Source organism: Mycobacterium sp. 236(2023) (assembly GCF_029623955.1).
In the GTDB taxonomy this organism is placed as follows: Bacteria; Actinomycetota; Actinomycetes; order Mycobacteriales; family Mycobacteriaceae; genus Mycobacterium.
This window is the reverse complement of the sequence record NZ_JARSBP010000005.1, coordinates 338,244-394,475: the sequence shown is the minus strand read 5'-3', so window position 1 is coordinate 394,475 and position 56,232 is coordinate 338,244. Positions and strand designations below refer to the sequence as shown.

Here is a 56,232-nt window from a genome sequence, read left to right as displayed (position 1 = left end):
AGCGACCGGCTCGGAATCATCTCGTGATGCCGCTGTGACGAAAGTTGACAGTGCGTCTACTGGGATTATTGTTATTGCGCCTGGTCCGATTTCCCGATAGGAGCCGCCGGTGACGACTCCGACCGCAAACATCCGGCGACTCCTCACGAGAGCCCGTCTCGCCATCGCGGTCACCATGTGTGGTGTCGTGGCGATGACGGCGACCGCCGCGCCCGCCTATGCCGCGAGCGCACGCGAACTGCTCGCCGGCGCGATCGCCAACACCAAAGGTTCCTACCTCGTCTACAACTTCGGAAGCGGCTTCCCCGCGCCGATGCTCAACGCCGCGGGCAACTGGTACGAGCTCAACAACGGCGGCCGGCTGATGATCATCAAGTCCGCGTCGCAGCGCATCGCCCCACGCCTGCTCGCCGACTCCCACACCGGCTATCAGGCCCGCTGCGAACGCGACCCGCGTGCCCGGACTGCCGAGGGGCTGTGGCAGGCCTCCGAGACGTACTCACCGCTGGAAGCGTGGATGGCCCTTGGCCAGCCCACGATCGCTATCAACGCGAACTTCTTCGACGTCCGCGGGCAGCAGGGCGGCTCGTGGAAGTCGACGGGGTGCAGCTCGCCGCTCGGCGCCTACGTCGACAACACCCGCAACCTGGGACGCACCAACGCCACGGTGACCGGCACACTCGCCTATGCGGGCAAGCAGGGCCTGTCCGGCGGCAACGAACACTGGATGGCGCTGTCCACGATGGTCATTCCCGTACAGGGCACTCCGTTCGTGGTGCCGCCCAAGAGCGACAACGACTTCGATGCGGCCACCCCCGTTCTCACCCGACTGATCGAGGACGGCACCCGCTTCGTCGCCGTCGCCGGCATCGGCTTGCTCGCCCCCGGCGAGACCGGTCAACTCGACGACCCAGGGCCCAGCGCGGCACGCACCGCACTCGCCTACGTCAAGGACCGCGACGAGATGTACGTGTTCCAGGGCGGCAGCTACACGCCCGACCAGATTCAGGATCTGTTCCGGGGCTTAGGAAGCGACACGGCGGTGTTGCTGGACGGCGGAGGATCATCGGCGATCGTGTTGCGCCGCGACACCGGAGGCATGTGGGCCGGTGCCGGTTCACCGCGTGGGTCCTGCGACACCATGGCGGTGCTGTGTGACTCACGCGAACGCGCCCAACCGGCGTGGCTCGCCTTCAACTAGCGCGGACTGCGCCGGGTGGATGTGGCCGCGGCACGCGTCTGCCCGAGGTAGCCCGGTCCGAACAGCACGACGTGGGCAAGCAGCGGGTACAGCTGGTGCAGCCCGACCCGGTCCCGCCAACCCGCACGCAGCCGATGCTGTGACTGGTAGCCCTCGAACACTGCCTCAAGATGTGGGCAACCGAACAGAGCCAGCATCGCCAGATCTGTCTCCCGGTGACCACCGTGCGCGGCGGGGTCGATCAGCACCGCGCCGTCGGTCGTCCACATGACGTTGCCGCGCCACAAATCCCCGTGCAATCGGCTCGGCGCCTCACTGTCATCGAATTCTCCTGCGCGGCAGCGATCTATCACCTCGTCGACGGCAGACCGCGTCGCCGGATCGAGCTGCGCGCGAGCAGCCATCGGCTCCAGCCGGTGGTCTGCGTAGAACGCACCCCACGATTTTTCGGAGGAGTATGCCATCGGCAACGGCTGCTGTAGGGGGCCGAAGAATCCCGGCCCCGACCAGTTCTCCGGCGGCGCCCCGAATCCCTGGGCCCCTGCGTCGTGCGTGTGAGCCAGCCGTAAGCCGAACTCACGTGCCGCGTCGACCGTCGGCGGCACGGATGTCAGGCGTTCCAACGTCAGCGACGTTTCGTCCACCGCGACGACACCCGCACATGGCACCCCGTCCTCAGCGTGCGCCAACCACTGCAGCCCTGCGGCTTCGCACGCGAAGAAGCCTTTCGGCGCCAGCGTGTTTCGCTTGGCGAAGGTCACTGTGAGCTCTTGCCGAACCAGAAGATCGCGGCGCTGACGCTCACCATGACCGCGGCCAGGGCGATGATCGGCGCGACGGTGAACCTCGTCAGCGTGGCACCCACCAACGCACCGAAACACATCGTCGCGACGACGGCGATTCGCAGCCTCTGTCGTTCCCCTGTGCCGCCCGCCAGCTTGCTGTCGAACCCGGCGCCCACGATCGTCGAGGTCAGCACCGTCGTGGACAATTCCTGAATACCGAACTGCCGGGCTGTCGAATGCTGGATACCGAAAGCGATCGCGAGGCCGGCGATCAGAACCAACTTCGAGTCGTCGCGATAGCGCAGCACCCCTGTCCCGCCCAGCATCGCGAGCACCACCAACAACACGACCTCGACACCCAGCGCCGTCGCCAGCCACACGCGCACCCTGCCGTCGAGATGCCGCATCAACCGGCCGCCGAGGATGGTGCCGCTGACGAAACACGTGAACGAGACCACAGCCGCGGTCAGGTCCACGACGGTATGCGACGCGAACCAAAAGCCAAGGAATACAACGTTTCCGGTCATGTTAGCAACGAAGACGTGACCGAGCACGAGAACGCTGACGGCGTCGACCAGCCCCGTCGTGAACGTCAGCAACAGCAGAGCGACGACCGTCTGACGTTGCGAGACCGGCGAGGCGATGGCCACGGCGGCGGCTACAGCTGCGGTGTCAGATCGAACGACGTGATGGTCGACATCTTGGTGATGCGCCAGTCCCCACCCTCACGCTGCAGCGTCAGGCGATACGACAGGTACCGCAGCGCGGGGATGTTCTTGGTCACCGGGCTCGTGGCGACCGAGTTGGTGTACACGAGCGCGGTCGCCTCGGTCGGAACCGAAGGCGGCGAGACGGATTCGACCGCCGCGCCCATCACCTGGGTGGTGTTGGTGACCTGCGCCTGCTTGTTCGGTTCGACGATGGCGTCGATGTAGCGGCGATACTCGTCGGCGAAGTCCCCGCCGAGGAACACCGACGCGCGGTCGGCGAGTGTGACCATGTCGTCCGGGGTGTACGTCCACAGCGTGGTGATGGCGTCGGTGGCGGTGCGCGCAATGTCGAGTTTAGTTGTGACCAAAGCCCGCTCGGACAGATAGGGCTGCACCATGGCTGCGGCGAAACCACTGGCCCCGACGAACACCGCCGAGGCTACTGCCGCCGCGACGATCAGACCCTTACCCGCCGGCCGGTGCGGCACCATGACGACCGGCTCCGCCTCCTCGGCGGGCTCTACGTCGTCGGTGGGCTCCGCCTCGTCGGCTGTTTCCTCGGAAGCCTCCTGTTCCGGTTGCGCCGGTTGCGTTTTCGCAGCGCGGGCGGCTTTGCCGACCGGCGTCTTCGGCGCGGGCTCCGCGGTAGCGGAGTCTTCCGTGATGGAGTCCGCGCTGGGCGTCTCGGGTGCCGCGCTGGGCCGTCTGCCGAAGAACCGCCGGCGTGTGCGCCCGGCAGCGACGTCGGGTTCGGTGGTCAGATCACCTGAACCAGATTGCTGATCTTCCACTGCTGCCCTTCCTTGATAGTCGTTGCGACCCAGCGACTTCCGCTCTCCATCGTGGTTTTCCCGTCAGGGGTCTTGGACGTCACCTTCGTCGCGATGAGGATCTCGGCGCTGCCGTCGTCGAACCAACGCTGCACACCCGCCGAAAGGACCTCTCCGGTACTGGGCTCCGAACGCGCCACTGCCACCAGAATTTCGTTGAGCCGCTCGTTGAAGTTTTTGGCGAACTCGCCGGTGGCCTGTGCCGCGACACGGTCGGCGTAAGCATTGGCGTTGAACGGATCCAGGCTCGTGTACATCACCATGAACTCGCGCGTGTAGCCCAAGGCTGCGGCGTCCTTCACAGCCACACGGCGGTCTTGCTCGTGCTGAACGAGCATGAACGTGCTCGCCGCGATCGCTGCTGTGACCACCACCGCGGCGAGGGCCGCCACCAGCGGAAGTCCCCAACGGCGCGGCTTCGGGGTCGACTCGAAGTAACCGGGGTCGACGGTGTCCCCGGCCTCGGCGTAATTGCGGCGCGGACTCATTGGCCCGCCTGGTTCATCAACGGCTTCTTCAACACGGTCAGGTTCGAGACCCGCCACTGGCCGTCCCCGGACTTCTGGAAATCGACCTGCACCGTTGCCGTGATGAACTTCTGGGTCTCCGGAGTGGTACCACGCCTGCCCTGCATCGCCAGCAGCATCGACGCACTGTCAGGTGTCACCGGTGGATTCGCGAGGACTGCAAAGTTGGCGGTCCAGTATTCGTTCGTCGTTGCACCGGCCTTCTGCACCGCCTCCTGCTGCGCGGTCAGCTGTGGCCGGTAGGCGTCAGTCGTCAGGCCCTGCGCTCTGGCGAAATCGTCTGCCATGGATTGCGCGCCGTAGCTCAACATCTGTTCGACGATGCGCGGTCCCTGGTCGGCGATCTGCGCCCTCGCATCGTCGGCCGCCTGCTCGTACCGATACACCGCGCCGTAGCCGAAACCAACTCCGACCAGGCACAGAGCGGCGGCCGCGATGAGAACCTTCGCGACCAGCCTGCGCATGTCCCTTTGCGGCGGATCAACCCGGACGACCTCGGTACGCGCCAACAGGTCGGCGAAGGTCCGCCGCCGCCTGTCCCACAGCGGCCACAGCCATCCCACGCACAGTGCCAGCGTGTCGAGAAGATGGGCGAGTTCGCGAAGCGTCAGTCGTACGACGCCGACGGATGCTCCGTCAGGCCGGCTTGGTACATGGCCCATCAGCGCTCGCCCCAACGTCCAACCGATCGCGGACGGCAGGACGAGCCGGTTCACCGCGAGCGCGAACAGTGTCAGCCCCCCGGTCCCGATGAACACCCATCGCTCCCACCCGTCGGCAGGGCAGGCGAGAGCCAACAGCGCCATCACGGCGATCACACCCACACCCGGCACGACGTCGACCGTCAACGCAGCCGCACGGGCCGGCCACGTTGCGAGGCGTTCCGTCGCACCGTCCGGTGGTGTCGATGTCGGTGACGTCGTATCGAGAACGGCTGTCACGAGTTGACCTGGTCCAGCCTGGCGATCCGGTACTGCCCCTCGTCGTAGGCCATTGTCGCCCGCAGTCGGTAGCCGACCTGCTGATCGGCGGCCTCAGCGTTGGAGATCCGCACGCGGACCGCGACTAGGACGTTGATCGAACCGTCCTCGTTGTGCCGCTCGACCGCCGCCCGCAGGTCGTCGACAGCAACCGTCGCGTTCGCCGCGGAGTACGCCTCGGCGATCACACTGCCGAACAGCCCCGCCTGCACGCCGAAGTCACCCGTGGAGCATTCGAGGATCTTCGACTGCGCGGCAGTCATCGCCGCCGTGTCGGGTGCCTGCGTGGCGGCCACACAGTCCTTGGCGGCCTGGAGCGCGGCCGCGTCGGACCGGGCCACGTCGGCATTGCGCTCGTTGGCCTTCAACGCGAAGTACCCACCCGCGGTCGCACCGCCGGCAAGCAGGATCAACGCAGCGCAAATGCCGACCGCCCAGCCGCGACCCAGCCGCGACGGCCTGCGGTCGTCAGTCGATGGGTCTTCTATGGGTTCTTCTGCGACTTCGTTCATGGGAGCCGCGTCGGCCTCGGCGTCGGTTTCGGGGGTCAGCCGGCTGGTGCCAGCATCTCCTTCCATCCGTCGTCTCCTGGGTTGCTCGAACTACCAACGTTGTATCGGACGCCGTCAGGCCCTACCACCTCGCCGCTACTGGGGCTGTAGGCCGCGGCGCTGCCGGCGGGTCCCTGCATCGGGGTGTAGATGCACGGGTTGGGCTGTTGACCGCTGCAGCTGACGGTACCCGAGCCGGGTGGGCTCAGAGGATCGCTGACCGGCGCGAGTGACTGCGGCGGCGGCAATTCGTCGGCGGGCAAGGGATTGCGCCCGTTGTTGACCGACGGCGCGGGTATCACCTGACCTGGTGCGACGCGCTGGTCACAGCGTGCCCCGGGGGCGGGGCAGGCGACGATCTGGTTCGGGTCGCCGTACCAGGGATTGGTGCCCAGCGGGACATACGGTTCGTCGCTGCGACAATCCTTCGGGTTTGCCGCCCGCTTGCCCGGCACGTCGGCGCACGGGTAGTTACGGGCACCGCGAACGGCGTTGGCCTGGTAGTCCTTCGGGATCTTGCAGTACAGCCCCGACGGCAGCGGCGCATTGCTGACGTCAGCCGGCGATCGCCACTCCGAGGCAGGCAGGAAGCCCGTCAGACACGGCGGCGGCTGGTTGATCGACAGACCGAAATGCAGGAGCCCGCCGTCTTCGAAGATCGAACCCATCTGCAGGGCGGCGCCGCCCTGCGGGAAGATCACCAGCGCCTGCTCCAGGCCCTTGTTGTAGCGCTTCAGCATGTCGATGACGACGGACAGGTTGGCCAGCGTCTGCGGCAGCGAGTCGCGCACATCCGTGAACACCTCGTTGACCTGATCGAGCGTGGGTGCTGCCTGCTGCAGCCCGCTGCGCAGCGCGGGATCCTGCTCGGCCGTCTGCCCTGCGATCACGTTGAGATTTCGTGACCACTGTTCGATCGCATCCCCCGACTGAACCTGGCTGTCCAGGATCGGGGCCGCGTTGGTGATGATGTCGTTGACCTGAGGCAGGTTGTCGCGGAAACCTTCGGCGAGGTTGGTCGTCGAGTCGACGAGACGTTGCAGCGTCGGGCCCAAACCGCCGACAGCAGCCGAGGTTTCGGTGAGCAGCCCGTCGATCTTCTCTTTGGGCAGCACCGCCAGACCTTCGTTGGCGGCGTCGATTGCCGGGCCGACTTCTTCGGGCACCGTGCTCTCGGTGATCGTCGAACCTGGGCTGAAGTACTGATCAGTTCCCGTGGGCGACACGAGGTCGAGGTACTGCTCACCGATCGCCGACACCGAGTGGACATTCGCGATGGCGTCCACCGGGATCTTGTACTTGTCCTCGATGCTCATCGTCGCGCGCGCACCGGTCTCGGTGGGCTCGACCTCGGTCACCTTGCCGATCTGCGTGCCCCGGTAGGTGACGTTGCCGGTGGCGTACAGGCCTCCGGAGCGCTCGAGGTTGGCGTAGAGGGTGTACTGCCCGACGCCGGCCAGGCTCGGCAACCGCAGGTAGTACAGCCCGAGCACCCCGACCGCGAGGATGGTCAGGATCGAGAAGATGATCAGCTGAATCTTGACGAACCGCGTCAGCATCGCTTACTCACTCCTCTCGATGAGCGGACCGTTGGGCGCCGAGTTCGGGTTGGGCGTGAAGCGCACATCCGGGATCATCGTGTTCGGATCGCGACCCCATGCCTGCTCCAGAGCTCGCAGCATTCCGGAAACGCCTGTGCCGGACAGGAATCCGTTGTCGACGGCGGACAATGTCAGATCCACCATCAGCGAGACGTTGATGTAGTCACCGCGCACGGCCTTCGGCACGTTCTCGATGCTGAAGGGCGCCGTTGGCAGCATCTTCAGCGCACCGATGAGGTAGGGCGCGCTCTTCACCAACTCGCGCAGCGGGCGCTGCAGGCTGTCCAGGTTCTGGTTGAGGTTCGCACTCGCCGGGGCCAGTGCGTCCTCGGCGGCGCCGCTGATGCGGCCCAGCGCTTCGACGGCGTCGGCGAACAGATCCCTGGTATCCGCGAAATGCTGGATCAGCGGCGGGAATTCGGTGAGGACGGCATCGAGTGTGTTGTTCCGCTCGGCGACGATCGACTGCAGCCGGTTCGTCGAATCGATGGCGCGGGTGATGTCCTCGCGCTGCTGGTTCAGTTCGTCGGTGAACGTGTCGAGCTGACCGAGGAAGTTCCTGATCTCGTCACCGCGCCCGTTGAGGACGTTGTAGATCTCGGTCTGGATCGTCTCCAGATTCGACACCCCGCCGCCAGTCAGGATCGACGCGATACTCGCCAGCACGCGCTCGGTCGTCGGGAACGCCGACGCGTTCTTCAGCGGGATCATGTCGCCGGACTTCAGCTTCTCCGGCGATGGGTCCGGCGGAAGGTCCAGCTGGACATGCTGAGAACCGAGAAGGCTCGTCTGGCCGATCTTGGCGAGCGTGTTCACCGGCAACTGCACCGTGGGGTCGAGGTCGAGGGTCAGGGTTGCCACCCAGTTCCTCAGTTCGATCGCGCGGACGCGGCCGACGTAGACGTCGGCGACCCGCACCCGGCTGTTCACGTTGAGCGCCAACGTGTCCGGCATCTGGACGAGGATGGTCGTGGCATCCGATCCCGTTCCGGGCCCGCCGGGCAGTGGGACGTTGGCGATTCCCTTCCAGGACCCGCACGACGTCAGCACCAGTGCCGCCGCACCGAGGGCGACGGTGCGCTGGGCCAAGGTACGCAGCCTGATCATCGCGTTCCTCCAGCCTCGGCGGGCAGCAACGGACCCGACGGCGCCGCGGGGGCCGCGGGTGCCGGTGCCGGTGCCGGTGCCGGTGCGCCGAGCGGGCTACCTCCACCCGGGATCACACCGGGGGCAGGCGCCGGTGGGGGTCCGGGCTGCGGGTACCACGGCGGGGGCAACGGGTTGTTTTGGTCGAACGCGTTCGGGGGTCCGGGCAGATTGCCGTTGCGCGTCGTCCCGAACGCGGGCGGCGCCGCCGGCGGAACGATGTCGGGGCCGCCCATCAGTTCGGCCAGCGATTCCGGTGTCAACATGTTCGCGGTGAACGGCTGCACCTCGACGCCCTGCATGCCTGGCGCCACGATCCAGCCCGGCTCGTGGTTACCGTGCGAGAACAGCGTGTCGCGCGACCAGATGCCTGGCACGGTCGTGTCCTTGTATCCCGGCGGCGGCTGCAGGCGCGGCTCGGAGTACGCGATCTGCTTCGGCAGCGTCATCGCCGTCTGCAGCTGGTTCGCACCGAACGGCAGGTAGTTGAACTTGATCGCGTCGAGGATCGGGCCCAGGTACTGGGCGCACAACTCCGCGGACTCCTGGTAACCCAGGCGGCTACCCGCCTGAATCGAGCTGCAGATGAACTCCATCGGGTTCGCGAAGTTCGAGATCACCGGCATGCCGACGATGCCACCCGCGTTCGCCGAAGCGATGTTCAGGATGTTCGCCGCGAGGTTCGGGTAGACGTGCAGACCCGTTTCCAGACCGTCGAGCGGTTCGGGCTGCAGGATCGCATTCGTGGTGTCGGCGAGGTTGTTGATGTCGTGGGACAGCACCTCGCCGTTCTCCTCGATGAAACCCCTTGTGGTCGAGAGCAGGTCGTTGAGGTCCTGAACCGCGTCCGCAACTTCACGATCCGTGTTGGTGAACGCATTGGTGAACTGCGCGAGGTTGTTGTTCAGCGACACGAACTGCTGGTCGCTCTCGTGGAGTGCGTTGACGAACAGGGCGAGGCTCTTGATGACACTGAACAGGTCACCGCGCCCCTGGTTGAGCGAGAACAACGCTTCCGACAGCGCGTTGAGTGACTTGTTCAGCTGCTCACCCTTGCCGGCAAAACCATCGGCAGCGGACTCGATGATGTCACCGAAGGGACCCTTCGGCTGTTCGGGCGTCGGGCCCAGATCGCGCAGCAGACGGCTCAGCGAGTCACGCAGATCGTCGTACTCGACGGGAACCTGCGTCCGGTCGGTGTCGAGCACCGCGCCGTCGGGAAGCGTGTTGCCGCCGGTGTACGGAGGCGACAGCTGGATGGTGCGCGACGCGACGAGGCTCGGGTTGAGGATCGAGGCGCTGGCGTTCTCCGGGACCTTGTACTTGCTCTCGTAGTGGAAGGTCACCTTCATCTTGTCACCGGCGGGTTCGATCGAATCGATCGAGCCGACGCGCACACCCATGATCTGCACCTTGTCGCCGGGATAGAGCGCCAGCGTCTGGGTGAAGTACGCAACGACGGTGTTGGTGGTCGCCTTCTTGTAGAGGTTCCAGCCCAGGAAGGCAGCGGCGACCGCCACGATCACGATGACAGCGCCCAGGATCAGCGTGGTCTTCGACAGACCGGGGCGCTTCATGTTGCGCACATCGAAGATGGTCGACATGGTCTCCTACCCCCTAACCCTGTGATCCCGGCGGAAGAAACGGTGGATTGCCCGGCAGGGGCGGCTGACCGGCAGGCGCCAGTTGCTGGCCCGGACCCGGCACTGCCGGCGCGGGAAGCGCGGGCGGCAACGGTGCGATACCCGGGGTGAAATCGGCAGGCTGCGGCTGCGGCGCCAACGGAATGGTGCGGGCACCGGGCGGCGCAGGCGGAAGCGGCGGGTTGGCACCCGGCACGGTCGGCGAGAGCTGACCGGGGATGGCCGCGGCAGGCACACCGGGAGCTGGTTGCGGCCCATGGACATTCGGCGCCGAGGTGACGACGTTCGGCGGCGGGAAACCACCGGGCACCGGACCGTACGGCCCTTGCGAAAGCGCGGCGCAGGGAAGCGGGTTGCCCGGGCTCGGGATCCCGTCTGCCGGCGGCGTGTACGAACACGGCGAGCCGGGTCCGACGGCCGGCCCCGGGTTGGTCGGGGTGCCCTCGATCGGCGTCGGCGCCGGCGGCGGCGCCCCATTCTCGAAGCCGACACCGTTCGGGTCGGGGAAGCGGAACGCAGGCAGGCCCGCGTTGCGCCAGAACTCCTCGGGATCGATGCCGCGCTTCTTGAATGCGGCGTCGACGAACGGCTGCAGGATCCAGTACGGAGCGAGGTTGACGAGCATCACCTTGAAGAACGGTCCCGACGCCACCGCCTCGCCCAGCGACGCGGTGAACTTCGAGAGCGCAGACAAGGCGTCGACGAGGTCGAACTTGCGCTCGCGCAACACGTCACTGATGGTCCTGAGCTGTTCGAGAACTCTGTTCAGGTTCGGGTTGTCGTCGATGACGCCGCGGACCTGGGTGGAGAACTTGTCGACGCGCTCGAGCAGCTGGCTTACCGCGTAGTTGCGCTCGTTGACCGCCGCGAGCAGGGTCTGCGCGTTGACGAACAGGTCATTGATCTGCTCGCTGCGGTTACCGAGCACGCCTGCGACCTTGTTCGCGTTGGCCAGCAGTTGCTTGATCTGGTCGTCGCGCTTGCCGATCGTGTCGGAGAACCGAGCGACACCGTCGAGGGCGGCGCTGAGATGCGGGTAGGTCTGATCAATGGTCTCGGACAACACATTCAGCGATTCCTTGACGGTCTGGGTGTCCCAGCCGGCCGCGGAGTTGCTGACGTCGAAGAAGGCGTCGTAGATCTGGTAGGGCGTGGTCGTCTGGCCGAGCGGCAGAACCCCGTTGGCGCGCAACGGATCGTCGCCGCGGGGTTCGATCTCGATGTTGCGCCGGCCCAGGATCGTGTCGGTCCGGATCGCGGCGCGGCTGTCGGTGCCGATCTCGGTGCCGTCGAGGGAGTATCCGATGACCACCCGGTCGCCGTCGATGTCCGTCGACTTCACGACGCCCACGTCGACGCCGGCGATACGCACCTTGTCGCCTACGTTGATGCCGCCGGTGTCGGAGAACTGCGCGTAGTACGTCGGCTTCGCGAACAGCATGGGCACGCTGGCGAAGCTCTGCCCGACGCCGATGACGACGACCAGGATGATGATGCCCATCAGCCCGCTGCGGACGCGGTTGGACCCTTCGAGAACTCTCATTTCGGCGCGCACCTACCCGAGGGCTGGCTCCAGACCTTGACGGTCCGGACGGGTCCACCCGGCTGTAAACCGTTGAGCATCAACGACACATCGCACGCGTAGAAGTTGAAGAAGTCACCGTAGATGCCGCCCGCGCGTCCGATGATGTTGAGTGCCTCCGGGAAGCGGATGAGAAGGTCGTTGAGCTGGTCCTTCTGATCGACCAACGGCTGCTGGATGGCCTCGAGCCGGCCCACGGTGCTCTGCAGCAGCGGGCGGTTGTCGGCCAGCAGGTCTGCGACAGTGCCCGCGGCATCGCTGATGTCGCCCACCGAATCGGCGAGCGGATCGGCGCGGTTCTTGAGCCCGGTGATCAGCACCTCGAAGTTCTTGACGGTGTCATCGAACTGCTGCTGGTGCTTGACCGTGGTGTCCAGCACCGTGTTCAGGTTGTTGACCACCTCGCCGATCGCCTGGTCGCGGTCCGCGAGAGCCGATGTGAGGGAAGCGGTCTGGTCCAGGATGTCGTTGATCGTGCCGCCCTGTCCCTGGAAGACCGTGATGATCGTCTGCGCGATCGTGTTGACCTTCTCGGGCTCCAGCGACTGGAAGACCGGTCGGAAGCCGCCGATGAGTGCGTCGAGGTCGAGCGCCGGTTCGGTCCGCTCCAGCGGAATCGTCGCTCCCGCGGCGATTCGGGTGTTGCTCTCACCGCGCTTGAGTTCCAGGTATCGGTCACCGATGAGGTTCAGGTAGCGGATCGATGCGGTGGTCTCGTCGAAAAGTTCCAGCGACCGGTCGACGTCGAAGTCGACCCGTGCCTTCGAACCGCCCTCGATCAAGGTGACCTTTTGGACCTTGCCGACTTCCACGCCGGACGCGCGGACGAACTGGCCGGAGCGCAGACCACTGGCATTGCTGAAGATCGCCGAGAAACCGTTCGTGCGATCGAATCGCATCTGGCCGAACACCACGATGATGATGCCCGTGAACAGCAGCAGCACCAGGGAGAAGGCGCCGAGCTTGATGGCGGTACCGGTGATTTTCATGGGTTGATCGTGTGCTCCCCGACTTGGCGTCCCCAGACGTACTCGGTGAACAGCGGCTGGCCGAGTTCCATGTGGTTGTAGGGGGCGATCGACGCACCGGTGTCCATGACGAGGTACGGCGCCGGCCACAGGTCACGGGTGACGGGCTGCCAGCAGCCGGGTCGCCCGCCCGGTCCGCCCTTGGCGTTCACGCGGGGCAGGTTGTCCGGATAGACGTAGGCGTTGCCCGCGCCGAGGCCGAGTAGCTCGGAGTGGGTCCGCAGGGAGTATCCGTTGCCACCCAACGCGTCGGCGATCTTGGGTTCGACGTCGTGGTAGTTGCGGACCGTGCAGAACAGCGAGGGGCTGTACTCGTCGAGCAGTGCGCTGGTGGGCAGCAGATCTTCAGCGCCGCGCACGAGGTAGGGGCCACCCCGTTCGAAGATGTCGCCGCCGTTGTTACCGAAGCCGACCGCGGCCATCAACGCCTGGTCGACGTTGCCCTGCTGCTCGTTGAGCGTGCGTGCCGTCGTGACCGCGTTCTGCAGGCCGTCGAACAGGTCGGGGGCGGCGTCGGCGTAGACCTCGCCGAGGTCGGCCAACAACTGGTTGTCACGACGGATCTGCGGCATCTGCGGGTTGATCTCGGCGAGGATCTCATTGCCGTTGCTGATCGATTCGCCGAACCGATCGCCGAGACCGTCGAGGGCCTGCGCGGTGGCGGTCAGCGTCTGGTTCAGCTTGATCGGGTCGACCTGGCCTGCGATGTCGACGACCGTCTCGAACAGCGTGTTGAACTCCGTCGTGACCGACGTGACGTCGATGACGTCGGACGACGTGATCCGTTCCGGCGAGGGATCCGTCGGAGACCGGAACGACACGTACTTGTTGCCGAAAACTGTCGTCGCGCTGATGTCGGCGTCGACATTCTGCGGGATCAGATCGAGGTACTTCGGGTTCACCTCGAGAACGATCTTGGCGCGCGGCTCGCCGTCGACGTTCGTCTCTTCCACGTTGCCGACGCGGCCGATCTCGACACCGTTGTAGGTCACCTTGGCGCCGGGATCCATGGACAGGCCCGAGCGCGCCGAGATCATCGTCAGCTGCGTACGAGGCAGGAAGTCGCCACGGAACTGCAGGTACACCAGGACCAGCACGACGATCGTGATCAACGTCAGGACGAGGCCCGCGATCTTGTACGGGGGCTGCCGCTTGGAGTTGATGGGTGCCGTCATCGCCGCTACACCGTCAGGTTGAAGTTCGGGTCGACGCCGTAGAGCGCCAACGAGGCGAACAGGACCACACACACGATCGCGACCAGCGAGGCGCGCATCGATCGCCCGACGGCCTCGCCGACGCCGACCGGGCCGCCGCTGGCGTAGAAGCCGTAGTAGCAGTGGTTGAGCATGACGATCACCGAGATGAGCACCGCCTGGACGAAGGACCAGAACACGTCGTCGGGACGCAGGAACGTCCGGAAGTAGTGCTCGTAGGTGCCGGTCGACTGGCCGTAGAAGATCGTCGTGGTCGCCTGCGCCGACAGGAAGGACATGATGATCGCCATCGCGTAGAGCGGGATGATGACGACGAAGCCGGCCATGATGCGCGTCGACACCAGATACGAGATCGACTTGATGCCCATCACTTCCAGAGCGTCGATCTCCTCGCTGATGCGCATGGCACCGAGTTCGGCGGTCGCGCCGGCACCGACGGTGGCTGCCAGCGCCTGACCCGCGACCACGGGGGCGGCGATGCGGACGTTGATGAGCGCAGCGAAGAAGCCGGTGAACGCTTCGACACCGATGTTGCCCAGTGACGCGAAGCCCTGGATCGCGACGAGCGAGGACCCCGACAGGGTCACGAAGCCGACGATCGCGACGGTGCCGCCGATCACCGCCATCGCACCTGTGCCCATACCGATTTCGGCGATCAGGCGCAGCGTTTCCTTGCGGTAGTACCGCAAGGCGTGCCCGATGGAGCCGACCGCGGTGACGACGAACCACGCGACGTGGCCGACGCTGTCCAGGCCGCGCCCGGGTGCGCCGACGACCTTCTCGGCCCGCGCGACGCCGCGCGGGAACCGCTGGCGGATAACGGATGCGGTCGACACGTCAGCTCCCCGTTCCGAAACGCACGCCGATGGTGGTCAGGATGACGTTGACCGCGAACAGCGCGATCACGCACAGCACCAGGGTTTCGTTGACTGCTGTACCGACACCCTTGGCGCCGCCGGCGACGGTCAGGCCGCGGTAGCAGCCGACCAGACCGGCGATCAAGCCGAAGGTGAGCGCCTTGATGAGCGAGATCAGAACCTCGGGCAGGCCGGTCACGAGGGTGAGCGTCGAGACATAGGCGCCCGCGGACACGTTCTGCAGGTAGACGCCGAAGATGAAGCCGCCGACGAGACCGATCGTGATGACGGCTCCGTTGAGAAGCATCGCGACGAACGTCGAGGCGACGACGCGGGGCACCACGAGGCGGTGGATCGGATCGATGCCGAGCACCTCGAGCGCGTCGATCTCTTCACGAATGGTGCGGGCGCCCAGGTCGGCGCAGATGGCGGTCGAGCCGGCGCCCGCCACGACGAGCACCGTGACGAGCGGGCCGAGCTGCGTCACAGCACCCAGCGCGGCGCCTGCACCCGAGATGTCGGCGGCACCGAACTCGGTGAGAAGGATGTTGAGGGTGAAGATCAGCAGCACGGTCAGCGGGATCGACACCGCGACCGTGGGCAGAAAAGCCACGCGAAGCAGGAACCAGCTCTGCAGGATGAACTCGCGCCACTGGAACGGCGGGCGGAGGGTCGCTTTGCCGACGAGCACGCACATACGGACGAACCCGCCGACGGCCACCAGGCCCGGCTGGATCTGTTCGCGGACATACCCGGCGAGACCCGAATTCGTCGTCACAGGACGACTCCCGCGACCACTCCGCGACTGGCATCGCAACCAGCAGAGCGCACCGGCAGCATCTGTCGCACGCTCCCTTCCAGCCTTATCCCCGATCGTGTGAGCACGGTCTCCCTACCGGCCAGTAGTAAGCCAGACCACCGGACTGTACCCGATGCTGTACCCCTGGCGTACCGCATCCGTGGGATTGAACATCCAACCGTTAGCAAAGGGCCCACGCCGCCGCTAATCTCCTTGTGCCGCAGCTGAAACCGTTGGCGGAGTGGAACTTTCGCGGGCGTCAATGGAAACTTGTGCGCCGAAGCGCGTCCTCAGTTCCGTCTTGAGGACCTTACCCGCGGGGTTTCGAGGCAGCGCGTCGATGATTTCGAGCGCTTTCGGATGCTTGTACCGAGCGAGTCGATCGCCGAGGAACTCTTCCAGATCGGTTAGCCCGAGCCCCGCACCGGAGGTTGCTCCCAGCGAACTCCGCAGCACCGCCACAGCAACGGGGACCTCCCCCCACTTTTCGTGGGCACGACCGATCACCGCGACCTCGACGATGTCGGGGTGGGCAGCGAGGACGTTCTCGACTTCGGCGCAGTAGATGTTCTCGCCGCCGGAGATGATCATGTCCTTTTTACGATCGACGACCCAGATGTAACCCTCTTCATCCTGACGTACCAGGTCACCGGAGTGGAACCAGCCGCCGGCGAAAGATTCGGCGGTCGCCTTCGGGTTGTTCCAGTAGCCCGCCATGAGCGTGGGCGCGCGGTAGACGATTTCACCGACCTGACCGATCGGGACGTCGTTCATGTCCTCGTCGACGATGCGCGCTGAGACCGTGGGGATGACCTTGCCCACGGATCCGAGTTTGCGGAGGGCATCGTCACCCAACAACATGCAGGTGACCGGGGACATCTCGGTCTGCCCGAATGCCGCCAGGATCTGGGCGCCGGGGAACGTCTCCGACATCTGCCGAAGCAGGGTGTCGGACGCCGGCGCAGCTCCCCAGGACAGGAAGCGGAGCTTGAGATCGCGTGGGTTGGCCTGCTGCGCGGCACACACCGCCTGCCACTGCGCAGGGACCAGGAAGATCCCGGTGACCTTCTCGGCCTGCAGCACGTCGAGCAGTTCGTTGGGGTCGAAGGCACCGAGCGGATAGAGCACCGTCGGCCGGCCGAGCAGCATGCCGGAGACGATGCTGCCGACGCCGGCGATGTGGAAGAACGGCACGCCGATGAAGCCGATGTCGTTGTTGATGTCCGCGCCGTTGGTGAACAGCAGCGTCATGACCTGGCCCGCCAGGTTGTTGTGCGTCAGTACCGCGCCCTTGGGCTTACCGGTCGTTCCCGAGGTGTACATGATCAGCGCGGGCGAATCGTTGGGGATGTCGACCAGCGGGCAGTCGTTGTTCTCGGCCAGGACCTCGTCGTAGTCGAGCACCCCGTCCTCATCGGTGCCCCCGGCGACGATGACGGTTGCCAGCTTCGGGTCGATGTCGCGAACCGTCGTCGCCACCTTCGCGAGCACCGACTCGGTGATGATCACCTCGGCAGCGCAATCGGACACGAGGTACGCGATCTCGGGCGGCGTCATCCGGAAGTTCACCGGCACCGCGATGGCGCCGAGCTTGTTGGCCGCCAGTACCGCTTCCATGAACTCGGTGCGGTTGAGCATCAGGATCAGCACCCGGTCGCCGAAGCCGACGCCGCGCGCGTGCAGCGCGCCGGCGAGCCCGGTGACGCGCTGATCGAGTTCGGCCCAGGTGGTCGTTTTCCCGAGGAAGCGCAGCGCCGTCGCGGCGGGCTGCATCAGCGCGTGCCGGGTGAGTTGATTGGTCCAGTTCTGCCTGCGGGCGAGGTAGGGCTGTTCAGTCTCGGTTCCGGGCTGAGCACTGGCTTCGGTCAACGTTCTTCTGCTCCATCTCGATGGGTTGCGGAAGGATGATATTTGATCAAACATGTTGTTGCCCCGGTCACACTATGACCCCGGCGCTGACAGGACAAGACCTCGCCTCCCCCGCCGGAAAGGTGGATTGTGACGAATGCGCCCGCCGCACTGCGGACGTCGGGCAGGGTGCGTCGTGAACAACTCTCCGACGAAGTCGCGGCCCGTCTCCGAGCGGAGATCATGACCGGGGCACTGCGCCCCGACACGTTCATCCGGCTCGACGAGACGGCGGCGCGGTTGGGCGTCAGCATCACCCCGGTGCGCGAAGCGCTGCGTACGTTGCGCGGCGAGGGGATGGTCGAGCTCGAACGTCACCGGGGTCACCGAGTGATGCCGTTGTCGCGCACCGACATCGAGGACATCTTCTGGTTGCAGGCGGCGATCGCCCAGGAGCTGGCCGCCACCACCACACGCCGGATCACCGACACTCAGATCGACGAGCTCAGCCGGTTGAACGAGGCCCTCGCGTTCGCCGTCGAGCAGCGCGATCAAGAACGGATTGCCCAGGCGGAGTTCGACTTTCACCGCACCTTCAATCGCGCGGGCGGCCGGATCAAGCTGGCGTGGTTCCTGCTGCACGCCACGCGCTATCTGCCGCCGAAACTCTTCTCGTCCGACGACACGTGGGGGCCGGCGGCGGTTGCCAGCCACCTGGAGCTGATCGACGCATTGCGCCTGCGCGACGTCGACAAGGTGGTCTCCCTGACAAAGGGACAGTTCACCGACGGCCTGGACCGGATGTTGGCCTACTTGGACCGCGTCGGGCTCTGGACCTGACGCGCCTCGGCGACCCACCTTTCGCATTGCCCACGGCGAGCGACTTTGTCGCTCGTTCGGTAGGACCGCTAACCAGATGCCGACTTTGTCGCTCGCCGTGGGCAATTCGGGATCCGTCCCCAGATGCCGCCGCGCTGATGTGTCGGCACCCACTGCAAGAGTGCGTCCATGGCAGACAAGCCCCTGCTCCGTGGCACCGACCTGCGGTACGTGATCGTCGACCACCTGTTCCGGCACGGCCCGAAGACGATCCCCGACATCATCGAGGATCTCCGCTACCACGGTTTCGAGATCGCCGGAAGGCCGTCGAAAAGCATCTCCGACGCGCTGCGCTGGGAAGTCCGCCGCGGGAGGCTGCGCCATCTTCGACGCGGCCGGTACGGCCCGGCCGACATGCCGCGCAGCACCGAACAACGCATCCACACTCGGGCCATGACGCTGCGCGCCAGGGCTGGTCTGGCGATGGGACGCGACGGCGATCACTTCTGGGACAGGCTTGCCGCCTACCTGTGATCGGCTACGACGCCGCAAGCTCCTCGGAGCGCGTCTTCAGGTTCGCGGCGAGGTACTCGAGGGTGTCCCCGATGACCTTCTTGACCATCACCGCGGGCACCGGCAGCGACACCTCCACGTCGAGGTCGACCGTCAGCAACGACGTCGGCCCCATGGCGACCACCGAGAACCTCTGCTCCTGCTTGGTGAAGTGCTCGCCCTGCTGCAGGACGGTGAAGATCTGGTTCTCACCCGGGTAGTACACCGCGGTGATGAAGGTGCCTGCCTGACCCTGCACGACGACATCGAGCCGCAACTGGCTGGGACGGCCGTCGTCGTAGCGCGCCAGAATCCAGCACCCTTTGATCTCGTCGTTCCACTCCGGGTACTTCTCGAAGTCGGCGACGATCGCCATGATCGTCTCGGCCGCGGCCGACACCTCGACCGTCTTACTCACCAAAGGCATTGGCCGAGCATATCGAGTCCGGATGCCGCCTCACGCAGCCGTCGCGATGCCCTCGCGCCGCAGCGCGGACACCGCCCCCAAAACGAACTCGCTCAAAGTCCGAGCGCGGCACGGAGATCCCGAGCGTTGCGCACGGCGTTGCCGCCCAGGTCGTTGTTGAAGTACACCAACACATCGCGGCCCTGCCCATCCCATTCGGTGATGCGGTCGGCCCACCAGCGAAGGTCGTCGGCACTGTAGGAACCGTCATACATGGTGTGTTGGTCGGGTCCGTGCAGTCGCACGTAGACGAACGACGCCGTCGCCCTGAGGATGCAGGGCAGGCCCGCGCCGCTCATCACGACGTATGCGGCGTCGTACTTCTCCAACATCTCGTACACCTCCCGGTGATCCCACGACGCATGCCGGAACTCGACCGCGACGGGGATCTCGGCCGGCATCGCGGCGAGGAAATGGCCGAGCCGTTCGTCGTCGCGTTCCAATGCCGGATGCAGCTGGACCAGCAGCGGACCTCCGCGGTCACCGAGTGCGCGCCAACCCCGCGCCATTCGTTCCACCCACTCCTCCGGTGAGCGCAACCTGCGGGCGTGGGTGAGACCTCGGGCGGCCTTCACCGCCATGACGAATCCGGCGGGAAGCTGGTCACGCCACGTTTCGAACTGTGCGTCCCGCGGCCACCGGTAGAAGCTGCCGTTGAGTTCGACGGTGTCGAACTCGGCGACATAGCGTTCCAGCCAGCGCACAGCAGGCAGGCCCGGCTCGTAGAGCACGTTCCGCCAGTGGTTGTACGACCACCCCGACGTGCCGATGCGCAGTACCACCGCGTTCGGATACCCGGGTTTGGACCGGGCGCTCCCACCGCTGCAGTGCTAGTTGGTTTCCTCGAGCGCCCGCGCCGTGACGTCGAGGTCGACACCCAGCGGGGAGGCGACGCGCACACTCTCGTCCCGGATCAGGCCGCGCAGGAGTGCGGTGCTGAACTCGACGGCAATCTCCTTCGCTGTGCGCCGGCCATGCGGCCGCAGCCACCGGTACGACCCGAGCGTCATGCCGATGTAGCCGAGCGCAAGCACGTGAGAGTCGCAGTCGTAGAACTCGCCATCGGCGATACCCCGGTCGATCACGTCGCGGACATGCTCGTAGACCTGGGCTTCCTTCTCCCGGATGTAAGCCACCTGCTCCTCGGTGAACCACTCGGTGATGTAGGGCCCCTCCTGGAAATAGACGGCCGCGCGCTCGATGTCGCTGGCGATGCCGACCAACAGACGACGGGTGAAGTGATAGATCGTCTCGCGCGCCGACGCCGTCGGGTCGTCGTGCAGCGCATCGACGGTGAAGTCCGCGGCACCCTTGTAGATGTCGTAGAGGATCAGCGACTTGCTGGCGTAATAGTGGTAGACGGTCGCCTTGTTCAGGCCGACGGCGTCCGCGACGTCGTCCATCCGGGTGCCGTGATAGCCGCGCGCGGCGAACAGTTTGGTGGCGACGGCCAACAACTCCTCGCGGCGGGACATCCCGTTGGTTTGCCCGGGATTGACAGCGGACTCAGACATGGCGACTCACTATAGGCATGGAAAACACTGGCGCAGGCGTGGACCTACTAACTGGTTGGTTCAGTCTAAGCCGTTGCTGTGTTCTCGCGGGCCAAGCGGGTCTAGACTCGTTCCAGGCCACCGTCGTGTGGCTGAAGGTGACTGGAGGCAGCGCGGTGGACCCGAACCCGGATTACGACGCAAGCGACGAGCTCGAGTACGGCATCAACTGGTTCGCGTGGATCCTGCGCGGGGTTTATCCGCCTCCCGCGTATCCGCCGGTCTGATCCAGCATCCGCGCCGCCCGGCGCTCGTTGCGCTCGTTGACCCACGCCCGGGTCAGTTCGAGCGCGCTCTGCACCTGCTTACCTAAAGCGTCCATCTCGGTCTTGCCACGCTGCGCGACCACCGTCAGGATCTCGACGGCCTCGCCACGCCAGTCGCGCGCGGGCTCTGGAAGCCAATCCGGCGGCCATCGCAGCGACTCCTCCACCACCGCAGGCAGATTCGCCACCGGCCGGCTGTCCTCGCTGTAGTACTCGCCGCACTTGCGGCAACGCACCTCGTAACGCAATCCGTTGGGTGGCCGTTGCGACGTCTCCACGAAGACGTAGTCGGCTACCGCGACACATCGCGGGCATCGTGTCAGCCCACGTTCCACAACCATGCTCACGCCGTTATCGTGCGGCCCCGCAAGCATCCCACGCACTAGCAAAGTGATGTCGATACCTGATCGGTGCCGTTTCGAGATGTGGCTACCCGCTGCCGGTCAAGCCGCGGCTGCTTTGACCGCTCGGCCCACTTCAGCCCGCAGTTCGCCGTACTCCGGCGAGCGCCGCAGTTCATCGGCGTCCACCCCCGTACGCGGCAGGTCGACGGGGATGTCGAGTGCCACCTGTCCGGGACGCCTCGTCAGCACGACGATCCTGGACCCCAGGAAAGCCGCCTCGTCGGCGCTGTGCGTGACGAAAACCGTTGTGCGGCCGGACTCTGCGCTGACCTGCCGGACGTCCTCCTGCAGCCGCTCCCGTGTCAGCGCGTCGAGCGCGGCGAACGGTTCGTCGAGCAGGAACAGCGGTGTCTCCGCCGCGAGAGCCCGTGCGATCGCGACGCGCTGTTGTTGCCCGCCGCTGATCTCCCAGATCCGCCGGTTCGAGGTACCACCGAGGCCGACCCTGTCCAGCAGTTCGTCGCGCCGCTGAGTTCGCTTGTCCCGCGGCACCTTTGCGTACTTCAGCGCCAGGTCGACGTTGCCGCCCACGGTCCGCCACGGGAACAGCCGCGGCTGCTGGAACACCACACCGGCCGTCACACCGGGAGTGGGCGGCGCGCCGGCCACCTGGACCGAGCCCTGGCTCGGCGACTCGAACCCGGCGAGGAGCCGCAACAGCGTGCTCTTCCCGCAGCCCGAGGCGCCGACCAGGACGAGGAACGAGCCAGGATCGACCGTCAGGTCGACGGGTCCGAGCGCGGTGACCTCGTCGTTGCCCTTGCCGTAACGGTGGGAGACGGACTTGATCCGGATAGCGCCGTCACTGGTCGAGGACACCCGGGAGACCTTTGGTGTAGACCGCACCCTGGAACGTCTTCAGCGGGGCTGCGGACGGGATCTGCTTCTGCTCGGCGAGGAACTGCGAGGCACTCTCCAGGTTCACCGCGATGTTGCCTGGATTACCTTCAGAGCCAAGCCATTCCGGTGATGCCACCTCTTCGGGGGTCAGGTACACGCCCTGCTTGATCTGACCGGCCGTCTCCTCGGGGGTCAATCCGATCTCGGCGGAGATCGCCTTGGCGGCGGCCTCGGGATCGTTCTTGATCAGATCGAGCGCGCGGGCTTCCTGCTGCCGCCAGATGTCGACCACGTCAGGATGCGCCTCGGCGAACTCCGTCGACACCACACCCAGATCGAGCGTGGGCTTACCATCGGTGGCCAGCTGGCGGCTGGTGATCAGATCCTTGCCGCTGGTGCGCAATTGGTCCAGCGTCGGCAGCCAGGTGTAAGCCGCATCGATGTCGCCGCGTTCCCAGGCCGCGAGGATGGCCTGCGGCTGCAGGTCGACCAGCTGAACATCGCTGGGCGACAACCCGTTTTGATCGAGGGCGGCGAGCAGGCTGTAATGCGCGGTGGACGCGAACGGCGTGCCGATGCGCTTGCCCTTGAGTTCGGCGATCGTGTTGATGTTCGCCTCGTTCCGGACCACCAGTGCTTCGTTGTCGCCCGCGACGTCCAGCACGAAGGCAACCTGGTACGGAATGTTCAGTGGCGCAGAGAGTCCGCGCGCGACCGGGCTGGAGCCGAGTGCCCCGAAGTCGAGTTCCTTGGCGATGAACGCGGTGTTGACGTCGGCCCCGGAGTCGAACTTCGTCCACTTGATGTTGTAGTCGGGCAGCGCTTCCTCGAGCCACTTGCTGTTCTTGACGATGAGGTCACCGCTGGGGAATGTCTGGTACCCGATGCGGATGGTCGGCTTGTCGGCCGACTGCCCGGAGTTGTCCACCGAGCATCCCGCCAGGGCCAGCACGGCCGCGACGAGTGCGATCAGTAGGGCTTTGACTCTCATCTAGATCTTTCCTCTCCAGGGAACAGCGCGGCGCTCGATCGAACGCAGCAGACCGTCGATGACAAGGCCGGAGAATCCGATGGCGAAGATGCCGACCAGCACGACGGGGGTGTTGTTGTAATTGCTTGCGTCCTTGACCAATCCACCGATTCCGGGGATGCCGTTGAACAGTTCGGCCGCGACGACCGATGAATACGCCATGCCGACGGCCAGTCGGATCCCGGTAAACGTCTCGGGCAGCGCCGACGGGACGACGACATCGAAGATCACCTCACGGCGCGACGCGCCGAGTGCGCGGGCGGCCTCCTGCAACCCGACCGGAGCGGCGACGACGGCGGCGGTGGTCGCGACGGCCGCCGGCGGCAAGGCGGCCAGCGCCAGCAGCGTGATCTTCGGCGCCTCGTCGATGCCGAGCCAGATCACGAGAAGGAAGAAGTAGGCCAGCGGCGGTAGCGCCCGCAGGAACGTCAGCCACGGCTCCAGCACGCTGCGCACCCATCCGACCGATCCCATGACCAACCCGAGCAGCACTCCGAGGACGACACCGATGACCACGCCGGCGAGGACGCGCCGCAGCGTCATGTAGAGGTGCTCCCACAGCAGGTATCCCGCGTAGCCGCGGACCCCGTCGTGCGTGGTGGACACGTCGACGAACGCGCTCCACACCGTGGCCGGGTAGGGCACGAAGGTCTGGTTCCAGATACCGCTGGCCGCGGCGACCTGCCAGACGATGCCGAAGACGAGAACAGACAGCAGCGGCAGTCCAGCCTTGGTCAGCAGGCCACGCCAGCGACTCCTCGGACGCGGCTCGGGACCCGACGTCTGCGAAGCAGCCTCATCGGGTGCGATATCGACGAAAACGGACACCGGCAGACATTGACGGATACGTCACGATCGGGGAATAGCTGCGATCAGCGCGAGCAAAAGTCAGATCACCACGTCAGCACAGGTTTGACGACATCTCCAGTGTGCTGGGCAGACAGAGCGGCGTTGACGTCGCGGTGAGGAAACGCGGTGACGAGCCGCTCGATGGGAAAGCGCCCGCGGGCGTGCAGGTCGAGCAGCTGCGGGATGAAAACCGAAGGGACCGAATCACCTTCCAGACAACCGTGCACGCTCTTGCCGCGCATCACGAGATCACGTAACTCGATTTGCGGGACACCCGCACCCAGCCCCACGGCCACCGCGGCGCCGCCGACCGCGAGCGCCGATACGGCATCGGCGAGCACGCCCGGTTGTCCCGTCGTGTCCAGTGCGTAGTCCGCTCCCCCGCCGGTGAGTTCGCGGATGGCCTGCACCGGCTCTCCACTGGGATCGAAAGCTGCACGCGCACCCAGGCTTTCGGCAAGGTCTCGGCGCTGCGGTGAAGGCTCGACGACGAGGACGGTCTCCAGGCCTGCCGCCAATGCCGCGAGCACTCCAGCCAAACCAACTGCGCCAGCACCGAAGACGACCAGTGAGCTTCCCGGCCTGGGCCGGAGCAGGTTCAGCACGGCGCCGGCACCGGTCTGGAATCCACAGCCCAGGGGCGCCGCCAGCACCGGATCCACGTCGGTACCGACGACGACCGTGTTGTCCTCGCTCGCCAGCGCGTAACCTGCAAGGCTGGATTGACCGAAGAACCCGTCGAGCACCGGCTGCCCGTCGACCGTCACGCGCGGAGTGCCATCAGCGCGCGGGCCGAACTGGTTGAGCCTGGCCGCTTTCCGGCAGTAGGCGGGACGTCCGGCGAGGCAGTTCGCGCAGCCGCCGCAATGCCGGAACGTCAGCACCACGCGGTCACCGGGTTCGGCTGAGGTGACTCCGTCGCCGACCGCCTCGACGATGCCCGCGCCCTCGTGTCCCAGCAACACGGGCCGATCCGCCGTCCCCGCAACACGATTCACGAGGTCTGTATGGCAAACACCCGACGCTTCGATCCGCACCAGGATCTCGCCCGGACCCGGGTCGTCGACCTGGACGGCGGTGACGGCGAACGGATCCGTGGGCTCGTAGGACAGCACCGCCGTCGTCTGGGGCATGCGCGTAACCGTATCGCCCTCTTGACGCCCGTCAACTGGCCCAACGCAAGAGAACACCCCGCCTTTACAGTCTTCCGCCCAGACGTCACGCCCAGCCGTTAGACGGGCTACGGAGTGCGCCCAGCCGCTGGGACAGCTCTTACACTGACCTTTTCCACGCTCCGCGAGCGAAGCCAAGATCGGACAGACATCGATGATCATCGGGATACCGAGAGAGTCCCTGCCTGGGGAAACGCGCGTCGCTGCCACCCCGCAGACTGTCGGGCAGCTCATCAAGCTCGGCTATGACGTAGTAGTCGAGTCCGGCGCGGGCGCTGCGTCGAGTTTCTCGGACGAGGCGTTCGCCGAGGCGGGCGCCAGCATCGCGGCCTCCGACCAGGCGTTGTCCTCCGACATCGTGCTCAAGGTCAACGCACCGACCGAGGCAGAGATCGCCGCTCTGCGCGACGGGGCGACGCTGATCAGCCTCATCTCGCCCGCGCTGAAGCCCGAACTCGTCGAGCAGTTGTCGACCCGCCCGATCACCGTGCTCGCCATGGACGCGGTTCCACGGATCTCGCGGGCGCAGTCGCTGGACGTGCTCTCGTCGATGGCCAACATCGCCGGCTACCGCGCCGTCGTCGAGGCCGCCCACCAATTCGGCCGGTTCTTCACCGGTCAGGTCACCGCGGCGGGCAAGGTGCCGCCGGCCAAGGTGCTCGTCGTCGGTGCCGGTGTCGCAGGTCTGGCCGCGATCGGCGCGGCCGGCAGCCTCGGTGCCATCGTCAAGGCCACCGACCCGCGGCCCGAGGTCGCCGATCAGGTCAAGTCCCTGGGTGGCGAGTACGTGTCCGTCGACCCGAACGCCGGGGAAGTGTCGGCCACCGGCTACGCCAAAGAAATGGGCGACGATTACAAGGCCCGCGAGGCGGCGCTGTATGCCGAGCTTGCCGAGGACGTCGACATCATCATCACGACGGCGCTGATCCCGGGCAAGCCGGCGCCGCGGATCATCACCGCCGACATGGTCGCCTCGATGAAGCCGGGCAGCGTGCTCGTCGACATGGCCGCGGCCAACGGCGGCAACATCGAGGGCACCGTCAAGGACCAGGCCGTCGTCACCGATCACGGTGTCACGATCATCGGCTACACCGACCTGGCGGGCCGTCTCCCGGCGACCGCCTCGCAGCTCTACGGCACCAACCTGGTCAACCTGCTCAAGCTGCTGACCCCCGAGAAAGACGGCCAGCTCACCCTCGACTTTGACGACGTCGTGCAGCGCTCGGTCACCGTCGTGCGCGACGGCGAGGTCACCTGGCCGCCGCCACCGGTGCAGGTGTCCGCGGCACCGGCCGCCAAGGCCGTCGAAGCACCGCCGGTCAAGGAGCCCAAGGCACCTCTTTCCATGGGCCGCCGCCTGGGCATCACCTTCGGTGCCGCAGCGGTCCTGTTCGCGTTGATCGCGCTCTCGCCTGCCGCACTGCAGGTGCACCTGACCGTCTTCGCGTTGGCGATCGTCATCGGCTACTACGTCATCGGCAATGTGCACCACGCGCTGCACACCCCGCTGATGTCGGTGACCAACGCGATCTCCGGGATCATCGTCGTCGGCGCACTGCTGCAGATCGGCCACGGCGATTCCGGAAATGGCGCTGTGGTGACCGTCCTGGCGTTTTTGGCGATCCTGCTCGCCTCTATCAACATCTTCGGCGGCTTCGCAGTGACGCGCCGCATGCTCGCGATGTTCTCGAGGAGCTAGACACATGTTTACGTTGGAAACCGCGGCTACGGCCGCTTATGTCGTGGCCGCGCTGCTGTTCATCCTCGCGCTGGCGGGGCTGTCCAAGCACGAAACCTCGCGCGCCGGAAACAGCTTCGGCATCGCCGGAATGGCCGTCGCACTGATCGCGACCATCGCACTCGCGCTCGCCCGCCACATCGAACCGCTCGGCTTGGCGTTGCTGGTCGGTGCCATGGCCATCGGTGCGGCGATCGGGTTGTGGCGCGCCAAGATCGTCGAGATGACGGGCATGCCCGAGCTGATCGCGCTGCTGCACAGCTTCGTCGGCCTGGCCGCGGTGCTCGTCGGCTGGAACGGCTACCTGCACGTCGAGGGTGACGCATCCGGCGCCGAAGCGGCCACGCTGGCCAACGAAGGCATGCTCGGCATCCATTCCGGTGAGGTCGTCATCGGCGTCTTCATCGGTGCTGTCACGTTCACCGGTTCGATCGTGGCCAACCTGAAGCTGTCGGCGAAGATCAGCTCGTCGCCGATGATGCTGCCCGGCAAGAACTTCCTCAACGTGGGTGCACTGGTCGTCTTCGCCGCGCTGACCGTCTGGTTCGTCATCGACCCGCAACTGTGGCTACTCATCGTCGTCACCGTGCTCGCACTGCTGCTGGGCTGGCATCTGGTCGCCTCGATCGGCGGCGGCGACATGCCCGTCGTGGTGTCGATGCTCAACAGCTACTCCGGGTGGGCCGCGGCCGCCGCAGGCTTCCTGCTCGGCAACGATCTGCTGATCGTCACCGGCGCACTCGTCGGGTCCTCGGGTGCCTACCTGTCCTACATCATGTGCAAGGCGATGAACCGCTCGTTCATCTCGGTCATCGCCGGCGGCTTCGGCATGGAAAGTTCCAGTGGCGGGTCCGATGTGGACTACGGCGAGCACCGCGAGATCAACGCCGACGCGGCCGCCGAACTGCTGGCCAACGCGTCGTCGGTCATCATCACGCCCGGCTACGGCATGGCGGTTGCCCAGGCGCAGTACGGCGTGGCCGACCTGACCCGCAAGCTGCGCGAACGCGGTGTCGAGGTCCGCTTCGGCATCCACCCCGTCGCGGGACGCCTGCCCGGCCACATGAACGTGCTGCTGGCCGAGGCCAAGGTGCCCTACGACATCGTGCTGGAGATGGACGAGATCAACGACGACTTCGACGGCACCTCCGTCGTCCTGGTCATCGGCGCCAACGACACCGTCAACCCGGCGGCCTCCGAGGATCCCGGCAGCCCGATCGCCGGCATGCCGGTGCTGACGGTGTGGAACGCCGACAACGTCATCGTGTTCAAGCGCTCCATGGCCTCTGGCTACGCCGGTGTGCAGAACCCGCTGTTCTTCCGCGAGAACACTCAGATGCTGTTCGGAGACGCCAAGGACCGCGTCGACGCGATCAACGCGGCGCTGTCCGTCGGGGAGAAGGTCTGACCGGACCTCCGGGAAGTCCACTTGTTTAGACATGTCATATCGTGGCGGTCATGGACTTCGCGATGTCAGCCAAGGGTGCCGACTACCACAAGCGTCTGACCGAATTCATGACCGAATTCGTCTTCCCGGCCGAGGCATCCTATGAGGCCTACCGCCACGAGAAGGGCCGCGACGACCACACCGTTCCGCCGGTCGTCGAGGAACTCAAGGTCCTGGCCAGGGAGCGCGGGCTGTGGAACCTGTTCCTGCCGTCGGTCTCGGGACTGACGAACCTGGAGTACGCGCCGCTGGCCGAGCTGTCGGGCTGGAGCGGTGAGATCGCCCCCGAGGTGCTGAACTGTGCGGCACCCGACACCGGCAACATGGAGACGCTGCACCTGTTCGCCACCGAGGAGCAGCGCAAACAGTGGCTGGAGCCGCTCCTGGCCGGCGAGATCCGGTCAGCCTTCGCGATGACCGAGCCCGCGGTGGCATCGAGCGACGCCCGCAACATCGAGACGACCATGCTCCGCGACGGAGACGACTACGTCATCAACGGCCGCAAGTGGTGGATCACCGGTGTCGCCGACCCGCGCTGCAGGATCCTCATCGTGATGGGCCGCACGAACCCGGATGCGGCCAGCCATCAGCAGCAGTCCATGATCCTGGTTCCCGTCGACACACCTGGGGTGTCGATCGAACGGTCGCTGCCCGTGTTCGGCTGGCAGGACCAGCACGGGCACTGCGAGATCACGTTCGACAACGTGCGGGTGCCGTCGTCGAATCTGCTGCACGAGGAGGGCAGTGGTTTCGCGATCGCGCAGGCGCGGCTGGGTCCTGGCCGGATTCATCACTGCATGCGCGCGATCGGCGTGGCCGAGCGGGCGATGGCACTGATGATCGACCGGGTGCAGAATCGCATCGCCTTCGGCAAGCCGCTCGCCGAACAGGGCATGGTGCAGCAGCAGATCGCGTTGTCGCGCAACGAGATCGAGCAGGCCCGGCTGCTGTGCCACAAGGCGGCGTGGACCATCGATCAGCAGGGCAACAAGAGCAAGGATGCCCAGGTGCTGGTGGCGCAGATCAAGTCGGTCGCCCCGCAGATGGCGTGCAATGTGATCGACCGCGCGATCCAGGTGCATGGTGCCGCGGGTGTCAGCGATGATTTCCCGCTGGCTCGCCTGTATGCCTGGCATCGTGCGATGCGCCTGTTCGACGGTCCCGACGAGGTGCATATGCGGACGATCGCGCGCACCGAGTTGGGCAGGGAGAAGTCGGCTTTCGCGACCGCGGTGACGGGGCCCCGCTAGTGGTGTCCTCCGGTGGTGAGCTGTCGGGTGCGTGGAACTTCCGCGACGTCTCCGAGCAGACCGGTATCGCGCCGGGGCACTTCTACCGGGCGAGCGAGCTGTCGAAGCTCGACGACAGCGGCCGCACTGCGCTGAGCGGCTACGGCATCACCGACGTGGCCGACCTGCGCACGCTGCGCGAGCTCGAAAAGCACGGTGCGGGTTTGGTTCCCGAGGGCGTCGAGATCCACCACCTGCCCTTCGTCGAGACGGTGGCTTCCGACGGCGAAGCACCGCACGAGCACGCCTTCCAGCGGATGATGACCGACAAGCCCGACGGTGAATCGGTGGGCGACGCGGCCGCGCGATACATGACCGAGGAGTACGGCCGGATCGCGGGAGCTCCGCTGGCCCGCCAGGCCGTCCACCGCGTCGTCACTCTTCTGGGATCCGACCGGCGAGTGCTGGCCCATTGCTTCGCCGGAAAGGACCGGACGGGCTTCACCATCGCGGTGGTGCTGGAGGCCGCAGGTGTGGAGCGCGACGCGATCATGACTGACTATCTCCGCAGCAATGTCGCGGTGCCGCAGCTGCGGGAGAGCATCCTGGCCAACATCCGGGACCGTGCGGCCGAAGCCCCCGAGATCCTCGAGCTCGCCGAGGCCAGGCTGACCGAGTCGGTGCTGGGTGTTCGCGAGGAGTACCTCGACATGGCCCGCCGGACGCTGGATGACGAGTTCGGTTCGCTGAAGGGGTATCTCGATGCCGCCGGGGTGACCGACGAGGACGTCAGCCGGCTGCGCAAGGTGCTGCAGGGCTGAGGTCCTGCGCGCGGCATGCTAGACCAGGAACAGCCCGACCACCCACGCCAGCGTCGCCAGCATTGCTCCGGAGAGTTCGACTCCGACGGACAATGCCACGCCCTTCAGCGCGTGCCACGTCGATGCCCACGCGCGGGTGACATTGCCTCGGATGCTGAGCTCGGCCGCGAACACCCCCAGCACGAAGCCGATGAGCAGACCGATCACGGGGATCACGAAGAAGCCGACGACACCGCAGATGCCGCCGACGACGAGCACCGACGTACGCACATCGGCGGCCCGCATCCGTTTGACGGGCCACGTGTACTTGATGACCTGCGATCCGACGAACAGCGCCGCCGCGATTCCGAAGACCACCCACGACACCGCGGTGCTCTCGACGAACGCCCACACTCCGATCGCGCCGATCACCAGGATTCCGCCCGGCAGGATCGGCACGATGATCCCGACCAGGCCGACGGCGATCACCAACGCGACGAGGACGATCCCGACGGTGCTCATGCCCGTGAGAGTAGTCGGGTGACGATCAGGCTCCCAGCTGGTCGGCGAGACCGAGGAAATCATCTGCCATGAAGTCGAATTCGCCCTCTGCGGGTTTGCGCAGTGTGCGGTCCGGCCCGTGTTCGCCGGGCCGGAACACGAACGCCGTCCGCAATCCCGCGTCCCGGGCGGCACGCAGGTCGGCGGGGTGCGCGGCGACGAGCATCAGCTCGTCCGGCGCGACGTCGAGGATCTCCGCGCACCCGCGGTAGGCCTCGGGGTCGGGCTTGTAGTGGTGGAAAACCTCGGCCGACAGGATGCAATCCCACGGCAGCCCCGCCCGCTTGGCCATGTTCGTCAGCAGTGACACGTCGCCGTTCGACAGCGTCGTGATGACGTACCGCTGCTTGAGGCGGACCAGCCCCGCAACGCTGTCGGGCCACGGGTCCAGCCGGTGCCACGCGAGATTGAGATCGTCGATCTCGGTGTCGGCGACGACGATCCCGGCGCTGTCGAGCAACTCGACGAGGCGTGCCCGGTGCAGGTCGTCCAACCGTGTCCACGGAAGCTCGCCGCGGCGGACCCGGTCCATCGACGGGACGTAGCCGGCCCGCCAGTCGTCGGCGAATTGGGCCCAGTCCGCGGTGGCGTCGTTGCGACGACCGAACTCCTCGAGCTGCCTGATGACGCTCGAGCGCCAGTCGACGACGGTGCCGAACACGTCGAATGCGAGCGCACGAATCACTTAGGGCTCCAGGACGAGCTTGCCGTTGATCTCGCCGTCGGCGAGCGCCTGCAACGCCGCCGCGCCGTCGGCAAGCGGAAACCGCACGGGTGCAGGCGGTCTCAGCCCTTCATCGACCAGCTTGGCCAACGCCGCTCCGACCGCCGCCTGCGCTCCGGGGTTGCGGTTGACGAACTCGCCCCACCCGACGCCGACGACGCTGACGTTGCGCAGCAGCAGCCGGTTCACCTTCACCGTCGGGATGCCGCCTGCGGCGAAGCCGATGACGAGCAGGCGTCCCTCGGTGGCCATCGCACGGATCGCGTCGTCGAATGCGGCTCCGCCGACCGGATCGACGACGAGGTCCACACCGCGGCCACCGGTCTCCTTCTTGACCGCGTCCAGCCACCCGTCGGTGAGCGGCAATACGACGTCGGCGCCCAGCGACTCCACAAAGGAGACCGCCGACGGCCGGTGCACCATCGCGATGACCTTGGCGCCCAACGCTTTCGCGATCTGCACCGACGCCGTCCCGACCCCACCGCCGGAGCCCAGCACAAGGACCGTCTCCCCCGGCAGGAGTGCTCCGCGGCGCTGCAGCGCGAAGTGCATCGTGTAGTAGTTGCCGAGCAGGCAGACGGCCGAGCCATCGTCGAGCGCGTCGTTGGTCGGAATCACGCTCTGCACCGGAACGGCGACCTGCTGCGCCCAGGCGCCGAGCAGACTGAAACCGGAAACACGCTGCCCCACGGTAAAACCCGAGCCATCGGGCGCCGACGTGACAGTGCCCGCCACCTCGACGCCAGGGATGAACGGCGGCGGCATCTTCATCTGGTACTCACCGCGCAACATCAGCAGGTCGGGGAAGCACACACCGGCCGCGCCGACGTCGATGACCACCGCCGCGTCGGAAGCGGCGGGATCTTCGACATCCGTGTACGCCAGCCCGGATGGACCAGAAAGCTCCTGCGCTACAAGGGCTTTCACACTGTCAGCCGAGGCTGAAGGTGGCCCGCTCGGCCGCCGACAGGTCGGTTATCTCGCCCCACTTGCCGGCGATGTCGTCGACCGACGGCACCTCGGTGAACGTCACCCCTTCGTTCTGGAACAGCGCGACCCGCTGAACCTTGCCGCCGCCGACGATGAACACCGACGCGGTCTCCGGCAGTTCCTCGGTGCACAGGTACCCGATGACGGGCGCCACGTACTCCGGCGTCAGCTTCTCGAAGACCTCTGGAGGCAGGATGTCCTGCGTCATGCGGGTCGCGGCGATCGGCGCAACGGCGTTGGCCTTGATGTTGTACTTCGCGCCCTCCTGGGCGAGCGTGTTGATCAGGCCGACCAGACCCAGTTTGGCTGCGCCGTAGTTCGCCTGGCCGAAGTTGCCGAACAGACCGCTGGTGGACGTCGCGACGACGACGCGGCCGAATCCGTTCTCGCGGAAGTGCGGCCACGCCGCGCGGATGACGTTGTACCCGCCGTACAGGTGGACTTTGAGCACGGCGTCCCAGTTGCCGAACTCCATCTTGTGGAACGTGCCGTCACGCAGGATGCCCGCGTTGCTCACCACGCCGTCGACCTTGCCGAACTCGTCGACCGCCGTCTTGATGATGTTGGCCGCACCTTCGGGCTCGGCGACGGAGTCGTAGTTGGCGACGGCGCGGCCGCCAGCAGCCTTGATCTCGTTGACGACGTCGTCGGCCATGTTGTGTCCGGCGCCGGTGCCGTCGCGCGCTCCGCCGAGATCGTTGACGACGACGCTGGCGCCTTCGCGGGCGAGCGTCAGCGCGTACTCACGTCCGAGACCGCCTCCGGCGCCCGTGACGACGATGACACGGTCCTGCACTCCTGGCACTGCTGTTCCTCTCGTTGGGGTTCAGTTGAAGCTCGCGATCACCTTAGAAGAGCTTGCGCGCCAGCTTCCATGCCTTCTCTGTATACGGCGGGTAGATCATGGCCGTGAGGTCGGGTCGGGTTGGCTTGGTCAGCACGGACTTTTTGTGGCTGAACGTCTCGAAGCCGAACTTGCCGTGGTAGGCGCCCAGACCTGACGGTCCGACGCCGCCGAACGGCAATTTGTGGGTGGCGAAATGGAAGATGAGGTGATTGACCACCATGCCGCCGGCCGGCACGTCGCGGATCACCTTCTCCCGGACCGCCTTCGCCTTGGTGAACAGGTAGGCGGCCAGCGGCTTGGGCCGCGCATTGACGAAAGCGATTGCCTCATCGAGGGATTGGACGGTCAACACCGGCAGGATGGGCCCGAAGATCTCGTCGGTCATCAACGGCTCGGCGGGGTCGGGGTCGACGACGACCGTCGGATCGATCTTGAGGTTGACCGCGTCGGAACCGCCGCCGACGGCCACGCTGCCCTTGGTCGCGGCGAGCGCATTGCTCAGCCGGTTGAAGTGGCGCTCGTTGACGATGCGCTTGCCGCCGGTGTTCTCCGCCTCGAACCCTTCGACCGCCTCGCGGATCTTGTCGACGAGCTGGTCGCGGATCGGCGCCTCGGCGAGCACGTAGTCCGGTGCGATGCAGATCTGGCCGGAGTTGATCAGCTTGGTCCACGCGATGCGCTTGGCGGCCACCTCGATGTCCGCGTCCTTGGAGACGATCACCGGGCTCTTGCCGCCCAGCTCGAGGGTGACGGGCGTCAGGTGCGGCGCCGCGCCTTCGTAGACGCGCCGCCCGACCTCGGTGCCGCCGGTGAACAGAAGATGGTCGAAGCCCTGTGCGATGAGCTCCTGGCTGACCGAGCCGTCGCCCTCGATGACCGCGATCGCGTCGTTGTCGAGGTAGCGGGGCACCAGCTCGGCCATCAACGCCGACGAGGCCGGGGCGACCTCAGAAGGCTTGAGCACCACCGTGTTTCCCGCGGCGATCGCGCCGACGGCGGGGCCGAGCGTCAACGCGAACGGGAAGTTCCACGCGCCGATGATGAGCACGGTGCCGTACGGCTCGAACTCGACCCATCCGCGGCCCGGCAGCTGCGACATCTCCAGCAGACGGTGCTTGCGCTTCATCCACTTCCCGACGTTCTTGGCCGCGTAGGCGGCCTCGCCGGTGGTGCTCGCGACATCGGCCAGCCACGCCTCGAACGGTGAGCGCCCCAGGTCCTTCTCCAGCGCGTCGGCGACGGCGCCCTCGTTCTCGGTCATCAGGCGCTCGAGCGCGTGGAGCTGCTCCCTGCGCCACTCGACGCTGCGGGTGCGGCCGGTCGCGTACGTCTGCCGGAGCCGACGGACGATCGCCGGGATATCGGCGGTCTGAGCGGGTGCAACGGATTCGGTGGTCATGATGGGGTCCCTTCCTGACCGTGGAGTAACCCGAATCCTAACCAACCATCTGGTTGGTGAACAGGCGTCAAGGCCGCCTAGAGCTTGACCCCGGTGGTGAACGTCGAGAATGACTCTTCGCCGCTGTCAGGGATCTCGACAAGCCGGCCGAGGCGCCGCATCTCGTCCTGCGACGCGACCGCATCGGCACGCCAGCCGTTGGCGACGAGCCAGTCGGCCACCTCCGCGCGGTCGGGATCCTCGTAGGTGAGCTCGGTGATGTCCATCGGCTCGACGTCCATCTGAGCGGTGATCGAGGCGAACCGTTCCCGCATCCGTTCCCGGCGATCCGGCGCGTGAAGCCCCATCGACTCGGCGGCGACCCGGCTACCCGGGGCACTCAACTCGGTGATCTGAGCGAACAGCCGGTCCTGGGCATCTGCGGGCAGATACATCAACAGGCCCTCGGCGAGCCACGCCGTCGGCGCGCTCGGATCGAAGCCGGCGTCCTTGAGGGCGGCGGGCCAGTCCTGCCGGAGGTCGATCGGCACCTCACGACGGTCTGCCGACGGGCTGGCACCGTGGTCGGCCAGCGTCGCGGCCTTGTACTGGAGAACCAGCGGCTGGTCGATCTCATAGACGGTGGTGCCGGCGGGCCAGGGCAGGCGGAATGCCCGCGAGTCGAGGCCCGAGGCCAGAATGACGACCTGGCGGATACCCGCGTCGGTGGCGGCTGTGAAGTAGGCGTCGAAGAAGTGGGTGCGCACGGCCTGGTAGTTGCCCATGTGCTCGAAGAGCGTGCCGATCTCGGGGTCGGACTTGGTCACCTTGGTCAGGAACGCGTCGTCGCCGATGTACTGCCATGAGCCTGTGCCCGCGCCGGCGACGAGAACCTTCGCGTACGGGTCAGTGATGATCCGGTCAGGACGATCGGTCTCCGCAGCGCGGGCCGCGGCGACCATGACCGCGGTGGCGCCGACGCTGGATGCGATGTCCCAGGTGTCGTTGTCGGTGCGAAGTGAACTCATGGGCGCTACCTCTTGATCAGTGAGCACAGCGCCGTCAGCGCCGTATTACTTCGCAAGCCTATCTAAACGATGGCGCAGACCCGCTCCGCTGTGGGCCACACCACAGCCCAAACAGCCGAACTCACAGGTAACGATCAGGAAGAGCGAATCACTCGCTGAGATTCCAGAGCTTGTTGGCGAGCAACAGCTCCAGCTTGTGCACCACAGCGCTGAGCTCGGTGCGGTCACCGACGAATCCGGCGTAGAAACCCATCCCCCAGACGACCGCGACCAGCATCTCGACCAGATGCGGGACATCGGTGTCGGTGCTCAGCTCCCCACGGCTGATCGCGTCGTTGACCGCCCATGAGACGAACGCTCGCGAGTTCTTCAACGAGTCGTGCTCGTCGCTGCTCAGCTCGGGGTGACGTTGCGACTCCAGAACCGACGTCACCAGGAACGCGGCAGCCGAGCGATCGTCGGATTCCGCCTGCGTCGCCACCGACAGGAACGCCGACAGGCGCTCGATGAGGGTCAGCTGTTCCTGTGCCCGGGCGATGCCCGCGCTAACAATGCTGGCGTTGGTCTGCTCGACCACCTCACCCCAGAGCACGCGTTTGCTCGCGAAATAGTGATTGATCGCTGGGCGGGTCAAATCTGCGCGAATGGCGATTGCTTGAAACGTCGCCGCGTCGTAGCCGAGTTCGCTGAAGACCTCGCGAGCGGCATGCAAAATGCGCTCCCGTGTTTCAGCTGCCTTCGCTGCGGGAGGACGTCCTGGACCTCTACTAGCCGTATACGGCACGGTCAAATTGTGCCACACGTCACCTGACCCTTGTTCACGCCATCTCCACCCGTTACCCGAGAGAGACCTCTCAGCAAATGAATCGGCGCCACTGACGGTGCTACGACCCGCTGGCTTCGGCGATAGCCCGCCTCGAAGCCGACGGAAATCGAACTAGGGTTTCGGTGTATGGGGGCGGTGGCAGCGCGAGAATCCTTCTTCGACGCCGGCCTCGACGTGTTGGCCGACCTGGGCTATGGCGGTCTCAAGCTCGCCGAGGTGTGTCAGCGGCTCGGGGTCACCACGGGGTCGTTCTATCACTACTTCTCCAACTGGTCGGCGTACACACAGCAGTTGGTGGCGCACTGGCAGAGGGGGATGACGGTTCACGTCATCGAGGCCGTGGGGGCGGAGCCCAACCCGCGACGGCGGATCGACCGCCTCATCGAGGCGGGCCTCACACTGCCCCACAGTGCCGAATCCGCGATCCGGGTGTGGGGTTCGATCGACCCGCAGGTGCGCGCCGTACAAGCTGCCGTCGACCGCCAGCGCTTCGAAGCCGTCTACGACTCGGCCGTGCAGATCCTGGAGAACCCGCGGCAGGCTGAGCTCTTCGCCTCCTGGGCCGTCTATCTGCTGGTCGGATACGAGCAGGCGATCCTGCCGCCCGACACCGCCGGTTTGCGCTGGATCGTCGGTCAACTGCTGGAGGCGCTCGACTCCGGTCAGTTCCGTTCGGTACCCGGCGATGGTTGAGTTCGAAATGATGAAGCAGGCGGCTCGGAACCACCCCGGCCCCGTCTCCGCGCACATTGCTCGCACATCGGATCAACGCAGGTGTCCGACTTTGCGGCAGCAAATAATGACAGAACTCTTACTCGCGGGCGTCCGACGTCAGGAAATCCGCGTCGAACTCTCGTGGCGCTGATGTCGGAACGACTGGACGAGCTGCGGCACCGCATCGCGCGGCGCCTCGCGCAGCGCGATCCCGACAACGATGCCCTCCGCCGAGCCCTGCGTGCGGCGATGGTGGTCCCGCTGGCCGGCGCACTGGCGTTCACCCTGGCCGGCGACAATCCGCAGACACCGTTGTTCACCATCTTCGGTTCGGTGGCGCTGCTGGTGTTCTCCGACTTTCCGGGGAACCGACAGAACCGCGCTGTCGCGTATTCGTGGCTGGGCGCCAACGGTTTCGTGCTCATCACCCTCGGCACCCTGGTCGCGCCGCATCCCTTGCCGGCAGTCGCGGCGATGTTCGCCCTCGGCGTCGCCGTTACGTTCTCCGGAGTCCTCAGCGAGACCATCGCCGCAGGCCGACGCGCAACACTGGTGCTGTTCGTGCTGCCCGCATGCACAGCTCCCGCACCCATCGGAGACCGCCTGCTGGGTTGGACGATCGCCCTCGCCGTCTGCGTTCCGGCCGCATTGTTCGTGCTGCCGCCGCGCCATCACGGCCAGCTGCGCACCCGGGCTGCGCGCGCCTGCAAGAACCTGGCCGACCGCCTGGACGGGACGGCGACCACCGACGATGTCAGCAGGGCGATGGACTCCCTGCGACAGACGTTCCTGGAGGCCGACTTCCGGCCGGTCGGCTTGACGGCGGGCAGCCGCGCTCTCGTCCGCGTCGTCGACGACCTGGAGTGGGTTGCGGACAGGACGGGGCCGCAGGCCGGAGTCACGTTGCGCGACAAGGATGCGGTGGCGCGTGTGTTGCGCTGCGCGGCCAAGGTCCTGCGCATATCGCGCCGCGACGAACGCGAGCTGGCGAGAGCGGACCTTGAGGCAGCGCTGATTGTTCTGCGCACGACGGCCCGCGGGCGCTGGCGCGAGGATCTCGACGAGATCCTCAGCGCTCCCGACGATGACCAGGCGGTCTCGCTGGGGCGTGATCTGTTGCGGCGACGCACGATTGCGGCCACGGTCGCTGCCACCGGCCGGATCATCGCCGCCGCGGCAGCGGCCGACGCTCGCCCGGTGTGGGCACGCGCGCTGGGACTGCGACTGCCTCCGACAGGGGCTTCCGATCGGCTTCTCCCGGAAACCGTTGCTGCGGCCCAGATTACGTCCGGGTTCCTGGAGAACCGTGCGGTGGCGGTTCGCAACAGCCTGCGTACCGGCCTTGGACTCGCGCTCGCCGTCGCGGTCACGCACGTCTTCCCGATCGAGCACGGTTTCTGGGTGGTGCTCGGCGCGCTGTCGGTGCTGCGCAGCAGCGCATTGACCACAGGCACCCGGGTGTGGCGCGCCGTATTCGGCACGGGAATCGGATTTCTGCTCGGAGCCGTGCTGATCTATCTGGTCGGCGTGGACCCGGTGGTGTTGTGGATGCTGATGCCGCTGGTGGTGTTCGGGTCGGCGTATGTGCCGGAGATCGCCTCGTTCACCGCCGCACAGGCCGCGTTCACGATGATGGTCCTGATCTTCTTCAACCTCATCGCGCCGACCGGTTGGCAGGTCGGCCTGATCCGGGTCGAGGACGTCTTCGTCGGCGCCCTCGTCGGTGTGGCCGTCTCGTTGTTGTTGTGGCCGCGGGGCGCGACCGCCTCGGTGACGCACCAGATCGACTCGGCGCGCAAAATCTTCGCCCGGTATCTGCGGGCTTCGGTGCTGCGCATCACCAGAGGTGCGACCGAAGAGCGCAACGATGAGGTCGCGACGCTGAGCCACGATGCACTGTCAGCGTCCCGAGTGGTCGATGACGCTGTGCGGCACTATCTTTCAGAGAGTAGCGGTGAAACCGATTTTCGGGCGCCGGTGGTGCGGTCCTTCAACCGCGCAATTCGGCTGCGCGCAGTCGCCGACCTGATCGCCGACATCCCCACACCGCCACCGTTGGGTTCCTACCCGAACGTCCGCGCGGTGCTGGAATCGCATGTCGACGTCATCTGCGGGCGGGTGGCCGGTGACCGGGACGCCATCGTGGACTGGGTTCCGATCAGTGACGACTTCGTGCGGGCGCTGCGATCGGAAGTCGGTGATGACACTCTGGGAATCTCGGCTGCGTTGCCGTTGCTGACGGCGGCCGCTGCGATCGGTGAGCTGGAGCTGATCTACCCCTTGACACCCGCGGCGGCCTGACCGGTCAGCTCAGCGGGCGGTGGGGCATCAGCGCATTCGGCGGGATGGATCCGAACTTGCCTGCGTTGAAGTCGTCCATCGCCTGAATGAGCTCGGACTTCGAGTTCATGACGAACGGGCCGTACTGGAACACGGGTTCGCGGATCGGCTTACCACCGAGCAGCAGGACTTCGAGCGCGGGACGGTTCGAATCCTGGCTTGCCGCGGCGGAGAGCTTGATGCGGTCGCCAGGGCCGAGCACTGCGAGTTGACCCTGCTGGATCGGATGCCCGACAGGCCCCACCGATCCGCGACCGGACAACACGTAGACGAGTGCGTTGAAGTCCCGGTTCCACGGCAGGTCCAACTGGGCACCCGGTTGGACTGTGGTGTGTGCCAACGTGATCGGGGTGTGCGTCGCGCCGGGTCCGCCGCGACCATCGATCTCGCCGGCGATCACGCGCACCAGCGCACCACCGTCGTCGGAGGACAACAGCGTGACGGCGCTGCCCTCGATCGCCTGGTAGTTGGGGTCGGCGAACTTGTCCTTCTTCGGGAGGTTGACCCACAACTGAACACCGTGGAACGTGCCGCCGCTTTCGACGAGCTCGGCCGGCGGGGTCTCGATGTGCAGGATTCCCGAGCCTGCGGTCATCCACTGGGTGGCACCGTCGGTGATGAGGCCGCCACCGCCATGCGAATCCTGGTGTGCGAACCGGCCATCGATCATGTACGTCACGGTTTCGAAGCCGCGGTGCGGGTGCCAGTCGGTGCCGCGGGGCTCTCCCGGCTGGTACTCGATCTCGCCCATCTGGTCCATGTGGACGAACGGGTCGAGGTCACGGGCGTTGACTCCGGCGAAGGCACGGACGACGGGAAATCCTTCGCCTTCATAGCCGCGAGGACCGGTCGTGACCGATCGCACCGGGCGTTCGGTGTCCGTAGGAGCGGGCCCCGAGATGCGGGGCAAGGTCAGAGTATCGGCTGTGACTGCGGGCATACCCACCCTAACCGGACCACGGTCCGATTAATTCCCGGGCTTGAGGAATCGCCACTGCGCCGTCAACCATCCGCGAGAGTCGGGCAATCTGTCACGCACGGCACCGACGACCCCGGGCCACAGACGGTCGTCGTAGTCATCCCCGGACAGCCAGCCACCCGGCATGACCTTCGGCTCCCACGCCTCGATGTCGGCCGCCACGCTGTCGTAGTCATGCCTGGCGTCGAGATGCACCCACGCCAGCGAGCCGTCGGCGAAGAACTCGGCCGCCTTTGGCGAGGGGCTGATCAGGATGTCCACGTCGTCGGCGAATCCGCACGCGATCACATTGCGGTGCAACAGGCCCGCGATGGTGCCGCCGCCATGCGCGACCGCAGGGCCGTGCGCGTCGACACCGGCCTGGCCCTCTTGCCCGCTGCCACGGCATGTGTCGACGCCGACCACCGTGTACTGACGACCAGAACCCCGGACCACGTCGGCCAACGAGCACAGGCTGCGCCCGAGATAGACGCCGACCTCCACGAAGATGCTCCCTTCGGGGAACGTCGAGACCGCTTCTTCCTGACCTTCTCGCCAATGGAACCAGCCGGGGATCTGCGTCCAGTCGGTCACCTCGTCGGCGAAGGCGTCCTGCGATGGATGGCTCACGGGTTCAGCCGAGCACGGCCAGCGCTGCGGCGCGGGCTTCGGCGGCACTCGCGGTGCCCAGCACGGCATCTGCCGCGTCTCGGCACTGCTGCAGCGTGACCTGCGCGAGCTTGGCGCCGACGCCCTGCACGGCAGCAGCGGCGGCCGACAACGACGTGACACCGAAACCGGTGAGGACGCATGCCAGCAGCGGGTCCGCGGCGGCCTCACCACACACCCCGACCGGTTTGCCTACGGCGGCACCGGCTTTCACTGTCATCGCCACGAGCGCCAGCACCGCGGGCTGCCACGGATCGGTCAGCGTGGCGAGGTCGGCCGACATCCGGTCGGCCGCCATCGTGTACTGCGCCAGGTCGTTGGTCCCGATCGACAGAAACTCGACATGCTCGAGAATGCGGTCGGCGAGCAGAGCAGCGGCCGGCACCTCGATCATCACGCCGGGCGTCAACCCGTGCGACCGCGCCTTGTCCGCGAAGTTCTTCGCTTCCTCCGCGGTCGCGATCATCGGCGCCATCACCCACGGTGGATTGCCGGTGCGCTCGGCGGCGGCGGCGATGGCCTCGAGTTGGTGGTCCAGGAGTCCCGGATTGTTGGTCGCGATACGGATCCCGCGCACGCCGAGAGCCGGGTTGGCCTCGTCGGGGTGGCCCGCGAACTTCAGCGGCTTGTCCGAGCCCGCGTCCAATGTGCGGACGACGACCTTGTTGCCGGCGAAGGCCTCGAGTACCTCCGCGTAGATGGTCGCCTGTTCGTCGACGGTGGGCTCCGTGTCGGTGTTGAGGAAGCACAGCTCGGTGCGGAACAACCCGACACCCTCGGCCGGTGTCTGGCGTGCAGCGCGCGCGGCGGCGCCGTCCTGAACGTTGGCCAGGACCGCGACGGCATGACCGTCGGCCGTCGCGCCGGGGCCGGACCACTTCGCGGCAGCTTCCGCGACGCGCTTGGCCTCGGCGACCGCCTCACGCGCTGGCCCCTCGTCCGGAGAGACAGTGACGGTGCCGCGCGTTCCGTCGACGAGAACCATGGTGCCTGCCGGGATGTCGTCGAGGCCCGCGACGGCGACGATGCACGGAATGCCGAGCTGGCGGGCGATGATCGCGGTGTGGCTGGTCGGGCCTCCGAGGGTGGTGGCCAGGGCGACGATGAGCGTCGGGTCCAGCCCGGCGGTGTCGGCAGGCGCAAGGTCTTCGGCGCACAGCACCGACGGTTCGTCAGGGACCGGCACCCCCGGCTCCGGCAGGCCCTTCAGCTCGGCCACGACCCGGTTGCGGATATCGCGCAGGTCGGTGACGCGTTCGGCCATCAAGCCACCCAGCTTCGTGAACATCTCGACGAACTGCTCGATCGCGGCGTTGACCGCGCCCACCGCCGGCGTGCCGTCCTTGATGCGCTTCTCCGCGGCGCCGAGCCACCCCCGATCCTGGGCCAGCGTCGCCGTCGCGGCGAGTACCTCGGAGGCAGACCCGGTGGCATGGGCCGCACGTTCGCGCAGTCGCTCCGCCACCGCGGACGCCGCTGCGGTGAACCGCTCACCTTCAGCCGCCCGGTCTGCCTCGTCGACATCTTCCCCGACGTCGGTGTCGGCGTCGGGCAGCCTGCCCGGGCGGATGACGGGCGCGTACTGAACTCCGGCCACAACGGGAACACCGTGCAGAACCGAGTGTGAAGTGAGCGGGGACGTGGCAGTCATGTGAACTAGGTTACAAGAAACCATTGACAAGTCAACACATTCAGGAGTAAAACCAAACATATCAACATGGAATCGTCCTCATACCCACACAAACCCTCGGCTCGGAGTCCTATGTACCCGGAAGAACGGCAGCAGGCGATCGCCTCGCTGGTGATGACGAGGGGGCGTGCATCGGTGACCGAACTAGCGCAGGCCTACGACGTCACCACCGAGACCGTTCGCCGCGATCTCGCGGTCCTGGACAAAGCCGGCATCGTGCGCCGGGTGCACGGCGGGGCGGTTCCGGTGCGGGCTCTGCACCTGGTCGAGCAGGGAGTCGGCGAGCGCGACGTGACGCGTGCCGAGCACAAGGACGCGATCGCCGCCGCGGCTGCGGAGTTCTTCCCGCTCAGCGGCGCGAGCGTGCTTCTCGACGCGGGCACCACGACCATGCGGATCGCCGCGCAGCTTCCGACGGACCGCGAACTGGTCGTCGTGACCAATTCGGTTCCGATCGCCGCACGGCTGGCGACGATGCCGACGGTCTCCCTGCAGCTGCTCGGTGGCCGCGTCCGCGGAGTCACCCAGGCCGCGGTCGGCGAACAGGCACTGCGCACTCTCGACACGCTTCGGGTCGACATCGCCTTCATCGGCACGAACGCGATCAGCGTGCGCCACGGCCTCTCCACGCCCGACAGCGAGGAGGCCGCCGTCAAGCGGGCCATGGTTCGAGCAGCCAATTACGTTGTCGTGGCTGCAGATTCGTCGAAGATCGGGCGTGAGGACTTCGTCAGCTTCGCTCCGATCTCCAGCGTCGACACCCTAATCACCGATCCCGAGATCTCCGCCGCCGACAGCACCGAACTGAGCGAACGCGGCGTCGAGGTCATCTGCGCAGGAGGCCAACCGTGATCGTCACCGTCACCCCGAACCCGAGCATCGACCGCACCGTGACGCTGCCGTCCCCGCTGACCCGGGGCGCCGTGCACCGCGTCACCTCCGTCACCAACCAGGCGGGCGGGAAAGGCGTCAACGTCGCGAAAGTGCTGACCATGGCCGGCGTCGACGCGCTGGCCGTGCTGCCTGCCGGCGGCAACGATCCCCTGATCACCGCACTGCAGGCCGCGGCCGTCCCGTACCAGATCGTCGCCACCGGCGAACCCGCCCGCACCAATCTGACGATCACCGAGCAGGACGGCACGACCACCAAGATCAACGAACCCGGTGCGACGATCGACGGGGCGACGCTGACCGCCCTCACCGACGTCGTGATCCGCGCCGCCGCGGGTGCCGACTGGGTGGTGATGTCAGGTTCGTTGCCGCCGGGCATTCCGGCCTCGTGGTACGGCGACGTCGTCGCAGACCTCGCCGCGCAGCAGTGCAAGGTCGCCGTCGACACGTCCGATGCGCCACTGGCCGCTCTCATCGATTCGCTGCAGCGCGGGGCGCCGGACCTCATCAAGCCCAACGCAGAAGAACTGGCCGGAGTGCTCGGCCTCTCGCCGCACACCCTCGAAGACGCGGTGGCCCAGGGCGATCCGGAACCTGTCGTCGCTGCGGCTCGTCAGCTGATCGACCGCGGAATCGGCGCCGTGCTCGCCACACTCGGTGCCGCAGGCGCCGTGCTGGTCGACCGGAACGGCGCCTGGATGGCGACACCACCACCGATCACACCCCGCAGCACCGTCGGTGCCGGCGACTCGTCGCTCGCGGGGTATGTACGCGCCGAGGTCGGTGGCGCCGTTCCCCCGCAACGGCTCCAGATGGCCGTCGCGTATGGCAGCGCAGCAGCGGCCCTACCCGGGACGACGCTACCCACGCCCGCCGAGATCGACCTGAATGCGGTTCAGGTTTCGCCGATCTCACCCATTCCCGCCACGCATTAGCACCACAGGAAGGCCGTCCCATGACAAGCTCGACCACCCCGATCATCACCCCCGATCTGGTGCTCCTCGACGCAGCCGTCGACGGTGACAAACAAGCCGTCATCGCCCGCCTGGCCGAATCCCTTGCCGCAGCGGGTCGCACCAACGACGCGCAGGGCCTCATCGGCGCCGCAATGGCGCGTGAGGCGCAGTCGGCGACGGGCCTGCCCGGCGGAATCGCGATCCCGCACTGCCGTTCCCCGTATGTCGACACCCCGACGATCGGGTTCGCCCGGCTCAAGCCGGCCGTCGACTTCGGCGCACCCGACGGGCCCGCCGACCTCGCTTTCCTCATCGCCGCGCCGGACTCCGGCGGGCAAGAGCACATGAAGCTGTTGTCCAGCCTCGCAAGAGCGCTGGTGCGTAAGGATTTCGTGGAGTCCCTTCGCAACGCGGGTTCGACCGACGAAGTGGTCGAGCTCGTCGAAGGCGTCGTCAATCCGGCGCCGGCCGCACCGCCCGCCGCGGCTCCGGTCGAGAAGCCCGCCGCCAAGACCCTTGTTGCCATCACCGCCTGCCCGACCGGCATCGCACACACCTACATGGCGGCAGACGCATTGGCCTTGGCGGCCAAAGAGGCCGGGGTCACGCTGGTCGTCGAGACGCAGGGATCCTCAGGCAGCACACCGCTTCCGTCCGACACGATCGCCAAGGCCGACGCCGTCATCTTCGCCACCGATGTCGGGGTCAAGGACAAGGGCCGCTTCGCCGGCAAACCCGTCATCGCCTCCGGGGTCAAGCGCGCCATCAACGAGCCCGCCAAGATGATTGCCGAAGCCGTTGCTGCAGCGGACAATCCGAATTCGGCCAAGGTGGAAGGCTCGGGCGCAGCCGCGCCAGATGCACCGTCGGGTAATGTCGGTTGGGGTACCCGCACCCGGCAGATCCTGCTGACGGGCGTGAGCTACATGATCCCGTTCGTCGCGGCGGGCGGTCTGCTGATCGCACTGGGCTTCCTGTTCGGCGGTTACGAGATCGCCGACACCGGCAACGACATCGCACTGAACTACTCGCTGACCAACCTTCCCGACGGCGGGTTCCTGCAGTACCTCGGCGCGATCCTGTTCACCCTCGGCGGACTCGCGTTCGGCTTCCTGGTGCCCGCACTGGCCGGCTACATATCGTTCGCAATCGCCGACAGGCCCGGTATCGCACCAGGATTCACCGCAGGCGCGCTGGCAGTCTTCATCGGCGGTGGCTTCATCGGCGGCATCGTAGGTGGCGTCCTGGCCGGCTTCGTTGCCCTGTGGATCAGCAATATCAAAGTGCCCCAATGGCTTCGCGGCCTGATGCCCGTCGTCATCGTGCCGCTCGGCGCCTCGCTCGCCGTCGGCCTCGTGATGTTCTTCCTCGTCGGCCGTCCGCTGGCCAACATCAACACGGGGCTCACGAACTGGCTCAGCGGATTGTCCGGGACCTCAGCGATTCTCCTCGGCGTCATTCTCGGCCTGATGATGTGCTTCGACCTCGGCGGCCCAGTCAACAAGGCGGCCTACGCCTTTGCGACCGCCGGCCTCGCCGCGAACACGACCGCGTCGTTCGAGATCATGGCCGCCGTGATGGCAGCGGGCATGGTTCCGCCGCTGGCGATGGCGCTGGCCACCACCGTCCGGCCCGGCCTGTTCAGCGCACCGGAGAGGGAAAACGGCCGGGCAGCGTGGCTTCTCGGAGCGTCGTTCATCTCCGAAGGCGCGATCCCGTTCGCCGCGGCCGACCCGCTGCGCGTCATCCCGTCGATGATGTTCGGCGGTGCCATCACCGGCGCGCTGTGCATGGCATTCAGCGCGGGTTCACGCGCCCCGCACGGTGGCATCTTCGTGCTCTTCGCGATCGACAACAAGCTCGGCTTCGTCATTGCGATCGTCGCAGGCACCATCGCCTCCGCGTTGGCCGTCATCGCCGCCAAACAATTCACCAAGTCCGGCGCCAAGTCCGAATCCGAACTCGTCGCCGCCTGATCGTCCCATCCACAACCAACAAGGAGAATCCATGCCCAGCAAGACCGTCATCGTCGGCTCGGCCATCGGCCTGCACGCCCGGCCCGCCGCGATCATCGCTGAGGCCGTCGTCGAGGCCGGCGTTCCCGTCACGCTCTCTGTCGACGGAGGCGAACCCGTTGACGCCGGATCGGCGCTGATGATCATGACCCTCGGGGCGGGCAACGGGGCGCAGGTGACCGTCGCCTCCGACGACGAGGCCGCGCTCGCCAAGATCGCCGAACTGGTGCAGAAGGACCTCGACGCCTGACGTCGCGTCACGCCGGTGACGGGTCCGCAAGAAAGCGGAACGACCCCTCCTGAGACACCCTTAGGCTTCCAACGGGAGCGTACCAGCGCAAATGGTGTGCTGATGACACCAATTCATCACTCCGACGTCGTACCCGGCGCAGGTCTCGCAGATCTCATAGCAATCTTCTTTGCCTGCTCTAAGTGCTTTATCAGCAACACGGCAAATTGCAGCCGACTCCTGAGACCGGTCTGGTGGCGGGCCGCGGTGCCCGCAGGCTGCACCATCACACAGTGCCGACCCGGGATTCAGAGACCTGCCCACTGTCCGTGACGTGCCATTTGCTGGGTTTCTCGTGCCGTTAGCCTGGCTGGGAATGCATCGCATCGCACGACGAGGACACGAAGAGGAGGAGCGTGGTGACCGACCGCGACCAGGCCATGCGGGACTCCGAGCCCGTGACCGAGCAGGCCCCAGTCCTTCCCCCGCCACCGCCTTACCCAGCGGGAGCGCCGGAGCCCTCTCGACCCGGCGGGATGTTCCGGCAGCCGGCTCCGCCCCCGCAAGGATGGGCCGCGCCGACGCGGCCCGTCCCGCTGCACCCTCGACCGACCCAGCCCGCCGCGAGCCCGCCGCCCTGGCCGGCTCCACCCCAGCATCCGGCCCCGACGTCGTACGCCGAGCGCATTCGACCCGACCAATTGGTCCCGACCCGCAAGGTCATCCCCGGTCACGGCTGGCGTCTGGCTCTCTACAAGGCCACCTTCGGGCTCGTGAACCTCGGCCCGTCCGCCGAGGAACGCCAACTGGCCGAGCTCGAGGCGATCGTCCGTGGGCCCCTGCGCGGGCGCTTCAAGATCGGCGTCATGGGCAAGGGCGGCGTCGGTAAGACCACCGTCTCCGCGTGTGTCGGATCGCTGCTCGCCGAACTGCGCCAAGACGACCGCGTCGTCGCGATCGACGCCGACACCGCGTTCGGCAAGCTCGGCAGCCGCGTCGATCCGAAGGCGCAGGGGTCATTCTGGGAGCTTGCAGGCGACCGGCACCTGGAGACATTCGCCGATGTCCGTAATCGGCTGGGCCACAACGCTGCCGGCCTGTTCGTTCTCGCCGGCGAGTCGACGCCGGCCCGGCGTCGGGTGCTCGATCCGGCGATCTACCGCGAAGCCGCCACCCGCCTGGACAAGCACTTCACGATCGTCGTCGCCGACTGCAGTTCCACGATGGACTCGCCGGTCACCCAGGAGGTCCTGCGCGATCTGGACGCGCTCGTCGTCGTGTCTTCACCCTGGGTGGACGGCGCCGCAGCAGCCGGACAGACCCTCGACTGGCTCGCCGCCCGCGGGATGACGACACTGCTGCAGCGCACCGTCGTCGTTCTCAACGACTCCGACGGCCACGCCGATAAGCGCACCAAAAGCGTTCTGGCACAGCAGTTCTCCGGTCAGGGTCAACATGTGATCGAGGTGCCGTTCGACGGGAGCCTGCGCCCGGGCGGAGTCATCGACGGAACTGCGCAGATGTCACGTGGCGCGCGCCGCAAGCTCGTCGAACTATGCGCCGCGTTGACGGGATTCCACACCGGCTACGACGAACGTTCGCGCGACTGGCGCTGACGGTCACGCGATCTGTTCGACCAGTGACTCGATAGCCCTGACGTCGGCCACCGAAACCGGTTCGCCCGCTTCGGCCCGCTGAATTGCCTGCTCGGAAACGCCCGCCGCCTGCGCCGTTTCGACGACCGTGAGGTTCGCGCCACGTCGTGCGGCATACAACCTCTGCCCCAGCGTGGCGTGCGGGGCGGCGGCGGCACGCATCATCAGGTCGTCGTAGAGGCGGCGCACCGTGCTGAGCGCTTTGATGAGCGCGGGGGTGACACGGCCGATGCGCGCAGCGCGGGAGGCGACGGCTTCGAGCTGCCGTAGGTCCGCAAGGATCGCCGTCATCCGGGGCATGAACGCCGGATCGTCGGCGGGGGGCAGAGCCGACACCGTCGAGCCGAACGCGCCGACAGCGGTGATCACCGCCTGGGCTATCAGCGAGACCTCGTCGTTGCTTGCCGCGACCGGAGGCGCCGCGGCGGGTGGGCTCGGTCGGATCGGTTCGCCCCTGCGTAGCCGGGCGATGGTGCCGGGCGGCCATTGGAGGATCTCCTCGAGCCGCGCCCTGGTCCGCTCGCGTGGCCAGCTGCGCCCCTTTTCGAAGGCGATGAGGGCGCCGGCGTTGATGATTCCCTCGGCGGCCAGACTCCGCTGGCTGATGTCGAGTTCGCGGCGGCGGGCCGCTGCTGCGGCGCCTGCTCGGAGCATGCCGGCGTCCGGTGCCCCGGTCGACTCGTCGACCGGTTCAGCGTTCGTCATCTACCGGAATCCCTCATGCATGCGATGTGGCCAGCCACGCTCGTCGCTCCGCGGCATGTCAAAACTACCTCACTTTCGTGGTCTATACCGTAACAACGCGATGGAAATTTTTACAGTTTTCGTCACGCCACCGACAAACTGAAGCACCGTATAAGCCCCAGGCAGAGGCGGTTTTACTGCGCCAAGCGTTGCACATATTGACGCCCAGGACAGTGCGACTGCAGCACAAACTGTTGCACTGCTACGGTTTGTTGGTTACGTTTGGCCAATCGCGGCGATCGCGCCGCCACCAAGGGCTGAAGGAGTACACCGATGAACACACAGTCATGGGATGAGACGCCGGTCGGCGAGTGCACCCGCGACCCGGAACGGTGGACCACCACCGCCGACGACGAGGCCAAGGCGATCTGCCGGTCCTGCCCCCGCCGTTGGCTGTGCGCGAGAGAGGCCTATGAATCGCCCCGCGCAGAGGGCCTGTGGGCCGGGATCTACGTCCCCGAGGCGGGTCGCGGTCGGACCTTCGCCCTACGCCAGCTCAAGTCGCTCGCCGAACAGAACGGCTACCCCGTCGGTGAGCGCCGGGTGTACTACGCCGACATCGCCTGACACCGAGCCGTCCGCCGCCGGCCGGGGGGTCGGCGGCGGACGCGCCCCGGAATAGGCCGACGCGCGGAGCGGTTACACAACTCGACGGTGCCGGGCATGCCCCGGGCCCCAACCCACAGTCGCCACGAGCGACCACTCGCCGAGAGGCGCAGGCGGCACCGTCCCCACACTCACCAGGTGTCGATGAACCGGCCCCCCACGGGGGCCGGTTTTTTCGTGGCCGCCAAAGTCGATGCGATCACCGCCCGGGTTTCCGCGGGGTCGATGACGTCGTCGATCTCGAACAGCATCGCCGCGTTGAGGGCCTTGGCGTTCTCCTGCGCGGCAGCGGTCGCCAGACGTACCCGTTCTTCCCGCTCCTGCTCATCGGCGATCGCGTCCAGTTCCTTGCGCATGCCGAGACGAACGGCCCCTTCGAGCCCCATCGGCCCGAGATGAGCTCCGGGCCAGGCGACCGTCAGGACCGGCTCGTGCAGGCTGCCGCCCGCCATCGCCTGAGCTCCGAGTCCATAGCCGCGCCGCAAGATCACCGCGATCAGCGGAACGCGAAGTGCCGCTCCTGCCAACAACATTCGTGATGCCCGCCGCACCAGCGAGTCTGCTTCGGCGGCCGGGCCCACCATGTATCCGGGGCAGTCGATCAGCGACACGACGGGCAGCCCGAACGCGTCGCACAGCTGAAGGAACCGCGCAGCCTTGTCGGAGGCCGCCGCCGTGATGGCGCCCGCGGTGAAGCGCGTGTCGTTGGCGATGACGCCGACCGCGCGCCCCTCGATCCGCGCGAGCGCGGTCACCATCTCCCGGGCGAAGCGCGGGCGCAGGAACGTCACCGAACCTTCGTCGGCGAGGGTTTGGACGACGGGCGCGACGTCGTAGGCGCGACGCGCACGGTCGGGAACCGCGGTGCGCAGCACCGTCTGGTCCGGCGCTTCCCAGACGCCTGTCGACCCCTGGAAGTACCCGAGAAGTCTCTTTGTCACCGCGACCGCCTCGGCTTCGTCGGCGACGACGACGTCGACGTTGCCGTTGGGCTCCTGCGTCGACATCGGACCGACAGCGTCGGGAGGCACGTCACCGAGGCCGCCACCGGCGATCATGGCGGGGCCACCCATGCCCAGCGACGCATCCTCGGTCGCGACGATGAGGTCGGAAGCGCCTGCGATGACCGCGTTTCCGGCGAAACAGCGTCCTTTGACGACCGCGATGCGGGGCACCAGCCCGGACAGTTTCGCCCACAGCGCGAACGCGCGGGTGTCCAGCGACGACACGGCGGGATAGTCGGTGTCGCCGGGCCTGCCGCCACCGCCCTCGGCGAAGAACACCGTCGGCAATCGCATCCGCTCGATCAGCTCGAACAGTCGATCCTTCTTGCGATGGCCGAGCCCTCCCTGAGTGCCCGCGAGGACGGTGTAGTCGTAGGACAGCACGGCACAGGCGGCGTCCTCGAACAGCTCCCCGTTGATGCGCGCGGTTCCCGCGATGAGCCCGTCGGCGGGGGTGCGGGCGATCAAGTCCTCGACGTCACGCCGTGCGCGCTGCGGCGCGACGGCGAAACGTCCGTACTCGACGAAGGAGCCCCGGTCGACGAGGTCGTCGAGATTCTCACGAGCGGTGCGGCCACCGGCGTCATGCCTGCGGGTGACGGCATCGGGCCGTGCGGCATCCTCGGTCAGCGCCCGGCGGCGGCGCAGCTCGGCAAGATCCTCGCGATCCTCAGGCATCGAGTTCGGCGATGGCCGTGGCGATTTCGTCCAGCAGAGCATCCACCTGGCTCTCGTCGTACCCGCGCTTGCCGAACGGTGGCTTGTTGAAACGGACACTGCGGACGTCGTCGGCGCTCAGATGACCCCGACCGTCGAGGCGACGCGCGCACAGGGCGACGAAGTCGGCGACCGCTTTCTCGTTGTATCCGCGTTTACCCAGCGGTGGTTTCTCGAAAGTGAAGGTCCGCAGATACTCCGCCGTCACGGCGCCGTCGCTCATGGCGACAGACTAGTGCGCGAGTTATCCACAGGGCCGCGCGTTCGCACCTGTGGATTGTCGGAACGCGGGCATAGCGTGCGGTCATGACGAACTGGATCAACACAGTCAGCCGCGATCACGTCGAGCGCGGCGTTCGCGGCCGCTTCACACAGGCCAATCACGGCAAGCCGCACATGCTGCGCAAGATGGAACGCGGCGACTGGCTTGTCTTCTACTCGCCCAAAACGGTGTATCCCGATGGCGCACCGCTGCAAGCGTTCACGGCGATCGGCCGCGTCGTCGACGACGAGCCGTATCAGGCGGACGGGTCGCCGGACTTCCAGCCGTGGCGGCGCAACGTCGACTTCCTCGACTGCGCAGAGACCCCGATCCGCCCCCTGCTCGACGACCTCGACTTCATCGAGGACAAGGCGCGCTGGGGATACAAGTTCCGGTTCGGGGTCTTCAAGATCTCCGACGCCGACCTCGAGATCATTCGCTCTGCCATGGCCCCTTCGGTGAATGGGGAGTCTACTGTGGATCCGTGAGCAACACCGACGCCGCGCCCGCCGAAGTTGACTGTGCTGCTTCGGGATTCGAAGGTGTGCTTCATCCCCGGGATGTGCCGCTGGGCGGCCCGCGGGCGATCCGGGTGCGGCGCACACTGCCGCAACGGGAACGTTCCCTGATCGGCGCCTGGTGTTTCGCCGACCACTACGGGCCCCATGACGTCCGCGACGGCACCGGCATGGACGTGCCACCGCACCCGCACACCGGTTTGCAGACGGTGAGCTGGTTGTTCAGTGGTGAGATCGAGCATCGCGACAGCGGCGGGGTACATGCCTTCGTACGGCCGGGCGAGCTGAACCTGATGACGGCGGGTGCGGGCATCTGCCACTCCGAGGTCTCGACCGACTCGGCGGCGGTGCTTCACGGAGTGCAGCTGTGGGTGGCCCTGCCGGATTCCGACCGCGACACCCGTCGCGACTTCGCCCACTACGTGCCGACACCGCGGACCGTCGGCGGAGGCACCACCCGGGTGTTCCTCGGCGAACTCGACGGTGACCGCTCACCGGTGCACACCTTCACACCGTTGCTCGGCGCGCAGGTCGATCTCGACCCCGGCGCCGAGGTCACGCTCGATGTCGACGCCTCCTTCGAGCACGGGGTCCTCGTCGACCGCGGCGATGTCGAAGCCTGCGGATCTGCGCTCGACGTAGCCGATCTCGCGTATCAGGGCACCGGACACAGCGGACTGCACCTGGCCAACCGCGGGGACGGTCCGGCCCGGCTGGTGCTGCTCGGTGGCACGCCATTCGGCGAAGAGCTGGTGATGTGGTGGAACTTCGTGGGCCGCAGCCACGACGACATCGTGGGATACCGCGAGCAGTGGAAGCAGGAGCACGAGCGCTTCGGTGCCGTCACCGGCTACCAGGGCGCAACCCGACGGCTACCCGCACCGCCACTTCCGAACGCCACGCTGCGTCCCCGGCCCAACCCAGGCGTATAGATAAAGGCATGACCTCCGACAAGACCGGCGCGCCCACCGAAGTCACGGCCGAGGCGGACCGCTTCAGCATCACCGTCGACGGCCAGAAGGCTGGGTTCACCGAGTTCATCGACCATTCGGGTCAGCGGATCTTTCCGCACACCGAGATCGACGACAACTTCGGCGGGCGCGGGCTCGGCACCATTCTCGTGCGCGAAGCGCTGGAGGCGACGCGCGCAGCGGGGCTGCGGATCGTCGCGGTGTGCTCGATGGTCGCCGGTTACATCGACAAGCACCCCGAGTTCAACGACATCGTCGACCCGGTGACCACCGACGTTAAGCGGGTCCTGTCCCGTCGATGAGCACCCGGTCGTTCTTCATCCCCGACGGCGATGCGTTCATACCGACAGACTGGGCCCGCGGACCCTGGGGTGACACCATCAGCGGCAACTATGTCGGCGGGCTCCTCGGCCATGTGATCGAACGCGACGCGAGCGACCCCGAAATGCAGCCGGCCCGCCTTACCGTCGACCTGTTCCGGCCCGCAGCTCTCGCCGATCCGGTCTGCGTCGAAACGGCCATCGTCCGGGAAGGCCGCAGGCTCAAGCTCGTCGACGCGACGATGACGCGATCCGGCACCGTGGTCGCGCGGGCCAATGCGCTGTTCCTGCGGCGCGGCGAGCAGCCACCGGGGCCGCGATGGTCGACGGACGTCGCGATGCCGCCCGTTCCACCCGTTCCCGACCCGGTGCCCAATGACGTCGTCACTCTGGTCTGGACCTACGGCAAGTTCGGCGACACGCCGAGCGTCGGACTCGCCGCGTGGGCACATCACGGTCCGAAGTACATCTGGACCCGCGACCTCGAGTCGATGGTCGCCGGCGTCGAACTGACCGCCTTCACCCGGGCCGCCATGGCCGGTGACATGGCGAGCTCGCTGACGCACTTCGGCGCGGACGGCCTGCCGTTCATCAACGCCGACTACACGCTCACCCTGAGCCGGCTGCCCGAAGGGCCGTACCTTGGTCTCGCGGCGCTGACGCACCACAGCCACGCAGGTGTCGCCACCGGCACCGCCGTCGTCGTCGACGCGTCGGGACCCATCGGGACGGCGACGGCGACCGCGTTGGCCAATCCGGGATTCAACCCGCCACGGGCGACGCTCTAGAGGTACTGCGCCGTGCTGCCCGAGACCGGCATGGCGTCCATCCCGAGCTTGCGGTGATCCCAGCTGCGCAACCGCGACGGCACCACCCGCACACAGATGCGATTGTTCATCATCTGGTCGACGAACGGCTTCAAGTCGTCGGTGTAGGGACCGGTATAGCGTTCCCACACACTGATTCCGACGCGCAGGTTCGTCTCCGGATCGTCGACGATCTCAGCCTGCCCGTCGATCGACACGCCTCGCAGGGTGTCGTAGGACAGACCGTCTTCGATCATCACTGTGATGGTCGGATCACGCCGTAGGTTCACGGCCTTCTGCGACTTGGCTTTCGTCTCGAACCAGATCTCACCGTCGAGCACGGCGTACCACATCGCCACCAGGTGCGGCCGCCCGTTCGGCAGCACGGTCGCCATCGTGGCGGTGCGGCTGCGTTCGATGAACTCGGCGATCTCGTCGTCGGTCATCACGATCTTTGCGCGTTGATTCGTGCCCACGCATCGATACTGACAGGCCGCGGTTCGGCCCGTGACGCGGGCTAGTTCCTGCCTCGATATTCGAGAACCTTGAAATCGAAGGAGTCTGCTTCCCGTGCTGCCTCGAGGCCCGTCGATCATCGATGCGAATTTTGCGCTCCGACCCGGCCTCCGCGTTTCGAACACACTTGCGATGGGCATCCAGACCCCATGAGCGACAACATCACCCAAGTGCCCCAGGAAAATGCAGAGAAGGACCCGTCGGACTGGGTCACCGGAGACGAGCCCATGACCGGACCCCAACGCAGCTACCTCCAGACACTCGCGCAGGAGGCGGGCGTCGACGTCCCTGATGACGCCACCAAGGCAGACGCGTCCGAACTGATCGACCAACTCCAGCAGAAGACGGGGCGCGGTCAGTAGAAGTTGACCGGCGGCAACGGCCGGATGCCATCACCGCTGTTGCCGCCGGCGAAGCGCACGGATCCTTCATGAGGCTTCGTCAGTGACAACGTTCCGATGTGCCGGAAGCGACCTACCGGCGGACTGATGACGAAACTCAGCTCGTCTCCGACTCCGAACCGCACATCCGGCCCGACCGTCGGCGTCTTGACTCCGAACAGCACCGGCTGCAGTCCTGCCAGATAGAGCCACAGCGACGAGTACAAGGGCGCGACCGGGTCGGCGGGCAACACCGCATGGTGCAACGGGGCTCCATCGCCGGATGACGCAAGAAGGAAGTCCTGATCGCGCCCCGCCCCGTACGCGTCCGGGATCTTGATGCGCAGCCGGCGCGGCTCGGAGCCGGGCTGGTCAGGCCCCGCCTGGACCACTGCCGGGTACGACGCACCCGGCTCCAGCAGGGACGCTCCATCCGGCACGTCGGCGTCG

Annotated in this window: 58 protein-coding genes and 1 pseudogene (1 of these 59 cut by a window edge); 21 read left to right on the top strand and 38 right to left on the bottom strand. The window is 66.7% G+C overall.

Annotated features, from left to right (window positions below; translation table 11 throughout):
• Positions 1-109: 109 nt before the first annotated feature.
• Complete coding sequence (locus P9A17_RS22735) at positions 110-1,201, top strand: phosphodiester glycosidase family protein (protein ID WP_278040993.1); 1,092 nt, start codon at positions 110-112, stop codon at positions 1,199-1,201.
• On the opposite strand, the gene P9A17_RS22730 is transcribed toward P9A17_RS22735, so the two are convergent.
• The 15 genes from P9A17_RS22730 to fadD5 all read right to left on the bottom strand — a co-directional run bounded on the left by P9A17_RS22730 (position 1,198) and on the right by fadD5 (position 17,377).
• Complete coding sequence (locus P9A17_RS22730; RefSeq protein WP_278040992.1) at positions 1,198-1,962, bottom strand: fructosamine kinase family protein; 765 nt, start codon at positions 1,960-1,962, stop codon at positions 1,198-1,200. The two genes, P9A17_RS22735 and P9A17_RS22730, sit on opposite strands and share 4 nt — an antisense overlap.
• Entirely contained in the window at positions 1,959-2,636 is a 678-nt protein-coding gene (locus P9A17_RS22725; RefSeq protein WP_278040991.1) for a YoaK family protein, read from the bottom strand. Before P9A17_RS22725 ends, P9A17_RS22730 begins: the two co-directional genes overlap by 4 nt.
• 8 nt (positions 2,637-2,644) lie before the next feature.
• Positions 2,645-3,487: a mammalian cell entry protein gene (locus tag P9A17_RS22720; RefSeq protein WP_278040990.1), complete on the bottom strand. Its 843-nt coding sequence runs from the start codon at positions 3,485-3,487 to the stop codon at positions 2,645-2,647.
• Complete coding sequence (locus P9A17_RS22715) at positions 3,454-4,014, bottom strand: mammalian cell entry protein (protein WP_278040989.1); 561 nt, start codon at positions 4,012-4,014, stop codon at positions 3,454-3,456. The genes P9A17_RS22720 and P9A17_RS22715 overlap by 34 nt, the downstream gene beginning before the upstream one ends.
• Positions 4,011-4,994 (bottom strand): RDD family protein, encoded by a 984-nt coding sequence (locus P9A17_RS22710; RefSeq protein WP_278040988.1) that lies wholly within the window; start codon positions 4,992-4,994, stop codon positions 4,011-4,013. Before P9A17_RS22710 ends, P9A17_RS22715 begins: the two co-directional genes overlap by 4 nt.
• A complete protein-coding gene (locus tag P9A17_RS22705) occupies positions 4,991-5,611 on the bottom strand; it encodes a hypothetical protein (RefSeq protein ID WP_278040987.1) in 621 nt (206 codons plus the stop codon). Before P9A17_RS22705 ends, P9A17_RS22710 begins: the two co-directional genes overlap by 4 nt.
• Complete coding sequence (locus P9A17_RS22700) at positions 5,581-7,143, bottom strand: MlaD family protein (RefSeq protein ID WP_278040986.1); 1,563 nt, start codon at positions 7,141-7,143, stop codon at positions 5,581-5,583. Before P9A17_RS22700 ends, P9A17_RS22705 begins: the two co-directional genes overlap by 31 nt.
• 3 nt (positions 7,144-7,146) lie before the next feature.
• Positions 7,147-8,292, bottom strand: a complete 1,146-nt coding sequence (locus P9A17_RS22695; protein WP_278040985.1) for a virulence factor Mce family protein — start codon at positions 8,290-8,292, stop codon at positions 7,147-7,149.
• Positions 8,289-9,935, bottom strand: coding sequence for a virulence factor Mce family protein (locus P9A17_RS22690; protein WP_278040984.1), 1,647 nt, complete (start codon positions 9,933-9,935; stop codon positions 8,289-8,291). The genes P9A17_RS22695 and P9A17_RS22690 overlap by 4 nt, the downstream gene beginning before the upstream one ends.
• A 13-nt stretch (positions 9,936-9,948) precedes the next feature.
• The gene (locus tag P9A17_RS22685) at positions 9,949-11,517 is read right to left on the bottom strand and encodes an MCE family protein (RefSeq protein ID WP_278040983.1); all 1,569 of its coding nucleotides are present in this window, start codon (positions 11,515-11,517) and stop codon (positions 9,949-9,951) included.
• Complete coding sequence (locus tag P9A17_RS22680; RefSeq protein WP_278040982.1) at positions 11,514-12,545, bottom strand: virulence factor Mce family protein; 1,032 nt, start codon at positions 12,543-12,545, stop codon at positions 11,514-11,516. Before P9A17_RS22680 ends, P9A17_RS22685 begins: the two co-directional genes overlap by 4 nt.
• Positions 12,542-13,759: an MCE family protein gene (locus P9A17_RS22675; RefSeq protein ID WP_278040981.1), complete on the bottom strand. Its 1,218-nt coding sequence runs from the start codon at positions 13,757-13,759 to the stop codon at positions 12,542-12,544. The genes P9A17_RS22680 and P9A17_RS22675 overlap by 4 nt, the downstream gene beginning before the upstream one ends.
• 5 nt (positions 13,760-13,764) lie before the next feature.
• Positions 13,765-14,634: an ABC transporter permease gene (locus P9A17_RS22670; protein ID WP_278040980.1), complete on the bottom strand. Its 870-nt coding sequence runs from the start codon at positions 14,632-14,634 to the stop codon at positions 13,765-13,767.
• Between the two features lies 1 nt (position 14,635).
• On the bottom strand, positions 14,636-15,433 hold the full coding sequence (locus P9A17_RS22665; RefSeq protein WP_278040979.1) for an ABC transporter permease: 798 nt from the start codon (positions 15,431-15,433) through the stop codon (positions 14,636-14,638).
• Positions 15,434-15,658: 225 nt separating this feature from the next.
• Positions 15,659-17,377 (bottom strand): fatty-acid--CoA ligase FadD5, encoded by a 1,719-nt coding sequence (gene fadD5, locus P9A17_RS22660; RefSeq protein WP_278040978.1) that lies wholly within the window; start codon positions 17,375-17,377, stop codon positions 15,659-15,661.
• 75 nt (positions 17,378-17,452) lie between these two features.
• On the opposite strand from fadD5, the gene P9A17_RS22655 reads away from it, so the two are divergent.
• Positions 17,453-18,142: a GntR family transcriptional regulator gene (locus P9A17_RS22655; protein ID WP_278040977.1), complete on the top strand. Its 690-nt coding sequence runs from the start codon at positions 17,453-17,455 to the stop codon at positions 18,140-18,142.
• A 168-nt stretch (positions 18,143-18,310) separates the two neighbouring features.
• Positions 18,311-18,655 carry a hypothetical protein gene (locus P9A17_RS22650; protein WP_278040976.1) on the top strand — a complete coding sequence of 115 codons (345 nt, stop codon included), beginning with the start codon at positions 18,311-18,313 and terminating at the stop codon, positions 18,653-18,655.
• Between the two features lie 4 nt (positions 18,656-18,659).
• Here P9A17_RS22650 and P9A17_RS22645 read toward each other — a convergent pair whose 3' ends face one another.
• The 3 genes from P9A17_RS22645 to P9A17_RS22635 all read right to left on the bottom strand — a co-directional run bounded on the left by P9A17_RS22645 (position 18,660) and on the right by P9A17_RS22635 (position 20,653).
• A complete protein-coding gene (locus P9A17_RS22645) occupies positions 18,660-19,100 on the bottom strand; it encodes an SRPBCC family protein (protein WP_278040975.1) in 441 nt (146 codons plus the stop codon).
• Positions 19,101-19,192: 92 nt separating this feature from the next.
• Positions 19,193-19,921 (bottom strand): DUF72 domain-containing protein, encoded by a 729-nt coding sequence (locus P9A17_RS22640; protein WP_278040974.1) that lies wholly within the window; start codon positions 19,919-19,921, stop codon positions 19,193-19,195.
• Positions 19,922-19,969: 48 nt separating this feature from the next.
• Positions 19,970-20,653 carry a TetR/AcrR family transcriptional regulator gene (locus P9A17_RS22635; protein WP_278040973.1) on the bottom strand — a complete coding sequence of 228 codons (684 nt, stop codon included), beginning with the start codon at positions 20,651-20,653 and terminating at the stop codon, positions 19,970-19,972.
• Between the two features lie 155 nt (positions 20,654-20,808).
• Between P9A17_RS22635 and P9A17_RS22630 the strand changes: the two are divergent.
• A pseudogene (locus P9A17_RS22630) lies at positions 20,809-20,919 on the top strand (CAP domain-containing protein); the annotation flags it as partial.
• Here P9A17_RS22630 and P9A17_RS22625 read toward each other — a convergent pair.
• The 5 genes from P9A17_RS22625 to P9A17_RS22605 form a co-directional block, all read right to left on the bottom strand.
• Complete coding sequence (locus P9A17_RS22625) at positions 20,889-21,299, bottom strand: hypothetical protein (RefSeq protein WP_278041063.1); 411 nt, start codon at positions 21,297-21,299, stop codon at positions 20,889-20,891. The pseudogene P9A17_RS22630 and the gene P9A17_RS22625 overlap by 31 nt on opposite strands.
• Positions 21,300-21,401: 102 nt before the next feature.
• The gene (locus P9A17_RS22620) at positions 21,402-22,181 is read right to left on the bottom strand and encodes an ABC transporter ATP-binding protein (protein ID WP_278040972.1); all 780 of its coding nucleotides are present in this window, start codon (positions 22,179-22,181) and stop codon (positions 21,402-21,404) included.
• The gene (locus P9A17_RS22615; RefSeq protein ID WP_278040971.1) at positions 22,165-23,193 is read right to left on the bottom strand and encodes a glycine betaine ABC transporter substrate-binding protein; all 1,029 of its coding nucleotides are present in this window, start codon (positions 23,191-23,193) and stop codon (positions 22,165-22,167) included. Before P9A17_RS22615 ends, P9A17_RS22620 begins: the two co-directional genes overlap by 17 nt.
• Positions 23,194-24,060, bottom strand: coding sequence for an ABC transporter permease (locus tag P9A17_RS22610; protein ID WP_278040970.1), 867 nt, complete (start codon positions 24,058-24,060; stop codon positions 23,194-23,196).
• Between the two features lie 65 nt (positions 24,061-24,125).
• Positions 24,126-25,214, bottom strand: coding sequence for an NAD(P)-dependent alcohol dehydrogenase (locus tag P9A17_RS22605; RefSeq protein WP_278040969.1), 1,089 nt, complete (start codon positions 25,212-25,214; stop codon positions 24,126-24,128).
• A 193-nt stretch (positions 25,215-25,407) separates the two neighbouring features.
• On the opposite strand from P9A17_RS22605, the gene P9A17_RS22600 reads away from it, so the two are divergent.
• The 4 genes from P9A17_RS22600 to P9A17_RS22585 all read left to right on the top strand — a co-directional run bounded on the left by P9A17_RS22600 (position 25,408) and on the right by P9A17_RS22585 (position 30,488).
• The gene (locus P9A17_RS22600) at positions 25,408-26,952 is read left to right on the top strand and encodes a Re/Si-specific NAD(P)(+) transhydrogenase subunit alpha (protein ID WP_278040968.1); all 1,545 of its coding nucleotides are present in this window, start codon (positions 25,408-25,410) and stop codon (positions 26,950-26,952) included.
• Between the two features lie 4 nt (positions 26,953-26,956).
• Entirely contained in the window at positions 26,957-28,399 is a 1,443-nt protein-coding gene (pntB, locus tag P9A17_RS22595) for a Re/Si-specific NAD(P)(+) transhydrogenase subunit beta (protein WP_278040967.1), read from the top strand.
• A gap of 62 nt (positions 28,400-28,461) precedes the next feature.
• On the top strand, positions 28,462-29,688 hold the full coding sequence (locus P9A17_RS22590) for an acyl-CoA dehydrogenase family protein (protein ID WP_278041062.1): 1,227 nt from the start codon (positions 28,462-28,464) through the stop codon (positions 29,686-29,688).
• On the top strand, positions 29,688-30,488 hold the full coding sequence (locus P9A17_RS22585; RefSeq protein WP_278040966.1) for a tyrosine-protein phosphatase: 801 nt from the start codon (positions 29,688-29,690) through the stop codon (positions 30,486-30,488). The genes P9A17_RS22590 and P9A17_RS22585 overlap by 1 nt, the downstream gene beginning before the upstream one ends.
• Positions 30,489-30,506: 18 nt before the next feature.
• On the opposite strand, the gene P9A17_RS22580 is transcribed toward P9A17_RS22585, so the two are convergent.
• From P9A17_RS22580 to P9A17_RS22550, 7 genes are all read right to left on the bottom strand, one after another.
• Positions 30,507-30,989: a DUF456 domain-containing protein gene (locus P9A17_RS22580; protein WP_278040965.1), complete on the bottom strand. Its 483-nt coding sequence runs from the start codon at positions 30,987-30,989 to the stop codon at positions 30,507-30,509.
• Between the two features lie 25 nt (positions 30,990-31,014).
• Entirely contained in the window at positions 31,015-31,713 is a 699-nt protein-coding gene (locus P9A17_RS22575; RefSeq protein WP_278040964.1) for a haloacid dehalogenase type II, read from the bottom strand.
• Complete coding sequence (locus P9A17_RS22570) at positions 31,714-32,679, bottom strand: NADPH:quinone oxidoreductase family protein (RefSeq protein ID WP_278040963.1); 966 nt, start codon at positions 32,677-32,679, stop codon at positions 31,714-31,716.
• A 4-nt stretch (positions 32,680-32,683) separates the two neighbouring features.
• On the bottom strand, positions 32,684-33,547 hold the full coding sequence (locus P9A17_RS22565) for an SDR family oxidoreductase (protein ID WP_278040962.1): 864 nt from the start codon (positions 33,545-33,547) through the stop codon (positions 32,684-32,686).
• A 43-nt stretch (positions 33,548-33,590) separates the two neighbouring features.
• Positions 33,591-34,988, bottom strand: coding sequence for an aldehyde dehydrogenase family protein (locus P9A17_RS22560; protein ID WP_278040961.1), 1,398 nt, complete (start codon positions 34,986-34,988; stop codon positions 33,591-33,593).
• A 77-nt stretch (positions 34,989-35,065) separates the two neighbouring features.
• Positions 35,066-35,995 carry a class I SAM-dependent methyltransferase gene (locus P9A17_RS22555; protein WP_278040960.1) on the bottom strand — a complete coding sequence of 310 codons (930 nt, stop codon included), beginning with the start codon at positions 35,993-35,995 and terminating at the stop codon, positions 35,066-35,068.
• Positions 35,996-36,143: 148 nt separating this feature from the next.
• The gene (locus P9A17_RS22550) at positions 36,144-36,779 is read right to left on the bottom strand and encodes a TetR/AcrR family transcriptional regulator (RefSeq protein ID WP_278041061.1); all 636 of its coding nucleotides are present in this window, start codon (positions 36,777-36,779) and stop codon (positions 36,144-36,146) included.
• Positions 36,780-36,947: 168 nt separating this feature from the next.
• On the opposite strand from P9A17_RS22550, the gene P9A17_RS22545 reads away from it, so the two are divergent.
• Positions 36,948-37,514, top strand: a complete 567-nt coding sequence (locus tag P9A17_RS22545) for a TetR/AcrR family transcriptional regulator (RefSeq protein WP_278040959.1) — start codon at positions 36,948-36,950, stop codon at positions 37,512-37,514.
• Between the two features lie 171 nt (positions 37,515-37,685).
• Positions 37,686-39,836, top strand: a complete 2,151-nt coding sequence (locus tag P9A17_RS22540) for an FUSC family protein (protein ID WP_278040958.1) — start codon at positions 37,686-37,688, stop codon at positions 39,834-39,836.
• Positions 39,837-39,840: 4 nt separating this feature from the next.
• Here the strand turns inward: P9A17_RS22540 and P9A17_RS22535 are convergent, their stop codons facing one another.
• Genes P9A17_RS22535 through ptsP form a run of 3 tightly spaced genes read right to left on the bottom strand, consistent with a single transcriptional unit; the run spans position 39,841 to position 43,213 of the window.
• Positions 39,841-40,815 (bottom strand): pirin family protein, encoded by a 975-nt coding sequence (locus P9A17_RS22535; RefSeq protein WP_278040957.1) that lies wholly within the window; start codon positions 40,813-40,815, stop codon positions 39,841-39,843.
• Between the two features lie 27 nt (positions 40,816-40,842).
• Entirely contained in the window at positions 40,843-41,463 is a 621-nt protein-coding gene (locus tag P9A17_RS22530) for a class I SAM-dependent methyltransferase (protein ID WP_278040956.1), read from the bottom strand.
• A 4-nt stretch (positions 41,464-41,467) separates the two neighbouring features.
• Positions 41,468-43,213, bottom strand: a complete 1,746-nt coding sequence (gene ptsP, locus P9A17_RS22525; protein WP_278040955.1) for a phosphoenolpyruvate--protein phosphotransferase — start codon at positions 43,211-43,213, stop codon at positions 41,468-41,470.
• 51 nt (positions 43,214-43,264) lie between these two features.
• Between ptsP and P9A17_RS22520 the strand changes: the two genes are divergently transcribed.
• The 5 genes from P9A17_RS22520 to P9A17_RS22500 all read left to right on the top strand — a co-directional run bounded on the left by P9A17_RS22520 (position 43,265) and on the right by P9A17_RS22500 (position 48,899).
• Positions 43,265-44,044 carry a DeoR/GlpR family DNA-binding transcription regulator gene (locus P9A17_RS22520; RefSeq protein ID WP_278040954.1) on the top strand — a complete coding sequence of 260 codons (780 nt, stop codon included), beginning with the start codon at positions 43,265-43,267 and terminating at the stop codon, positions 44,042-44,044.
• Positions 44,041-45,018: a 1-phosphofructokinase gene (gene pfkB, locus P9A17_RS22515; RefSeq protein WP_278040953.1), complete on the top strand. Its 978-nt coding sequence runs from the start codon at positions 44,041-44,043 to the stop codon at positions 45,016-45,018. The genes P9A17_RS22520 and pfkB overlap by 4 nt, the downstream gene beginning before the upstream one ends.
• 20 nt (positions 45,019-45,038) lie before the next feature.
• The gene (locus P9A17_RS22510) at positions 45,039-47,015 is read left to right on the top strand and encodes a fructose-specific PTS transporter subunit EIIC (protein ID WP_278040952.1); all 1,977 of its coding nucleotides are present in this window, start codon (positions 45,039-45,041) and stop codon (positions 47,013-47,015) included.
• Positions 47,016-47,046: 31 nt separating this feature from the next.
• A complete protein-coding gene (locus tag P9A17_RS22505; RefSeq protein ID WP_278040951.1) occupies positions 47,047-47,304 on the top strand; it encodes an HPr family phosphocarrier protein in 258 nt (85 codons plus the stop codon).
• 395 nt (positions 47,305-47,699) lie between these two features.
• Positions 47,700-48,899 carry a MinD/ParA family protein gene (locus P9A17_RS22500; protein ID WP_278040950.1) on the top strand — a complete coding sequence of 400 codons (1,200 nt, stop codon included), beginning with the start codon at positions 47,700-47,702 and terminating at the stop codon, positions 48,897-48,899.
• 3 nt (positions 48,900-48,902) lie between these two features.
• On the opposite strand, the gene P9A17_RS22495 is transcribed toward P9A17_RS22500, so the two are convergent.
• The gene (locus tag P9A17_RS22495; protein WP_278040949.1) at positions 48,903-49,643 is read right to left on the bottom strand and encodes a helix-turn-helix transcriptional regulator; all 741 of its coding nucleotides are present in this window, start codon (positions 49,641-49,643) and stop codon (positions 48,903-48,905) included.
• 312 nt (positions 49,644-49,955) lie between these two features.
• Here P9A17_RS22495 and P9A17_RS22490 point away from each other — a divergent pair, with 312 nt between their 5' ends.
• Positions 49,956-50,249, top strand: coding sequence for a WhiB family transcriptional regulator (locus P9A17_RS22490; protein WP_278040948.1), 294 nt, complete (start codon positions 49,956-49,958; stop codon positions 50,247-50,249).
• Positions 50,250-50,419: 170 nt separating this feature from the next.
• Here the strand turns inward: P9A17_RS22490 and P9A17_RS22485 are convergent, their stop codons facing one another.
• Positions 50,420-51,970 carry a carboxyl transferase domain-containing protein gene (locus P9A17_RS22485; RefSeq protein ID WP_278040947.1) on the bottom strand — a complete coding sequence of 517 codons (1,551 nt, stop codon included), beginning with the start codon at positions 51,968-51,970 and terminating at the stop codon, positions 50,420-50,422.
• Positions 51,963-52,232 carry a DivIVA domain-containing protein gene (locus P9A17_RS22480; protein WP_278040946.1) on the bottom strand — a complete coding sequence of 90 codons (270 nt, stop codon included), beginning with the start codon at positions 52,230-52,232 and terminating at the stop codon, positions 51,963-51,965. The genes P9A17_RS22485 and P9A17_RS22480 overlap by 8 nt, the downstream gene beginning before the upstream one ends.
• 83 nt (positions 52,233-52,315) lie before the next feature.
• On the opposite strand from P9A17_RS22480, the gene P9A17_RS22475 reads away from it, so the two are divergent.
• Genes P9A17_RS22475 through P9A17_RS22460 form a run of 4 tightly spaced genes read left to right on the top strand, consistent with a single transcriptional unit; the run spans position 52,316 to position 54,868 of the window.
• Complete coding sequence (locus P9A17_RS22475) at positions 52,316-52,759, top strand: EVE domain-containing protein (protein ID WP_278040945.1); 444 nt, start codon at positions 52,316-52,318, stop codon at positions 52,757-52,759.
• Entirely contained in the window at positions 52,756-53,721 is a 966-nt protein-coding gene (locus P9A17_RS22470) for a pirin family protein (protein ID WP_278040944.1), read from the top strand. Before P9A17_RS22475 ends, P9A17_RS22470 begins: the two co-directional genes overlap by 4 nt.
• Positions 53,722-53,729: 8 nt before the next feature.
• Positions 53,730-54,062, top strand: a complete 333-nt coding sequence (locus P9A17_RS22465) for a GNAT family N-acetyltransferase (RefSeq protein ID WP_278040943.1) — start codon at positions 53,730-53,732, stop codon at positions 54,060-54,062.
• Positions 54,059-54,868 (top strand): acyl-CoA thioesterase domain-containing protein, encoded by an 810-nt coding sequence (locus P9A17_RS22460; RefSeq protein ID WP_278040942.1) that lies wholly within the window; start codon positions 54,059-54,061, stop codon positions 54,866-54,868. Before P9A17_RS22465 ends, P9A17_RS22460 begins: the two co-directional genes overlap by 4 nt.
• On the opposite strand, the gene P9A17_RS22455 is transcribed toward P9A17_RS22460, so the two are convergent.
• On the bottom strand, positions 54,865-55,362 hold the full coding sequence (locus tag P9A17_RS22455) for a PPOX class F420-dependent oxidoreductase (protein ID WP_278040941.1): 498 nt from the start codon (positions 55,360-55,362) through the stop codon (positions 54,865-54,867). The genes P9A17_RS22460 and P9A17_RS22455 overlap by 4 nt on opposite strands.
• 189 nt (positions 55,363-55,551) lie before the next feature.
• Between P9A17_RS22455 and P9A17_RS22450 the strand changes: the two genes are divergently transcribed.
• Complete coding sequence (locus P9A17_RS22450; RefSeq protein WP_278040940.1) at positions 55,552-55,764, top strand: DUF3072 domain-containing protein; 213 nt, start codon at positions 55,552-55,554, stop codon at positions 55,762-55,764.
• Here the strand turns inward: P9A17_RS22450 and P9A17_RS22445 are convergent.
• Positions 55,758-56,232, bottom strand: the 3' portion of a protein-coding gene (locus tag P9A17_RS22445; protein WP_278040939.1) for a hypothetical protein. It continues 137 nt past the right edge of the window; only the last 475 of its 612 coding nucleotides appear in the window; its start codon lies beyond the right edge, outside the window; it ends in the stop codon at positions 55,758-55,760. The genes P9A17_RS22450 and P9A17_RS22445 overlap by 7 nt on opposite strands.

What these genes read in the sequence shown, in the direction of transcription:
- P9A17_RS22715 (WP_278040989.1), bottom strand. Translation starts at nt 4,014, where the DNA reads ATGAGTCCGCGCCGCAATTACGCCGAGGCCGGGGACACCGTCGACCCC.
- P9A17_RS22705 (WP_278040987.1), bottom strand. Translation starts at nt 5,611, where the DNA reads ATGGAAGGAGATGCTGGCACCAGCCGGCTGACCCCCGAAACCGACGCC.
- P9A17_RS22700 (WP_278040986.1), bottom strand. Translation starts at nt 7,143, where the DNA reads ATGCTGACGCGGTTCGTCAAGATTCAGCTGATCATCTTCTCGATCCTG.
- P9A17_RS22695 (WP_278040985.1), bottom strand. Translation starts at nt 8,292, where the DNA reads ATGATCAGGCTGCGTACCTTGGCCCAGCGCACCGTCGCCCTCGGTGCG.
- P9A17_RS22690 (WP_278040984.1), bottom strand. Translation starts at nt 9,935, where the DNA reads ATGTCGACCATCTTCGATGTGCGCAACATGAAGCGCCCCGGTCTGTCG.
- P9A17_RS22685 (WP_278040983.1), bottom strand. Translation starts at nt 11,517, where the DNA reads ATGAGAGTTCTCGAAGGGTCCAACCGCGTCCGCAGCGGGCTGATGGGC.
- P9A17_RS22680 (WP_278040982.1), bottom strand. Translation starts at nt 12,545, where the DNA reads ATGAAAATCACCGGTACCGCCATCAAGCTCGGCGCCTTCTCCCTGGTG.
- P9A17_RS22675 (WP_278040981.1), bottom strand. Translation starts at nt 13,759, where the DNA reads ATGACGGCACCCATCAACTCCAAGCGGCAGCCCCCGTACAAGATCGCG.
- fadD5 (WP_278040978.1), bottom strand. Translation starts at nt 17,377, where the DNA reads ATGTTTGATCAAATATCATCCTTCCGCAACCCATCGAGATGGAGCAGA.
- P9A17_RS22650 (WP_278040976.1), top strand. Translation starts at nt 18,311, where the DNA reads ATGGCAGACAAGCCCCTGCTCCGTGGCACCGACCTGCGGTACGTGATC.
- P9A17_RS22645 (WP_278040975.1), bottom strand. Translation starts at nt 19,100, where the DNA reads ATGCCTTTGGTGAGTAAGACGGTCGAGGTGTCGGCCGCGGCCGAGACG.
- P9A17_RS22635 (WP_278040973.1), bottom strand. Translation starts at nt 20,653, where the DNA reads ATGTCTGAGTCCGCTGTCAATCCCGGGCAAACCAACGGGATGTCCCGC.
- P9A17_RS22625 (WP_278041063.1), bottom strand. Translation starts at nt 21,299, where the DNA reads ATGGTTGTGGAACGTGGGCTGACACGATGCCCGCGATGTGTCGCGGTA.
- P9A17_RS22615 (WP_278040971.1), bottom strand. Translation starts at nt 23,193, where the DNA reads ATGAGAGTCAAAGCCCTACTGATCGCACTCGTCGCGGCCGTGCTGGCC.
- P9A17_RS22605 (WP_278040969.1), bottom strand. Translation starts at nt 25,214, where the DNA reads ATGCCCCAGACGACGGCGGTGCTGTCCTACGAGCCCACGGATCCGTTC.
- P9A17_RS22600 (WP_278040968.1), top strand. Translation starts at nt 25,408, where the DNA reads ATGATCATCGGGATACCGAGAGAGTCCCTGCCTGGGGAAACGCGCGTC.
- pntB (WP_278040967.1), top strand. Translation starts at nt 26,957, where the DNA reads ATGTTTACGTTGGAAACCGCGGCTACGGCCGCTTATGTCGTGGCCGCG.
- P9A17_RS22590 (WP_278041062.1), top strand. Translation starts at nt 28,462, where the DNA reads ATGTCAGCCAAGGGTGCCGACTACCACAAGCGTCTGACCGAATTCATG.
- P9A17_RS22580 (WP_278040965.1), bottom strand. Translation starts at nt 30,989, where the DNA reads ATGAGCACCGTCGGGATCGTCCTCGTCGCGTTGGTGATCGCCGTCGGC.
- P9A17_RS22560 (WP_278040961.1), bottom strand. Translation starts at nt 34,988, where the DNA reads ATGACCACCGAATCCGTTGCACCCGCTCAGACCGCCGATATCCCGGCG.
- P9A17_RS22555 (WP_278040960.1), bottom strand. Translation starts at nt 35,995, where the DNA reads ATGAGTTCACTTCGCACCGACAACGACACCTGGGACATCGCATCCAGC.
- P9A17_RS22545 (WP_278040959.1), top strand. Translation starts at nt 36,948, where the DNA reads ATGGGGGCGGTGGCAGCGCGAGAATCCTTCTTCGACGCCGGCCTCGAC.
- P9A17_RS22540 (WP_278040958.1), top strand. Translation starts at nt 37,686, where the DNA reads ATGTCGGAACGACTGGACGAGCTGCGGCACCGCATCGCGCGGCGCCTC.
- P9A17_RS22535 (WP_278040957.1), bottom strand. Translation starts at nt 40,815, where the DNA reads ATGCCCGCAGTCACAGCCGATACTCTGACCTTGCCCCGCATCTCGGGG.
- ptsP (WP_278040955.1), bottom strand. Translation starts at nt 43,213, where the DNA reads ATGTTTGGTTTTACTCCTGAATGTGTTGACTTGTCAATGGTTTCTTGT.
- P9A17_RS22520 (WP_278040954.1), top strand. Translation starts at nt 43,265, where the DNA reads ATGTACCCGGAAGAACGGCAGCAGGCGATCGCCTCGCTGGTGATGACG.
- P9A17_RS22510 (WP_278040952.1), top strand. Translation starts at nt 45,039, where the DNA reads ATGACAAGCTCGACCACCCCGATCATCACCCCCGATCTGGTGCTCCTC.
- P9A17_RS22505 (WP_278040951.1), top strand. Translation starts at nt 47,047, where the DNA reads ATGCCCAGCAAGACCGTCATCGTCGGCTCGGCCATCGGCCTGCACGCC.
- P9A17_RS22495 (WP_278040949.1), bottom strand. Translation starts at nt 49,643, where the DNA reads ATGACGAACGCTGAACCGGTCGACGAGTCGACCGGGGCACCGGACGCC.
- P9A17_RS22490 (WP_278040948.1), top strand. Translation starts at nt 49,956, where the DNA reads ATGAACACACAGTCATGGGATGAGACGCCGGTCGGCGAGTGCACCCGC.
- P9A17_RS22485 (WP_278040947.1), bottom strand. Translation starts at nt 51,970, where the DNA reads ATGCCTGAGGATCGCGAGGATCTTGCCGAGCTGCGCCGCCGCCGGGCG.
- P9A17_RS22480 (WP_278040946.1), bottom strand. Translation starts at nt 52,232, where the DNA reads ATGAGCGACGGCGCCGTGACGGCGGAGTATCTGCGGACCTTCACTTTC.
- P9A17_RS22475 (WP_278040945.1), top strand. Translation starts at nt 52,316, where the DNA reads ATGACGAACTGGATCAACACAGTCAGCCGCGATCACGTCGAGCGCGGC.
- P9A17_RS22465 (WP_278040943.1), top strand. Translation starts at nt 53,730, where the DNA reads ATGACCTCCGACAAGACCGGCGCGCCCACCGAAGTCACGGCCGAGGCG.
- P9A17_RS22460 (WP_278040942.1), top strand. Translation starts at nt 54,059, where the DNA reads ATGAGCACCCGGTCGTTCTTCATCCCCGACGGCGATGCGTTCATACCG.
- P9A17_RS22450 (WP_278040940.1), top strand. Translation starts at nt 55,552, where the DNA reads ATGAGCGACAACATCACCCAAGTGCCCCAGGAAAATGCAGAGAAGGAC.